This is a genomic window from Gryllotalpicola protaetiae (assembly GCF_003627055.1).
Taxonomy (GTDB): domain Bacteria; phylum Actinomycetota; class Actinomycetes; order Actinomycetales; family Microbacteriaceae; genus Gryllotalpicola; species Gryllotalpicola protaetiae.
The window spans coordinates 1800530-1856720 of the sequence record NZ_CP032624.1 but is presented as its reverse complement, the minus strand read 5'-3'; the positions used below and the strand labels follow the sequence as shown (position 1 = coordinate 1856720).

Genomic DNA, 56191 nt, shown 5'->3' with positions numbered 1-56191 from the left:
GTGTGTGTGGTGCGAGGTCTTCAGCACGATCTTCTCGACACGCGCGACGTCGTCGAAGATCAGCGGGTACTCGTCGTGCAGTCTGCGGGCCAGGTCGATCCAGGCCTGGGCCTGGTACTCGGCCGAGTGCTCCTTCGTGAACGAGTCGAGGATGGCGCGCTTCGCCTCGCCGACAGCTGGGAGCGAGACGTCGTACGACGCATCCGGCCCGTCCAGCAGCCAGGCGATGACCCCGTCCTCGCCCTCCCAGATGGGCGTCGGGCTGGTCTGGCCCCGCATCGCGCGGTCGACCGCCTCGACCGCCATCTTCCCGGCGAAGGCCGGCGCGTACGCCTTCCACGACGAGATCTCGCCCTTGCGCGACTGGCGCGTCGCGGTCGTCGTGTGCAGCGCCTGCCCGATGGCCTGGTAGATGACGGATGCTTCGAGCCCCAGCAGCGCGCCGATGCCCGCCGCCGCGCTCGGGCCGAGATGCGCCACGTGGTCGATCTTGTGCGCGTGCAGGCTGATCGCGCGGGCGAGATCGATCTGCACCTCGTAGCCCGTCGCGATGCCGCGCACGACATCGGCCCCGGTCAGGCCGCGGGCCGCCGCATGCTGCGCGACGGCGACCACGGGCGGGATGTTGTCGCCCGGGTGCGAGTACTCCGCCGCCAGGAAGGTGTCGTGGAAGTCGAGCTCGCGCACGGCCACGCCGTTCGCCCAGGCGGCCCACTCGACCGACGCGCGCCGGTTCAGCGCGGCACCGAACACGGTCGCGCCGGCCCCGCCGATGGAGACGGGGTGGGCGAGCGCCTGCGCGCGGGCGGCGGCGGGCGCTGCGCGCACGAGGGATGCCGCGGCCACCGCCGCGTTGTCGATGACCCGGTTCACGACCATCTCGGCGACGTCGTCGTCGGCCGGGGTGCTGTCGGCCGCGAGCTGCGCGATCTTCCAGGCGAGCTGGTCTTCTCTGGCCAGGTTCTCGTCGCTGCGATGGACTCGGACGTGATGCGTTTCCACGTGGTCACCCTACCGAGGGGCGCGCGACTCCTACCCTGATGACATGCCCTCCCCCACAACGCTGCTCACCTTCGCCGCGGCGGCTTTTGTGCTGATCGTGATCCCCGGGCCGAGCGTGCTGTTCACTCTCGGCCGGTCGATCGCCCTGGGGCGCGCGGCCGGGATCACGAGCGTCGCGGGCAACACGCTCGGCTCGCTCGGGCTCGTCGCGGCGGTGGCTCTGGGGGTGGGGGCGCTGGTCGCGGCATCCGATGTCGCCTTCACCATCGTGAAATTCGCGGGCGCCGCGTACCTGGTCTACCTCGGAGTACGCACGATCCTGCAACGCAAGGCGAAGGCGGCGGTGGCGACGGATGCCTCACCGGCACCTCTTCGCCGCATCTTCGGCCAGGCCGTGATCGTGGGGTTCACCAACCCGAAGACGCTCGCGTTCTTCGTCGCCGTGCTGCCGCAGTTCGCGTCGCCCGATGCCGGGCCGGTGCCGCTTCAGCTCGGCATCCTGGGTCTGCTCTTCGGCCTGATCGCGTTCTGCTCTGACAGCGTCTGGGCTCTCATCGCGGGCTCGGCGCGCGACTGGTTCGCCCGAAGCCCGCGCCGCATCGAGACCCTCTCGGCGACCGGCGGCGCGATGATGATCGCGCTCGGCGGGGTCCTGGCCTTCGCCCGCCGCGCTACCTGAGCCTCGGACGCCCCGTGGGGTGGGCTCGGGTCCCCGTCCGCGCTGCGGAGCGACCTGAACTCAGCCCTCGGGTGCAGGAACTGCGGGAAAGAAGGACTACAGGACTACTGCCAGTCCTCCGCAGTCGCCGTGGGGACCAGGATCGCCCGGGCGAGCGTGTGGAAGTGCAGGTTGAAGCCGAGGATCGCCGGGCTCGCGTCGAGTGGGATGTCGAGGGCGTCGACGTCGACGGCGTGCACGACCGTGAAGTAGCGGTGCGTGCCCGTGCCCGCGGGCGGCTCGGCGCCCGTGTAGGCGCGCTCGCCGAGCTCGTTGCGCAGCATCACGGCGCCGGCCGGCAGATTCGCGCCGCCGAGGACGCCCGCGTTCTCAGGCAGCTCGGTCACGTTCGCGGGGATGTTGAAGACAGCCCAGTGCCAGAAGCCTGAGGTGGTGGGCGCGTCCGGGTCGAACTGTGTCACGGCGAAGCTCTTCGTCTCGGCCGGGAAACCGGCCCACGAGAGCTGCGGCGAGATGGACGAGCCGCCCTGGCCGGGCGAGCGGTGCACGGCCGGAATCGGCTGGCCGTGATCGACGGAGGAGCTGGTGACGGAGAAGGACCCGAAGTCGCGCAGCTGCGCCAGCTCGGCGTACGGGTCGTGCCAGTTTTCGGTCATGACTCGACCCTACGTCCGGTCGTTACGAGCGACGGCGGCGCGTGAGAGACCACACGGTTACGCGCAGCATCGCCTCTGCGACGATGCCGAGGGACATCTTGGACGCCCCGCGTTCGCGCTCCACGAAGGTGATCGGCACCTCGACGACGTCGAGACCCGCTCGCACGGCGCGCTGCAGCATGTCGACCTGGAACGCGTACCCATGGCTGTGCACGGTGTCGAGGTCGAGGGCATCGAGAGCGGATGCCCGGAACGCGCGGTACCCGCCCGTCACGTCGCGCACCCCGAGCCCCAGCACGACGCGCGCGTAGGCGCTGCCCGCGCGCGAGATCGCCTGCCGGTACCACGGCCAGTTCTCGACCGACCCGCCCGGCACCCAGCGCGACCCGAGGACCACGTCTGCGTCGTCCGTCTTCTCCAGCAGCCGTCCCAGCTGCTCCGGCTGGTGCGACCCGTCGGCGTCGAGCTCGACGAGCACGTCGTAGCCGTGCGCGACGCCCCACCGCATCGCCTCGATGTACGCGCGGCCGAGCCCCTGCTTGCCGGGGCGATGCAGCACGTGCACGTGCGGGTCCGCCGCGGCGAGCGCGTCGGCCAGTTCGCCGGTGCCGTCGGGCGACGAGTCGTCGACGACGAGCACATGGGCGTCGGGCTGCGCCGCGCGCACGCGCCCCACTATCCACTCGAGGTTGTCCCGCTCGTTGTAGGTGGGAATCATCACGAGCACGTTGTCCAGCGCAGTCACCAGGGAGAACGCTATCGGGCCGCGGCTATGTCACCGCCCAAGAATCCCTAGTGGCGGCGCAGGACCGCGGCGATCTTCGAGAAGTCGGGGACCCCGAGACCGGTCGCCGGGTTGTAGACGGTGCCAGGTGTGCCCGTGTAATAGGTGTTGTCGTTGCCGGCGCCCGCCGAGCTGAGCGGGGTGACGGGCGAGTTCCGACCGGATGCCGCGGCGTAGAGCGCCGGGTTCCAGAATCCGCTGCGTGCATGGTTCGCCTGATTGATGACCGCCGCCGCTCCCGCGAACTGCGGGGCCACGTAGCTCGTGCCGCCGCCGCCGGGAATGAGGCCGAAGGCCACCGGCGCGTAGTAGAGGTAGCCGCTGTTCGGGTCGGCGTCGGCGGACAGGTCGGGAACCCCGCGGCCGGTCGCCCTGCCGTGCACCAGCGCGGGGTACTGGTTGACGGTCCACTCGGTGGGCAGCCTGAAGCCCGGCGCAAGCGTTGTCGGGGTGGTCGGCGTCAGATGCTGGACGGCGGTGAAGCTCGTGCCGCCCGAGACCGCGCGTTGGTAGGGAGGGATCGGCTCGTGCGCGCTGTAGCCGCCACCCGTGGCACCGACATCGGCGCCCGAGCCGCCGTAGAGGAGGAAGAGGTCTGCGCCGTCGGTGTAGGTGTAGTCCGACCAGGTGTCGGCGGCCGCCTGCCAGAGGTAGTCGCTGCTCCATGCCCGCTCGGCCGGCACGGTCACATGCTCGGTCGCGCTCCCGTCGCCCTGATAGTCGACCTCGAACGGCAGCGTGGTGCCGCCCGCCGCAGTGACGAACGGGCTCGCCGCGAAGGCGTTGACGGTGAGGTTCGTGGTGTTGATGCCGTCTTCGGAATACGCCTGGTACGGACCCTGGTCACCGGTCGCGACGAAAGTCGACTGACCCTGCGCAGCCAGCTCGAGGAACACCAGGTCGAAAGCATCCCGCCAGCCGCTGCTCGCCTCGCCGTTCGCCAGCGCGAGGTCGACGAAGGTCTCGGAGTCGGCCCAGCTCATGCTCACCGAGCCTGCGACGTTCTCACCCGCGGCCTGGAAGAGCGCGTCGATGGCACCTGCGTCCGTGTTCGGCGCCTGGTAGACCACGATGTTCGCACCGGGCGCAACCCCGCCCGCCTGCTCGACGTCGATGTCGGTCTCCGCCGAGTAGTCGTTCACGGGTCCGGGACCGCCGTCGACGTCGCGCACGGTGACGGTGCGCGGCAGCTGCGGCGTGAGCGTCTGCTTGTACCAGAACTCCTCAGCGGCACCGGTCTCGTAGGGCGCGAAGGTCACGATGCCGATCGTCTGGCCGGTACCGTCGGCCGCGGGGGCGCCTGGGCGTCCGTTCACGGTCACGCCGTCCAGCCCGTAGCGCGATGCGAAGTCGCTCGGCAGGTTGCACTGAATGGGCCAGCCGGTGAACTCCGCACAGAACTCGTTGTTCCACTGGGGATCGTCGGCAGGATGCGCAGCGGCGGCCGCTGCCTCGAAGCGCGCCGCGCTGATCGCCTGCGGCGCGGCAGCTCCGCCGGCAGCCGCGGCGCCTGAGCCCGCGCTCGCGGCAGCCGAGCTCGTGAACGCCGCGTAGTTGCTCAGACCGAAGATCGCAGTCACGTCACCGGCCAGCTGCGGCGGCAGCTGCGGCGCTCTCGTCGGCGCATGCACGTTCTGCTGCCGCCCCGGCTTCCCGTTCCAGCCGCGCGGGCCCGGCACGTGGTACTGCCGCTGGCTCACGTTGAGCGCTCGGTTGTAGGCGGCTGCGGTTCCGCTGGTCACGACGTTCAGACGGGTGGGCGACACGGTCGAGCGGATGCCGAAGCGAGAGAGGTAGCTCGTCAGCTCGCCGATGTCCCGCGTCGACTGCCCGTAGCCCGACGCGAACTGGGCGACGGACAGCTGCGGCTGCGCGCCCCGCAGCACGGCCTGCTTCAGCTGCTGGATGCGCTGGCCCTTGAGCACGAACGAGACCTGCTCAGGCGTGTCACCCGGAGTGTCGCCGAAGGCCGTCGCACCGGGTAGCTGACCGCCGGTCGGGCCGGAGGGCACCTGTTGCCACGCCGGACTCGGCGACGGGGTCGAGGCGAACGCGACCCCCGCGGTTCCGAGGGTCAGCAGGGCGGTGACGGCTGCGGCCGTCGCGAGTCGGGCGCGCGCACGTCGAGGCACTCTCGAATCCTAGGAATCCGCACGGCGTACCGTCAGGCACCCGAATGGGGGCCGCCCATCGGCACCGGCGGCACCGGCGGCACCGCACTACCGTTGAGGCATGACGCGCCCTCTGTCCGGCACCCAGTACGAACTCCACTTCGGCGACTACCGCGCCACCGTCGCGTCGATCGGCGCCACGCTGCGCTCGCTCACCTTCCGTGGTCGCGATCTGGTCGTGCCGTTCGGGGCCGACGAGGTGCGCCCCGCCTACCGCGGCGCTGCGCTCGCACCGTGGCCGAACCGGATCGCCGGCGGCGCGTACACCTTCGGCGGCGAGCTGTTCCAGGTGCCGCTCACGGAGCCCGAGCGGGGCAACGCGCTGCACGGCCTCGCGAGCTGGCTCGACTTCGGCGCGATCGAGCAGACCCCGTCGCGCGTGACGCTCGGCGCGACGATCGTGGCGCAGCCCGGCTACCCGCACCGCATCGACGTCGAGGTCGCGTACGAGCTCACCGACACCGGTCTGCACTCCTCGATCACCGGCGTGAACACCGGTGCGGATTCCGCGCCGTGGGGTACCGGCCCGCACCCCTACCTCGTGGCAGGCCCCGGTCACGTCGACGACTGGTCGCTGCTGCTGCCCGCCGACGAGGTGCTCGAGGTCACGCCCGACACGCTGCTTCCAGTGCGCGTCTCGCCCGTCGACGTGGCGAACGACGGCGCGTGGGACTTCCGCGAGACGCGCGCGATCGGCGACGTCTTCATCGACCACGCGTTCACGTCGCTGTCGCGGGATGCTTCAGGTCACGCATCCGTCGAAGTGCGCACCGCATCGGGCGCAGGCGTCGCCATCTCGTGGGACAGCGCGTGCCCGTGGGTGCAGGTGCACACCGCCGACCGGCCGGACCCGGTCGCCGAGGCGGCGCTGCACCGCATCGGCCTCGCGGTCGAGCCGATGACATGCCCGCCCGACGCGTTCAACTCCGGCACCGACCTGGTGGTCCTCGCGCCGGGCGCATCCCACACGGCAGGCTGGACGATCGCCGCGCTGTGACATGGCGCAGCCGCCGCCGCGTGCAAAGCTGAGCCATGGTCGTTCTCGTCATCGCCTGCATCGTCGTCGTGCTCGCCGCGCTGCTGCACCTCTACATCTTCTGGATGGAGAGCTTCGGCTGGCGCCGCCCCGCCGTCTGGAAGCGGTTCAACGTCGCAGACCAGGCGCAGGCGGATGCCAACCGCGATCTCGCCTACAACCAGGGCTTCTACAACCTGTTCCTCGCGATCGGCGCGATCATCGGCGTGGTGCTGCTCGCGAGCGGGCTGCACTCGACCGGGCTCCGTTCAGCGGGTCTGGCGCTGGTGTTCCTCAGCACGGGCAGCATGCTCGCGGCATCCCTCGTGCTGCTGACCCTGGGCCGCCAGTTCGCGGCCGCCGCACTCACGCAGGGCCTCGCGCCGCTGATCGGGCTCGGGCTGACGGTCATCGCGGCTGCCGCATAGCGAGCTGCGCTCGCGAGGGTGAGCTTCTGACGTCTACGCTTCCTCGGCCCCGGTGCGCAGCGCCTCGATGAGCTTGGTCGCATGCGTCGTCGAGACGATGACACGGTCGTAGCCGTCGGCCACCCCGCCCGCCTCGCTCTGATCGATGTCGATCACGACGGCCGGGCGCGACTTGCCCTTGACGATGAGGAAGTCCTTGCCGCCGTGGTACTTCCACGTGCCGATGGCGAGCGTGAGCGGGATGCCTGCGCCGGGCACGCGCACCCCGCGAATCCAGATCCACGGGTCCTGCGTGATCGCCACGGAGCGGATCGCCGAACGCGGGATGACGAGGTCGTCCTTGCGCAGCGCGAGCAGTTTCTCTGCGCGGCTCAGCCGCACTTCGAGTCGGTCGCGGTGCACATGCAGATCGGCCATAGGGCTAGTCTGCCCTGTCCCCCATGCCGCGTCGCGGATGCGGGGTCGTCGCTTTGTCGCGTTCTGCGGCCGCAAGCGCGGACTTTCTGACGACCGGGCCAAGACGGCCGCGCGCGGGTCGTCGAAAGGTCACGTCACGCGGACGCCCAGGCGGGCTTTCTGACGACCGGGTGGCGACTCAGACCACGGATGCCTGCGCGGCCGCTCGCGCCGCCATCGGCAGCGCCTCGACGACGCGCTCGATGGCCTCGTCGTCGTGGGCGGCCGTCACGAACCACGCCTCGAAGACGCTCGGCGGCAGGGCGACGCCCTGCTCGAGCATGGCGTGGAAGAAGGGACCGAAGCGGTAGGCGTCCTGCGCCTGCACCTGCGCGTAGTTCACGGCGGGCTGCTCGGCGAACAGCACCGAGAACAGGTTGCCCGCACGCTGGATCGTGTGTGCGACGCCCTCGGCGGTCAGCGCAGCGGAGACCTCACGCTGCAGCGTCTCGCTCACGTGGTACAGCCGGTCGTAGACCGCGCCGTCGGCAAGCCTCAGCGTCGCGAGGCCCGCGGCGACCGAGAGCGGATTCCCTGACAGCGTGCCCGCCTGGTAGACCGGCCCGACGGGGGCGAGATGCTCCATCACCTCGCGGCGACCGCCGAGCGCGGCGAGCGGCATGCCGCCGCCGATGACCTTCCCGAAGGTCACGAGGTCGGGGGTGTAGCTGGTTTCCAGGCCCCAATATCCCTGCGCGCTGACCCGGAACCCCGTCAGCACCTCGTCGAGGATGACGAGCGCCCCGAACTCGTGGGCGAGCTCGGTGAGCCCTGCGTTGAAGCCCGGCAGCGGCGCGACGACGCCCATGTTCGCGGCTGCGGCCTCGACGATCACGGCAGCGATGTCGCCGGGGTGCGCCTCGAAGGCGGTGCGCACGGCGTCGAGGTCGTTGTACGGCAGCACGAGCGTCTGTGCGGCGATCGGCTCGGGCACACCGGCGGATGCCGGGAGGGCGAGCGTCGCGACGCCGGAGCCGGCTTCGGCCAGCAGCCCGTCCGAGTGGCCGTGGTAGTGCCCGGCGAACTTGATCAGCAGCGGCCGCCCCGTGAACCCACGTGCGAGGCGGATCGCCGTCATGGTCGCCTCGGTGCCGGTCGAGACGAGGCGCACCTCGTCGACCAGGCCGCCGGCCTCTGTGCCGCCGCCGAGCCGCGCGATCAGGAGCTCGGCCAGCTCGGTCTCGGCCGGGGTGGTTGCGCCGAACGAGAGACCGCGGCCCGCGGCATCCTGCACAGCCTTCACGACCTCCGGGTGCGCATGCCCGAGGATCGCAGGCCCCCACGACGCGACCAGGTCGACGTACTCGCGGCCCTCGACGTCGGTGACGTACGCGCCGCGCGCCGACGTCAGGAAGCGCGGTGCGCCGCCGACCGAGCGATACGCGCGCACCGGCGAGTTGACCCCGCCCGGGATGACTCGGCGGGCGCGGTCGAAGGCCTCTTCGTTCGTGGTCATGCCGAGCGCCCCAGCAGTCGGGTCGCGACTTCGACGGCCCAGTAGGTGAGCACGGCGTCGGCGCCCGCGCGGCGAATGCCGGTGAGGGTCTCGAGAATGGCACGGTCACGATCGATCCAGCCGTGCGCGGCGGCGGCCTCGACCATGGCGTACTCGCCGGAGACCTGATAGGCCCACACCGGCACGTCCGAGACGGCGGCGACGTCGGCGAGCACGTCGAGGTACGCCATCGCGGGCTTCACCATCACGATGTCGGCGCCCTCGGCGAGGTCGAGCGTCGCCTCGCGCAGGCCTTCGCGGCGGTTCGCCGGGTCCTGCTGGTAGCTGCGCCGGTCGCCCTTCAGCTGGCTGTCGACCGCCTCGCGGAAGGGGCCGTAGAACGCGCTCGCGTACTTGGCCGAGTAGGCGAGGATGCCGGTGTCGTGGAATCCGTTCTCATCGAGCGCTTCGCGGATGACGGCGACCTGGCCGTCCATCATGCCGCTCGGGGCGACGAGATGAGCGCCGGCGGATGCCTGCGCAAGAGCCATCTCCGCATAGCGGACGAGCGTCGCGTCGTTGTCGACGCTGCCGTCGGCGGCGAGCACACCGCAGTGCCCGTGGTCGGTGAACTCGTCGAGGCACAGGTCGGTCTGGATGACGAGGGCGTCGCCCACCTCTTCGCGCGCGATGCGCGTGGCGACGTTGAGGATGCCGTTCTCGTCGGTCGCACCGGAGCCGATGGCGTCGTGCACCTCCGGCACGCCGAACAGGTTCACCCCGCCGATGCCGGCGGCGGCTGCCTCGTGCAGCGCCGCCCTGAACGAGTCGAGCGAATGCTGCACGACACCGGGCATGCTGCCGACCGGAACCGGCCCGCCTGCGCCCTCGCGGATGAACATCGGCAGGATCAGCTCTGCGGGGTGCAGCCGGGTCTCGGCGACCAGCCGCCGCATGGCCGGGGTGGAGCGCAGTCGGCGCGGGCGGACATGGGGATGCAGCACGTCACTCACGCGCTCGAGCCTATTCGCCGCACCTGAACGTCCCTCCGGCCACGTCGATAGCGCGAAGTCACGAGCACCGATGACCCTTCAGCGCAGTCGAGCAGACCGGCCCGCAGTTACGGCCGCGTCGACCGCGACGCCTGCACGACCGCGTCGATGAGCGAGTCGGCCGACCGCTCGGCCGCGACAAGATGCACGTCGAGCCCGTAGTCCCGGGCGTCGTGCGCCGTCTGCGGGCCGATCGCGGCGATCAGCGTTCCGGCCGGAATCGGCCCGAGCTGGGCGGCGACCTGCTCGGCGACCGACCCGGAGGTCACGAGGATCGCGTTGACGTTCCCGGCGCGCACGTCGCCGATGATCTTCTCGTCGACGGGCACGCCGACAGTGCGGTACGCGACGACCGCGTCCACGTGATGGCCGAGGTGCTCGAGCCCTTCGGTCAGCGTCGGCTTCGCGATCTCGGACTGCAGCGCGAGCACGCGCAGCCCAGAGGCCCCACCGGTCGCCTCGGGCCACTCGACGAGCAGCCCCTTCGCCGAGTTGTTCGCCACGGGTACCAGGTCTACGCGGTACCCCGCGGCGACCAGTGCTGCGGCGGTCGTCTCGCCCACGGCTGCGACCCGCGTCGATTCAGGGATCACGGCGCGGTAGCTCTGCAGCACGTCGACCGTGGTGGCGCTCGTGGCGGTCAGCCAGTCGTACTCCCCCTCGGCCAGTCGCTCCAGCGCCGCGGTGACGACGATCGCGTCTGCGGCCGGCGCGAAGTTGATCATCGGCGCGATCACCGGCTGTGCGCCCTGCGCGCGCAGGTCGGCGGCGACGGTGTCGCCCCACGGGCCGCCGCGCGGCACGAGCACCCGCCAGCCGCCCAGCGGCTTCTCGGCGGTCGGTCGCTGCTCGGTCATGCGAGGTCCTTCGCTCCGGCTTCAAGCAGCTCGGCGACGGTGCGCCCGGCGACCTCGCTCGCCGCGGCGAGCAGGTCGATCGCCGAGCTCGAGTCGAGCACGGCCGCGTGACTCGCGGTGATCGAGCGCGACCCGTCGAGCGCATAGACCGTCGCAGTCAGGAACAGCATGCCGTCGTCGACGATCGCGGTCGTCGCGACCGGCGCGGCGCAGCCCGCCTCCAGGCCGGCGAGCACGTCGCGCTCTGCGCGGACGGTCGCGCGAGTGGTCGCGTGGTCGAGTTTGGTGACGCCGTTCAGCAGCGCACGGCTGAAGGCGGTGGCGTCGGATGCCTGCTCCGCACGCACCTCGAGGGCGAGCGCCCCCTGCCCGGGCGCGGTGGGCCAGGCCGACAATGAGAAGCGCTCCGACACAGCGTCCGCCTTGCCCAGTCGGTCGAGGCCCGCGGCGGCGAGGATCACGGCGTCGACGTCGCCGGAGGCGACCTTGCCGATGCGCGAGTCGATGTTGCCGCGGAAGTCGGCGACGACCTCGAGGTCGGGGCGCAGCGCCTTGAGCTCCGCGATTCGACGCGGCGAGCCGGTGCCGATACGGGCGCCCTCCGGCAGCTCCGCGAGGCTGAGGCCGTCGCGGGCGACGAGCACGTCGCGGGCATCCGCCCGTTTCGGGGTCGCGGCGATCACGAGACCGTCGAACGGCTTCGTCGGCAGATCCTTCAGGGAGTGCACGATCACGTCGACCTCGCCGGCGAGCAGTGCGGTGCGCAGCTCGGTCGCGAACACTCCGGTGCCGCCGAGGCTCGCCAGGTTCGCCCGCGAGGTGTCGCCCTGCGTCGTGACCGTCACGAGCTCGGTCTCGAGACCCGCAGAACGGGCGAGGTCGCGCGCCACCAGCCCGCTCTGCGCGAGCGCGAGCGCGCTGCCCCGCGTGCCGACGCGGATCCGGTCAGTCATCAGGCGGTCGCCGGCTCGAGGTAGGTGCCCACCGTCGCGTGGTCCGGCCAGGGGCCGAGGGCCGTGAGATGCGGACGCTGCTCGGCCGGGGTGTCGTCGAGGCGCTCGACGATCAGGTCGACGAGGCCGGAGACGAACGCGGGGTGCACGCCCGAGGTGGCGACGCGTTCGAAGCCGAACCCGGCTTCCTCGGCACTCGCCTTGGCCTCGTTGTCGAGATCCCACAGCACTTCCATGTGGTCGCTCACGAAGCCGAACGGCACGACCACGACGGCCGTCGTGTCGCCGGCTTCGTGCAGGTCGCCGATCACGTCGTTGATGTCGGGCTCGAGCCACGGCACGCGCGGGTCGCCCGAGCGGGACTGGTAGACGAGCCGCCATGGCGACGCGGCGCCGGTCGCCGCCGTCACGGCCTTCGAGATGACCTCGGCGAGCGCGAGATGCTGCGCCTCGTAGGCGCCGTGCTCGCCGAACTCGGGGCCAGAGGCCTTCGCGGCCGCCGTCGGGATCGAGTGCGTGGAGAAGAGGATCGTGATGCCGGCGGCGTTGTGCCCGGCATCCGTCAGCCTGTTCACGGCAGCCTGCGTGCCTTCGATCAGCGGCGTGACGAAGCCGGGGTGGTCGAAGAACTCGCGGATGCGGTCGATGGATGCGTTCTGCGTCAGCTCATTGACCGCGAGCGCCTTCTCGAAATCCTCGCGGTACTGGCCGACGCCCGAGTAGCTCGTGTAGGCGCTGGTGACCACGGCGAGCAGGCGCGTGTCGCCGTTCGCCGCCGCCTCGGCGACGGTGTCCGCGAAGAACGGCGCCCAGTTGCGGTTGCCCCAGTAGACCGGCAGTTCGATGCCGCGAGCCGCGAGCTCGCCCTCGAGCGCCGCCTTCAGCGCGCGGTTCTGCGCGTTGATGGGGCTCACCCCGCCGAAGTGGCGGTAGTGGTGTGCGACCTCTTCGAGGCGCTCGTCGGGCACGCCGCGACCGGCTGTGACATTGCGCAGGAACGGGATGACGTCGTCCTGGCCCTCGGGGCCGCCGAAGCTGGACAGCAGAATCGCGTCGTACCTGTAGCGATGGTCGGTCAAGAAACAACCTCCGGGATCTCCGCCGTGGCGATGCGTCGGCCGGTGAAGAACGGCACCTCTTCACGAACGTGCAGGCGCGCCTCTGTGTAGCGCAGCTCACGCATCATGTCGACGAGGTCCGACAGTTCGTCGGCCTCCATCGGCAGCAGCCACTCGTAGTCGCCGAGCGCGAACGCGGCGACCGTGTTGGCCAGCACTCCCTTGAAGGCCGCGCCCTTGCGGCCGTGATCGGCGAGCATGCGCCGCCGATCCTCATCGGGAAGCAGGTACCAGTCGTAGCTGCGGTTGAAGGGGTAGACCGTGATCCACTGCTTGGCGTCCTTGCCGCGGAGGAATCCCGGAATGTGGGCCTTGTTGAACTCGGCCGCGCGGTGCACGCCCATGGCGTTCCACGTGGGGAGCAGGTCTTTGAGCAGCGCGGTACGGCGCAGTTCGCGCGTCACGGCCTGCAGGTCTTCGGGGACGGGGCCCCAGATCCAGAACATGAGATCGGCGTCGGCCTTGAGGCCTGAGACGTCGTAGAAGCCCCGCACCGTGACGCCGCGCTCGCTCGCGTTCGCGACCACCTGGTCGATCTCAGCGACAGCGGCGTCGAGACCGGATGCTTCAGCCGAGCGCGCCGGATCACGGCGCAGGACCACCCACAGCGTGTAGCCGTCGGGCTGGACTGAGGTCTGGTCGGCTGCGTCGGCGGGAGATGGAGCGGATGTCGCCCCCGGTGCGGCCGAGTTCGTCATGGCTTCCAGTCTCTCCCCCTGAGGGCACTGTTCAAAAATCGGAGGCCCCCAGAGGGCATCACATTCAGGTAACTCTGCGCGCGCGCACGGCCCACGTGGGGCATCCGTCGAATAAAAGCACGTCTTGGAGCGTTACTCCCACTGTTATGAGCACTGAGCGCACCCCGAATGCCGGCGGAGCGCCGAGGGTTCCTCGTCGCAGCCGCCGCCGCAAGAACATTGAATTCGTCGAGCATCTGACCGGTCAGGAGCAGATGCTGATCACCTTCCCGTGGAGCAGGAACCTCTCCGCGGCCGAACGCGAGGAGTTCGCGGCCGCACTGGCAGGCCACCCGTCATCGTTCAGCAACGCCCAGCTCGAGGCGCTGATCGTGTCGTGGAAGCGCCGAGCGCAGCTGGCACAGGCCAGGGCGTCCTCGGCAGGCGTGACGCGCGCAGCATAGTTCTCGAGTCTCACGTCGCAGCAGCAGCCGCGCGAAACGAAGGTGCGACGTGACCTCGACGTGAGTGAGGCCGCAGGGAGCGGCGACGACTCAGCGCCTGCGGACGATGGCCACCACGCCGAGGGCGATCAGGCCCGCCGCGACCGTACCCACGGCGGACGCCCCGGCGAGGAACTTGGCCGGGGCTTCTTCGCGCAGGCGGCGGAGCCGCTTCGGGATGTTGACCTTGTCTTCGAGCTCGGTGAGCGCGGAGACCAGCTCGGCGCGGGCGCGCTCGACCGGGGTCTCCTCGCGGGCCGCCGCGCCGCGCCCCGCGGCCCGCCCGGTGTACTCAGAAGTCATAGTCACCGACCCCCTTCACGGCATCGACGTCGGTCTTGACGCTGCCGATGGTCTGCTTGGGCGTCGCCGACCCGATGCGGCGGAAGAACATGATGCCCGCAATGGCGAGGCCGGCGATCAGCACCAGCAGGATGCCTGCGACGATCAGCGCCGCTGCCCATGGCGGGACGATCAGGCAGAACGCCAGGATCGCCGCGGCGATGAGCACCGGCACGAACAGCAGAAGAAGCAGCAACGCGCCGAAGAACAACGCGATGCCGATGGCTGCGACCTTGCCCTTGGCGGCCAGCTCGGCCTTCAGCTGATTGAGCTCGGCGCGCACCAACGCCATGAAGAGCTGCGGAAGCTCACTGATGAGCTCCGGAAGAGAGCGTGCGCCCTGTGCCATGGTGACCCCGCGCCGTTCAGCCGTCGAGCGGCTCGGACTCGGATTCCGCCTCGGCGGCCTCCTCGGCGGCAGCCGCCTTGGCCGCAGCCGCGCGCGCCGCCTGCGTCGCCGACGACCCGGTCTGCGCAGGTCCCTTGCCGGTCGTGCGCTTCTGCACGATGTTGATGGCGCCGGTCGCGGCCTTGCGCGCGCCGTCGAATACCGCTCCGGGAATATCACCCACGCGGGCGGCCGCGTAGTCCTGCGCGGCATGCACCTGCTTCTGGATTCCCGGCGACTGCCACACCTTGTTCGCGGCGGCCGCGATCTGGTCGTACCTCTTCCGGCCCGCACGTGCCCCCAGCACGTACCCGACGGCCAGCCCCGTCACGAAAAGCAGCTTGCCCTTCATCGACACCCCCGCGATCTACTCGTTCGGTTTCTGGTCAGTTCCCGGCTTATCCGTCCGCGTCGGTCAGCTTTCGCCAGCGTAGCCCACGGATGCGGGCCGCCGCTTCCCTCGCGTGCGGAATGACGGATGCGAGGCCGGTACCCGCGACCCAGCTGCCCGTAACCTCGAGCCCCGGCACCTTCTCGATGGCCGCGGCAAGCGAGGCGAGACGATCGCGCTGCCCCACCGCGGCGAGCGGCTGCGCGTTCTGCCACTGCACACGGGCGAATCCGACGACGTCGGATTCCGAAAGGGGAATATTCGTCAGAGCCGCCGCGTCCGAGGTCGCGCGAGCCTTGAGCGCGGCATCCGACATCGCCACCGATTCGTTCTCGGTGCCTGCGCGGCCGTACGACAGTCTGAGCACGTGCCGGCCGGCCGGCAGGTGCTCGGCGACCCAGGCCCACTTCGCAGTGAGGTGCGTCAGTGCCTTCGCGGAGACCATCGCCGGGTCGACTCGATCACTTACGAGCAGCCCGGTGCCACGCGGCGCCGAATCGAGCGCGGGCGCGTCGACGACGAGGGTGACGAGTTCGACGCTGGTCGCGCTCGGCCACCCGGCGTGCGCAAGTGCGTCGATCTCAGGCGAGACGGATGCCAGCAGCGGCAGCGCCTCGGCCGACGGCACGTCGACCAGAACGGCATCGGCCACGATCGGCTCGTCGTCGCCGGCGATGTGCACGAGATAGGCATCGTCGCGCAGTTCGAGCCCGACCACGCGCGCACCCGTGCGCAGGTCGGCGCCTCTCCGGCGGGCATCCGTGATCACCGTGTACGGAAGCCGCCACATGCCGCCCGTGATGCCGCCGACCGCGGAGCCCGCCTTCGACGGCCCGCCCGCGCGCACCTCTGTGACGGCGCCGGAGAGCGAGCCCCTGCGCGTCAGCGCCTGGTTGAGCCCGGGCGCGACGACCGCGACGTCGAGCTGATCCGGGGACGCCGAGTACACGCCGGTCGTCACCGGGGCGACGAGGTTCTCGAGCACGGCGCGACCCATGCGGCGCTCGACGAGGCGGCCGAGGTTGCGCTCCTGCCCGATCTTGAGAGGCGGAATCAGCCGGTCGAGGTACGCGCGCAACGCCCCGCCCCAGCCGATCGCCTCGATGACGTCGGTCGCGAGCGGAACCGACGGGATCCCGAGCAGGCCGCCCTTGGGCGTCGGCACGGCCCTGCCCGGCAGCTGCAGCCAGGCACCCGCCGCGTTCGGCTGCACGACCTGGTCGCCGAGATGCAGCTCGTCGAGGTAGGCCGCGACGTGGCCGCCGCGGGTGGCGAAGCTCTCTGCTCCGGCATCCACCGTCAGCTGCTCGCCGTCGGCGAGCGTGAGATCGAGTCGCTGCACCGACCCGCCGAGGCGATCGGATGCCTCGAGCAACGTCACCTCGAAACCGGGGCGCGCCAGGTCGCGGGCCGCGGCGAGCCCGCCCATGCCGCCGCCGATGACGACCACACGCGTGGGCTCGTCGTTGATGAGGTGGCTGAGCGCGTCGTCGCTCATGCCTCGACTCCGCCCCGCCCGTGCACCTGCCGTGCCGGCAGCGAGTGCACCAGCTCGACGATGCGGGTGAGCACCCCGGGGTCCGTGTCGGGCGGCACGCCGTGCCCGAGGTTCAGCACGTGCGCGGGCGCCGCCTCGCCTCGGCGCAGCACCTCGCGGACGTGCGCCTCGAGCAGCGGCCACGGCGCCGCGAGCAGCGCGGGGTCGAGGTTGCCCTGCACGGGCACAGTGCCGCCGAGCCGGCGGATGCCCTCGTCGAGCGGGATCCGCCAGTCGATGCCGACGACGTCGGCTCCGACATCGCGCATCGCGGGCAGCAGCTCGCCGGTGCCGACGCCGAAGTGCACGCGGGGAACGTCGAGATCTGTGATGTGCGACAGGGCGCGGGCTGATGCCGGCGCGACATGGGCCACGTAGTCGGCGAGCGACAGCGACCCGGCCCACGAGTCGAACAGCTGGGCGGCTGAGGCGCCGGCGAGCACCTGCGCGCGCAGGAAGAGTCCGGACGCGTCAGCGGCCCACGCCATGAGCGCCGCCCAGGCATCCGGATCGGAGTGCATGAGGGTGCGCGCCGCGAGGTGCTCCTTCGAAGGGCCGCCCTCGACGAGGTACGCCGCGAGGGTGAAGGGGGCGCCGGCGAAGCCGATCAGCGGCGTCGAGCCGTCGCCGATCGCGGCGAGGCCCTCGACGGTGCGGCGTACGCCCGCGGCGACCGGGGAGAGGGCGTCGATCGTCAAGGCGGGAAGGGCCGCGACATCCGCAGCGGTCCTCACGGGCTTGTCGAACACCGGGCCCCGCCCCGGCACGATCTCGACGCCGACGCCCGCCAGCTTGAGCGGGATCACGATGTCGCTGTAGAAGATGGCCGCGTCGACGCCGTGGCGGCGCACCGGCTGCAGCGTGATCTCGGCCGCGAGCTCGGGCTCGAGGCACGACTCGAGCATCGTGTGGCCCTTGCGCACCTCGTGGTATTCGGGCAGCGAACGGCCCGCCTGGCGCATGAACCACACGGGCGTGATGTCGGGGCGCACGCCTCGATAGGCCGACAGCAGACGGGAGACGGAGGCGGGCGCAGAACTCACGCGTGGATTCTTCCAGTCTTGGCTGAGCGCGAAGGGCGGGCGTTCTCATAGCAGGACTGCGTAAAATCCGGAATCATGCTGTTCTGCTTCACCTCGAGCCACCGCACCGCGGGGTTCGACCTTCTGGATCGACTCGAGCGCGGCGCCGACGCCGTGACCGACGCGATCCGTGAACAGCAGGCAGTGACCGGCTCGGTGGTGCTCGCGACCTGCAACCGCTTCGAGGCCTACCTCGACGTCGACCTCGACCGCCTCGAGCTGCGCGACCACGCCGCCGCGGAGCTGATCGACCTCGTCGCCTCAGCCGCCGAGGTGCCGACCGACGAGTTGCGCGACGGCAGCCAGCTGATCGCGGGCGACGCGGTCGCCACCCACCTGTTCTCCGTGTCGAGCGGCCTCGAGTCCGTCGTCGTCGGCGAGGGCGAGATCGCCGGCCAAGTGCGCCGCGCCTACACGAGCGCACGCAAGTCCGGCGCTGTGACCCACGACCTCGAGCGGCTGTTCCAGGGCGCGAGCCGCACGAGCCGCGGCGTCAAGAACTCCACAGGCCTCATGACGCAGGGCCGCTCGATGGTGCGCCTCGCCCTCGACCTCGCCGAGAGCCGCTTCGCCGACTGGTCGCAGGTGCGCGTGCTGCTGGTCGGCACCGGCCGCTACGCCGCGGCGGCGCTCGCGGCGCTGCGCGAGCGCGGTGTGACGGATGCCGCGGTGTGGAGCCGCACCGGCCGCGCGCACGCCTTCTCTCTGAGCCACGGCATCTCGGCCGTGCCCGCCGACGGGCTGACCTCGGCCGTGGCATCCGCCGATCTCGTCATCACCTGCACCGTCTCGCCCGGCCTCGTCGTCACCCGCGAGATCGTGAGTGCTGCGATGGCGGATGCCGAGCAGCGGTTGCTCGTCGTCGATCTCGGCCTGCCGCGCAACGTCGATCCGGCCGTCGCCGAGGTCGAGCGCGTCGAGCTGCTCGACCTCGAGACCATCTCGCTGCACGCCCCCCTCGAAGAGCTGCAGGCGACCGACAGCGCGCGCGAGCTCGTCGGTGCCGCCGCGGCTGAGTTCGCCGCCAAGACGGCCGAGCGCGAGGTCGAACCCGCGCTGCTCGCGTTGCGCCGCCACGTCTTCGACCAGCTCGAGGCAGAGGTCGCCAGGCACGCGTCACGGGACGCGAACGGCGACATCGAGCGGGCATTGCGCCACCTCGTCGGCGTGCTGCTGCACACCCCGAGCGTCAAGGCGCGCGAGCTCGCCCGCGACGGCGACGCCGCCGCGTTCGTCGAGGGCGTCACCGCCGTGTTCGGCGTCGAGCCGACCGCGACAGAGCCTGCGACAAGAGATGGTTCCGTTGCCGAAAGCAACGTGGCGGAACAGGGCCTCGAAACGGCTTAGGCTGTTGCTCGAGCGGGGTCTCCAGGCTCCGCCCGCACGGGAGGGAGTGCCACCATGACCGACACCATCGACCAGCCCGCACCTGCAACGGTTCCGTTCGACGCCTGCATCGTCACGACGGATCGGCTGGTTCTGCGCCCCCTGACCATCGACGAGGCGACCGCCGCGCACAGCGACTTCGCGCTCGCCAAGAAGGTCGTGAAGTACCTGCGCTGGGAAGTGCGCGACCACGACGACGAGCAGACCAACGGCAGCGCCTCGAAGCGGCTCGTGCAGAGCGCGCGCATCAGCGACAAGGGCGACGGCCTCGCCTGGGCCGTCGAGTTCAAGCAGGCCGACGGCTCGCAGGGCGGCGAGATCGGCGATGTCGCCCTCTTCGCCAAGAGCATCCGCAACGCGCAGTTCGAGATCGGCTGGGTGTTCCACCCGGCGATCCACGGCCGCGGGCTCGCCACCGAGGCGACCAAGGCCGTCATCGACCTCGCCTTCGAGAAGATGGGCGCACACCGCGTCTACGCCGAGCTGGACGCCCGGAACGAGGCATCCGCTCGCCTGTGCGCCATTCACGGCATGCGCCAGGAGGCGCTGCTCAAGGAGCGCGAGATCGTCGATGGCGAGTGGCACGACGTGGCCATCTTCGCCATCACGGCCGATGAATGGAAGGCCCGCGCGTAGCGACGGGCACACAAAACGCCGAGGGGCACACGGATTCTTGCGAATCGTGTGCCCCTCGGCGCTAAAGGTGCAGCAGGCTAGGCCCCGACGAGGCGCTCGGCCAGGTACGCCTTGAGGCCGGCCACAGGAATCCGTTCTTGCTGCATGGTGTCGCGGTCGCGCACGGTCACCGCGTCGTCCTCGAGCGAGTCGAAGTCGACGGTGACGCAGAAGGGCGTGCCGATCTCGTCCTGTCGGCGGTAGCGGCGGCCGATCGCCTGCGTCTCGTCGTAGTCGACGTTCCAGTCGCCGCGCAGCTCGTCGGCGATCCTCTGCGCGAGCGGCGTCAGCGTCTCCTTCTTCGACAGCGGCAGAACGGCCGCCTTGAACGGCGCGAGGCGCGGGTCGAGGCGCAGCACCGTGCGGGTCTCGGTGTCGCCCTTCGCGGTCGTCACCTGCTCCTCGTCGTAGGCAGACAGAAGGAATGCCATCAGCGAGCGGGTGAGGCCGAAGGACGGCTCGATGACGTACGGCACCCAGCGCTCGTTCGTCGTCGGGTCGAAGTACGACAGGTCGCGGCCGGACACCTCGGCGTGGCTCTTCAGGTCAAAGTCGGTGCGGTTCGCGATGCCCATGAGCTCGCCCCACGGGTCGCCCTCGAACCCGAAGTCGTACTCGACGTCGATCGTGCGGTCGCTGTAGTGCGCCCGGTCGCCGTCGGGCACATCGTAGAGGCGGATGCTGTCGCGGGACACGCCCAGGTCGATGAACCAGTTCACGCAGTCCTCGACCCACGTGTCGAAGTGCGCGGGGGCGTCGGCCGGCGGCACGAAGTACTCGATCTCCATCTGCTCGAACTCGCGGGTGCGGAAGATGAAGTTCCCCGGCGTGATCTCGTTGCGGAACGCCTTGCCGATCTGACCGACGCCGAACGGCGGCTTCTTGCGGCTGGTCTGCAGCAGGTTCAGGAAGTTGGTGAAGATGCCCTGTGCCGTCTCGGGGCGCAGGTAGGCGAGACCCGACTCGTCCTCGACGACGCCGAGGTAGGTCTTGAGCATGCCGTTGAACTGCCGGATCGGCGTCCACTGGCCGACGACCTTGGGGTTGTCGGGGTCGGCGACGTCGTCGAGGCCGTTCACGGGCGGGTGGCCGTGCTCCTTCTCATACGCCTCGAAGAGGTGGTCGGCGCGATAGCGCTTGTGGGTCACGAGCGACTCAGTGAGCGGGTCGTTGAAGGTGGCCAGGTGGCCGGATGCCTCCCACGTCTTCGGCGGCAGGATGACCGACGAGTCGAGACCGATCATGTCGCCGCGGCCGCGCACGAAGGTCTTCCACCACTGCCGCTTGATGTTCTCCTTCAGCTCGGTCCCGAGGGGGCCGTAGTCCCACGCCGACCGGGTTCCGCCGTAGATCTCGCCCGACTGGAACACGAAGCCACGATGCTGCGCGAGGGCGATGACGGACTCGAGACGGGACTGATCGGCCATGTGGCAGTTCTCCTGGAGGGGGCTTGAGAAGAGGAATCCGATCAATTCTACCGGGGCCGTCTCGGGCCTCTCCGTGGCACACGATTTGGGGGGAAGCGCGACCCCATATGATCAAGAGATCGAGGGAGGGGGCCCGAGATGTTCCATCGCCCAGAGGGAGATCTCCGAACCATGTCCTCCGCCGCCCAGCAGACATCGGGTCGCCGGGCGCGCCACACCGCCGTGGCCCCCGGTCGGCACCGCGGCGAGGAGACGGCAGACAGCTTCGAGCGCGGTTTCGCCGCCCTCGCCGAGCTCGCCCTCTCAGGCGTCCAGGTCTCTGCACGGGCGGTCGATCTCGCCTCCGGCCAGGTGGTCTTCTCCGTCGACGACCACGTCGTGATGCCGACGGCGTCGATCGGCAAGGTACTGCTGCTCATCGAGGTGGCCGCGCAGCTCGAGCAACGGCAGGTCAGCGGGCTCACGCTTCTCGACAGAGAGGCGAGGGATGCCGTAGGAGAGTCGGGCGTCTGGCAGCACCTCGCCGTTCCGTCCCTTCCGATCGCCGACCTCGCCGCGCTCGTGGGCGCGGCGAGCGACAACCTCGCGACCAACGTGCTGCTGCGCCGCATCGGCCTCGAGGCCGTCGGCGCGCGCACGGAGCAGCTCGGCCTGACGCGCACCGCGTTGCTCGACCTTGTGCGCGACCACCGCGGGCCGGACGACGCACCCCAGCTCTCGATCGGCTCCGCCTCCGAGCTCACCTGGCTGTTCGCGGCGCTCGCCCGCGGCGAGATCGTCGACCGCGCCACCAGCCAGCGGGTCGTGCAGTGGCTGTCGCTGAACGCCGACCTCACCATGGTGGCGGGCTCGTTCGGGCTCGACCCCCTTGCGCACCGGGGCGCCGACCACGGCATCCTGCTCGTCAACAAGACCGGCACCGATGCGGGCGTGCGCAGCGAGGTCGGCGTGCTGCGCGGGCCGCGCGCCGGCGTCGCCTATGCGGTGTCGATGTACTTCGACGACTCGGGCCTGCCCGTGCGCCTGCGGGTCGTCGAGGGCATGCGCACCTTCGGTCTGGACCTCTTGGAGTACGTTCACTAGCCGCGCTGCGGCGGCGAGCCCGCTCCCCCGCCACCCCGCCCCCGCGTGTGCGCGGGTGAAACGACGTGTGCGCGGGAGACGTTTCTCCCGCGCACACGCGTTTTCACCCGCGCACACGGTAGATGACAGTCGACGGCAGCGGCCGACGTCACCAGATGGTGACGCGGGCCGCCGGGTCGAGGTACAGGTCGTCGGATGCCTCGACCGAGAACGCCGCGTAGAACTCGTCGATGTTGCGCACGATCTGGTTGCAGCGGAACTCGTTCGGCGAGTGCGGGTCGATCGTGAGAAGCCGGATCACCTCGGCATCCCGCCCCTTCTGCTGCCAGGCCTGCGCCCATGACAGGAAGAAGCGCTGCGCACCGGTGAGCCCGTCGATGACGGGCGGCTCCGCGCCGCCGAGCGACCGCACGTACGCCTTCCATGCGATGCCGAGGCCGCCCAGGTCACCGATGTTCTCGCCGATCGTGAGCGCGCCGTTCACGTGCGGCGAGCCGGCGGGCAGCTGCGCGGGGGTCAATGCGTCGTACTGCGCGATGAGGGCGCCGGTCAGCTTCTCGAAGGCGGCCCGGTCGGCGTCCGTCCACCAGGACTGCAGCTTGCCGTCCCCATCGAACTTGGAGCCCTGGTCGTCGAAGCCGTGCCCGATCTCATGCCCGATGACCGCGCCGATCGCTCCGTAGTTGGCTGCGGCGTCGCGCGACGGCTCGAAGAACGGGTACTGCAGGATCGCGGCGGGGAAGACGATCTCGTTGAACCCCGGGTTGTAATAGGCGTTGATCGTCTGCGGCGTCATGAACCACTCGTCGCGGTCGATCGGCTTGCCGATCTTCGACAGCTCGCGGTGGAACTCGAACGCCGCGATCGCGCGCACGTTGCCGATCAGGTCGTCGTCGTCGACGCTCAGCTTCGAGTAGTCGCGCCACGTGACCGGGTAGCCGATCTTCGGCGTGAACTTGTCGAGCTTCTCGAGGGCGCGCTTCTTGGTGTCGTCGCCCATCCAGGACAGCGACCGGATGCTTGCGCGGTACGCCTCGATCAGGTTCGCGACGAGCTCGTCCATCAGGGCCTTGGACTCTTCGGGGAAGTGCCGCTTCACGTACTCGCGGCCCACCGCCTCGCCCATCCCGCCCTCGACGAACGAGACGCCGCGCTTCCAGCGCTCGCGCAGCTGCGGGGTGCCGGTGAGAGCCCTGCCGTAGAAGTCGAAGTTCGCGTTCACGAAGTCGGAGCTCAGGTACGGCGCACGCGCGTGCACGAGCTGCCACGTGAGCCATTCCTTCCACGCCGGCAGCCGGTCGGCGGTGAGCAGCCCGGCGAGGCCCGCGGTGAACGACGGCTGCCGCAGCACGACCTCGCGCAGGGCGCGACTCGGCGCGTTCAGGGCGTCGTGCCAGACCTGCAGCTCTGCGCCCTCGGAGCGCGCGAGACCGCACACGTCCTCCCACGTGAAGAGGTTGTAGGTCTTCTCGCTGTCGCGGGACTTGACGTTGTCCCAGTGGTGCTTCGCGAGCTCGGTCTCGAGGGCGAACACGTTCTCGGCCTTCCGCGCGGCATCCGCCACGCCCGCCAGCTCGAACATGGTCTGGATGTGCGCGATGTACGTCTGGCGCAGGGACGCGAAGGTGTCCTCGCGGTAGTAGGACTCATCGGGCAGCGCGAGCCCGGCCTGCTCGAAGAACACGAGGTAGCGCTCGGGGTCGCCCGGGTCGTTGTCGACGAACAGCTGGTAGAAGCCGCTGACGCCGTTGCGCTCGAAGTGCGCGAGCGACTCGAGGAACTGCGGGATCGAGTGGATGTTGTCGATCATCGCGAGCGAGCTCGCGAGCGGCGTGGCGCCGAGCGCCTCGATGCGCTCGGTGTCCATGAAGCTCGTGAACAGCTTGCCGAACTTGCGCGCCTCGGTGCCGACCTCGGCGTGCTGGGCCTCGGTGATGATCTCGCGCACGTTCTTCTCAGCCTCTTCGGCGAGCTGGTAGAACGAGCCCCAGCGCGCCTTGTCGGACGGGATCTCCGTGCGCTCGAGCCACTTGCCGTTCACGTGCCGGAACAGGTCGTCCTGCGGGCGGATCTCGAGGTCGAGCTCGTCGGTGCGGATGCCGGATGCGGGGCTTTGCTCGGTCATGCGAACCACCTTAGTGAGGCGCTCGTCGCGGCCGCGTGTGACGAAATGTAACGCCCGGCACCGTCGTATACGAACGTATCGGTCGAAGGTGGACTAATGCGTAGATTCACCACGGCTGCCGCGGCAGTCGCCGTCGCGGGCGCCCTCGTCCTCACTGGCTGCTCGTCGCACGACACCACGGGCTCCTCGAAATCCGGCGGCACCCTGACCCTCCTCACCCCGGCCACCACAGTCTCTCTCGACCCCGCGTCGAGCCAGAACCTCGCGACGACCACGCTCGGTCTGATCGACCGCCGGCTCACCACCTGGGACGTCGAGCCGGGCAAGGACGCGAAGGTCGTCCCGGATCTCGCGACGAACACGGGCGACGTCAGCGACAACGGCAAGACGTGGACCTACACCCTCAAGAGCGGTCTCAAGTTCTCTGACGGTTCGCCGGTCACGAGCGAGGACATCAAGTACGGCATCGAGCGGTCGTTCAGCGACCAGCTGCAGGGCGGCCTGAGCTACCACAAGACGCTGCTGGTGGGCGGCGACAGCTACACCGGCCCGTTCGACGGCAAGAGCCTCGACTCGATCGAGACCCCGAACGACAAGACCATCGTCTTCCACCTGAACAAGGCGTTCGGCGACTGGCCCTGGATCGCCTCGATGCCCGCGTTCTCGCCCGTGAAGCAGTCGAACGGCAGCCCGGTCGACTACTCCAAGGCGCCGATCACCACCGGCCCGTACAAGGTGCAGGCGATCAAGGACGGCACGGCGCTCACGCTCGTGCGCAACAAGTACTGGAGCAAGTCGACGGATGCCGTGCGCACGGCCTCCGCCGACAAGGTGGTGTTCCTCGAGAGCCAGAACCAGTCCACCGCGGTGCAGAACCTGATCAACGGCACCGGGCCGTACAAGGACGCGTTCGACGTGCAGTACCTCGGTGCGTCCGATCTGGCATCCGTCACTCACAACGCGGCCGCGAAGTCGCGCCTCGCCACCTCGAAGGCCGGCCCTATCCAGTACCTGTCGCTCAACACGCAGCGGGGCGAGCTGGCGAACCTGAAGGTGCGCCAGGCGATCGAGTACGCGGTCGACAAGCAGTCGTACCTCGTCGCCTCCGGTGGCGACCAGGCCGGCACCTATGCGAGCACCCTCATCACGCCTGGGATCGCCGGCCGCGTCGACTACGACCTCTACAAGGCACCCGCCTCAGGCGACGTGGCCAAGGCCAAGGATCTGCTCAGCCAGGCGGGCGTCAGCTCTCTGACGCTCACGCTGCTCACCCAGAACGACGCGGCGTCGCTCGCGCAGGCCCAGGCGATCCAGCAGGGTCTCAAGCGTGCGAACATCACGGTCACGCTCAAGACGGAGGACGCGGATTCGTTCTACACCGACGTCGCCGTCAGCCACCCGACGTTCGACCTCGCGCTGATGAGCTGGCAGCCCGACTTCCCGTCGGCGAACTCGAACATCTCCCCGTTGTTCGACTCGAGCCAGATCGGGAACGGCAACTTCAACGTGTCGCAGTATTCGAACCCGAGCGTGGACGCGGCGATCGCCGCCGCTCAGGCCGAGGTCGACCCTCAGAAGGCGCAGGCCGATTGGGCCGCGATCGACAAGCAGATCATGGCCGACGCCCCCGTCGTGCCGCTGATCTATGCGAAACAGTCCTTCCTGCGTGGCGCAGGGGTCGGGAACTTCTTCATCCCATCCTTCCCCGCCTATCCGGACTACCGGACCGTCACGCTGGGGAAGTGAGCCCCTTCACTTCCACCCCGGTCGTCCGCGTCCGGGAGCTGAGTATCTCCTTCGCCGGCGCAGACGGCGCGTCAGGAGCCGGCCGAGTCGTCGACTCGGTCGGCTTCGACCTCGTACCGGGCCGCGTGCTCGCCCTCGTCGGCGAGTCGGGATCGGGCAAGTCGGTGACGGCGATGAGCGTGCTCGGGCTGCTGCCCGAATCGGCGCGGGTGAGCGGCAGCGTGCTGCTGGAGGGCCACGAACTGATCGGCGCCCCGGCCGCCGAGCTTCGCGCGATCCGCGGCGGGCGCATCGGCACGGTGTTCCAGGAGCCGATGAGCGCCTTCGACCCCGTGTACCCGATCGGGCGCCAGATCGCCGAGGCGATCAGGGTGCACCGGCCGGGCATGCGGGGCCGCGCCCTGCGCGAGCGCGTGACCGAACTGCTGCGATCCGTCGGATTGGCGGATGCCGCGCGTATCGCCGCCTCGCACCCGCACGAGCTCTCGGGCGGCCAGCTGCAGCGCTCCATGATCGCGATGGCGATCAGCTGCGACCCCATCGCGATCATCGCCGACGAGCCGACGACCGCGCTCGACGTCACGGTGCAGGCGGGCATCCTCGACCTGCTGCGCGGGCTGCGCGACACGCGGAACACCGCGATCCTGCTGATCACGCACGACATGGGCGTGGTCGCCGACCTCGCCGACGACGTGCTCGTGATGCGTCGCGGCGAGGCGCTCGAGTCGGGAACGGTCGCCGAGGTGTTCGCGGCCCCGCGGTCCCCGTACACACGCGGATTGCTGGCCGCGGTGCCGACGCTGGCCGAATTGAGTGAGACGGATGCCGGGGGTGAGGTCGCTGCCGACGCAGCGCCCCCCAAGGAATCCGCCGACGATCCCGCGGTGGTCCTCGACGATGCGAGCGTCGTGTTCCGGCGCCGAGGCATCGCCGTGCGCGCCGTCGACGGGGTCGGTTTCACGATCGGCCGCGGCGAGGTCGTCGGCCTAGTCGGCGAGTCGGGCTCGGGCAAGTCCACCATCGGCCGCGCGCTCGTCGGGCTCGTCGCGGTGGCGAGCGGGCGGGTGAGCGTCGCCGGCGTCGAGCTCGGTCGTGCCGGCCGCGGCGAGCGCCGCCGCGCGCGCAGCCGCATCGGCTATGTCTTCCAGGACCCGGCGTCGTCGCTGAACCCGCGCAACACGATCGCGGACAGCATCGCCGAGCCGTTCGTGCTGCACACGCGGCTGTCCGCCGCCGAGCGGGCCGCCCGTGTGCGCGAGCTGCTCGAGCAGGTGCAGCTGCCTGCGGACTTCGCCGAGCGCTACCCGCACGAGCTGTCGGGCGGCCAGCGCCAGCGCGTGGCGATCGCACGCGCCCTCGCGCTGGACCCCGAGCTGCTGATCGCCGACGAGCCGACCAGTGCGCTGGACGTCTCGGTTCAGGCGTCCGTTCTCGAGCTCCTCAAGCAGCTGCAGGCACAGCATGGCTTCGCGTGCCTGTTCATCAGTCACGACCTGGCCGTCGTGCGCCGGCTCGCCGACCGGGTGGTCGTCCTGTACGGGGGCCGCGTGGTCGAACAGGGACCGGCGGCCGAGGTTCTGGGTGCGCCGAGCGAGCCGTACACCCGGCGCCTGCTGGCCGCCGCGCCCGTCGCCGATCCGGCAGCGCAGGCGCAGCGGCGCGTGCAGTGGCGCGAGCTGGAGGTCGCGCGGTGAACGTCTGGAATCATCTGCGGCGCGACCCGTGGGCGCTCGCCGGCATGATCGTCGTCGCCCTCTTCGTGCTGGCGGCGATCTTCGCGCCGCTGATCACCGCGATCAACGGGCAGGACCCCTATACCTACCATCTGCACGCGCTCGACAGCAGCGGCTCCCCCAAGGGCTGGGGCGGCGGCATCTCATGGCAGCACTGGTTCGGCGTCGAGCCGCTGACCGGCCGCGACCTGTTCGCGATCGTGGTCTACGGCGGCCGCATCTCGATCACGGTCGGTGTGCTCGCCACGGCGGTCGCGGTGACGATCGGGGTGGCCGTCGGCCTCACCGCCGGCTACTTCGGCGGCTGGTACGACCGCATCGTGAGCCGCGTGGTCGACGTGATGCTCGGGTTCCCGAGCCTGATCTTCATGATCTCGCTCACGGCGATCGTCGCGGCGTCCTTCCCTCGACCCGTGTTGATGGTGCTGGTGATCGGATTCTTCGGCTGGCCCGCCGTGTCGAGGGTGGTCCGCGGGCAGGCGCTCTCGATCCGTCGGCGCACCTTCGTGGTCGCCTCCGAGGCGATGGGGGCCGGCGACGGGCATGTCCTCTGGCGGCAACTGCTTCCCAATGTGGGCGCGACGATCATCGTCTACGCGACGATCCTCGTGCCGGCGATGATCGGCACGGAGGCGGCGCTGTCGTTCCTCGGGGTCGGCGTGCCGCCGCCCACGCCCTCCTGGGGTCGGGCGATCGGCGACGCCGTCGCCTGGTTCTCCACCGAACCGGCCTATCTGGTGTTCCCGGGTGGGGCGCTGTTCCTGATCACGCTCGGTCTGAACGCCTTCGGCGACGGCCTGCGAGACGCCCTGGATCCGCGGGTCAACCGCCGACGCGGCATCCGCCGCCCACATCCCCGCCCGCAGCCGAGCCAGCACGAGAAGGTGACCGCCTGATGCGCATCGCCCGCCTCATCGCCACTCGCCTCGTCGGTGTGGTCGTCGTGCTGCTGGTCGTGACCGCCATCACGTTCGTGATCTTCTACCTGCTGCCGGCGAACCCCGCGCAGCTCTCGTGCGGCAAGCCGTGCACCCCCGAGAACCTTGCACGCGCGAAGGACTTCCTCGGGCTCAACCTTCCCTGGTACGGGCAGTTCTGGGCGTTCCTCAAGGGCATCGTCGTGGGCCGCACCTTCGGGACCGGCGCCGGAGCGATCGCCTGCGCAGCGCCCTGCTTCGGCTACTCGTTCCAGCTGAACACGCCTGTCACCGAGCTGATCCTGACCCGCTTCCCCGTCACCGCCTCGATCGCGGGGGGCGCCGCCGTGCTCTGGTTCGTGTCGGGGGTCGCCGGTGGTGCGATCGCGGCCGTGTGGCGCCGCCGGGCCGCCGATAGGGCGATCATGACGGTCGCGATCGCGGGCGTCTCGGCGCCCGCGTACCTGGTCGGGATGCTGTTGATCCTGCTGTTCGGCTTCGCCCTCGGCTGGCTGCCGACCGGCGGCTACGAGCCGTTCGGGGACGACCCCGTCGGCTGGTTCACGCACCTGCTGCTGCCCTGGACGGCGCTGGCCTTCATCAGCGCCGCCGTCTACGCGCGGCTCACCCGCAGCGAGCTCATCGACCAGCTCGGGCAGGACTACATCCGCACCGCCCGCGCGAAGGGGCTCGGCGAGGGGGCGGTGATCATGCGGCATGGGCTGCGCAATGCGCTCATCCCCGTCGTGACGCTCTTCGGCCTCGACCTCGGCACGCTGCTGGGCGGCGCCGTGATCTCCGAGCGCGTCTTCTCGATGCAGGGCATCGGCGCGCTCCTGATCGATTCGATCAACCGGCTCGACCTGCAGGTCGTCGTCGGAGTGACGCTGTTCGCGGCGTTCCTGATCGCCATCGCGAACCTGCTGGTCGACATCGTCTACGGCGTGATCGACCCGAGGGTGCGCGCCGCCCGCTAGCTATCCCTCGCGCTCGGCGACCTCTGCCGCGCGCGTCGCGACCCATTCTTCGTAGAGGCCCGGCATACGGGTGCGCATGAACTCGAAGAACTCCTGCATCTCGACCAGGCGCGCCAGCGGGCCGGCGGCTTCGGCCTGCTGCGCCGCCAAAATGCCGTCGGGAAGCAGGGCGGCGATCTCGGCGTAGAACGGCGGCTGCCGCAGCGACGCGGTGTACCAGGCCGCCTCGGGGAGCTCGTAGAGCTCCTTGCGCGAGCCACGGTGTGCCCGGCGCCGCACCATGCCGAGCCGCTCGAGGTACTTCACCGCGCCGGAGACCGCGGCCGCGCTGATGCCGAGTCGCTCCTTCAACTCGACGGCCGTCAGCGCGGCATCCGTCGACATCATCAGCGTCATCAGCACGCGCGACGCCATCCGCGGGAAGCCGGCAACGGTGAACAGGGCCGCCAGCCGTTCGGCGTGCTCCTGCAGGGCGTCCGCGCGCGCGGGCACCCGCTACGCCCCGGGTTTCGTGTCGCGCAGGCCGAACAGGTATACGGATGCCACACCCAGCACGATAGCCAGCGCAGCCATCACCCACCCGCCGGCGAAATCGGGGTGCGGCAGCGCGATCGCCGGGGTGTGCGCGAACGGAGCGAGGTCCCTGGCCCACTGAGGCAGGCCGAACAGCGGACCGAACAGGCCGAGGATCGCCCCGAGGGCGAAGATCGTCCAGCCGACCGCGACCGTGGCCACGGGGAGGGCAGCGAACACGAGCGCGACGACGCCCAGGAAGACGAGCACGGCCGGCGTCTCCCACACGATCGCCCAGAACCAGGTCGCGAAGCCGCCGCCAGCGGAGCCCGCGACCGCGCCGGCGACCAGACCGCCGAGCACAAGCGCGATGACCGCGCCGACGGCCGCGACGACGATGAAGGAGAGCATCCAGCGCGCGCGGCCGGCCGCGGTGCTGAGAACATCGTCGGCGCCTCCAGCGGATTCCTCCTGCCGCAACCGCATCGCCCCCTGCACGCAGATCGCCGAGGCGAGCAGCCCGGAGAAGATCGCGCCGATGTTCGCGAACGCCCGCAACATCGAACCGCTGCCTCCCCCGATCTCGGTCAACACCCCCGTGACGTTCGAGTCCGCAGTCCGCAACTGGTCGACCATCACCCCCGACAGCCCGCCGAGCAACAGGGCTCCCGCGACGACGCTCGCGATCCAGCCGACGAGCACCCCACGCTGCAGGCGCAGCGCGAGTCCGAGGGTGCCGCCGAGCCAGGCGGATGCCCCAGCCCGCCCCTTCCGCTCGGCGAACACGCCCTCGCCGACGTCGCGCCTGTCCTGCACGACGAGGGCGATCGCGGTGAGCACGGCGAAAGTCGCCACACCGAGCAGAAGCGGCCACCACCGGCTGTCGTCCGCCCAGGGCCTCGCACGCTGCGCCCAGCCGATCGGGCTCGCCCAGATCGGCCACGCCGGGGTCAACGTCAGCGTGTCGAAGTGCGGGGTGCCCGCGGCGTCGCCTATGCCGCGAGCGACGTAGGCGATCAGAGCGATGGTCGCCGCCCAGCCGTTGGCCGCCCGGCCGGCTGGGAACAGCTGCGCGAGCAGGAACGCGACGCCGACGAAGGACAGGCCGACCATGCCGCAGCCCGCCCCGAAGAGCCACGACCCCGCCGCGGGGAGGCCACCTGCCAGGCATCCGACCGCCAGCGCGGCCGTCGCGATGGCGTTCGCGACGACTCCGAGCGCGATGACGGCGAACGACGGCGTCATGCGCCCGGCCGCGGTCGACGCGATCGTCTCGGTCTGGCCCGTCGCCTCTTCGGCGCGGCTGTGCCGCACCACGAGGAAGGTGGACTGGAACGCGACCAGGAGCGCGATGAAGGTGAGGCCGAGCAAGGCCATGAAGTCGCCCGCACTCGTGCCCTGCGGCGTGCCGCGGAACAACAGGATCGCGGGCGTCACCATCAGCACCTTGACGGTCGCCGTGCGTTCGGCGATCGTGCCGTAGGTCGTGTGCACAGCGCTCGCGACCATGTAGGCGAGCAGGAAGTGGACGACAGCCCAGACGATCAGCTGGGTGCGGTCGCGCCGCAGGCGGAAGCGGAGCAGGGTGCCGAACATGCTCACGCCTCGGCTGGTGCGACGACGTCGCCGTAGTGCCGCAGGAACAGCTCTTCGAGCGACGGCGGCGCGACCTGCAGACCCGCGACCCCGAGTGCGCCGAGGGCCGGCAGCGCGGCGGCGACCTGGTCGGAGTCGACGGTGAACGACACGCGCCCCTCGTTCAGCCCGATGTCGTGTGCCCCGGGGATGCCGGCGAGCTGGGCATCCGTCAGACCGTTGCGCTCGAACGAGAACGAGGTGCGGGTCAGGTGCCGCAGCTCGGTCATCGTGCCCGACTCGACGACCTTGCCGGCGCGCACGATCGAGATGCGCGTGCACAGCTTCTCGACCTCGCTCAAGATATGCGAGCTGAGCAGCACCGTGCCGCCGCGCTCTGCCGCGGCGCCGACCTGCTTCGTGAACACCGCCTCCATCAGCGGGTCGAGCCCGCTCGTCGGCTCGTCGAAGATGTAGAGGTCGGCGGGGTGCGAGAGCGCGGCGATCAGGGCGACCTTCTGCCGGTTGCCCTTCGAATAGGACCGCGCCTTCTTGCTCGGATCGAACTGGAACTCCTCGATCAGCTGCGCCCGGGCGGCCGTGTAGGCCTCGGATTTCGTGTCGCCGCCGCGCAGCTTCACGAGCAGATCGATCGTCTCGCCGCCGCTCAGGTTGGGCCAGAGCGCGACGTCTCCAGGAATGGTCGAGATGCGGCGATGCAGGGCGGATGCCTCACGCCACGGGTCCGCGCCGAAGACCCGCGCCTCGCCGCCGGTCGCACGGGCGAGCCCGAGCAGGATGCGGATCGTGGTGGACTTCCCCGCCCCGTTGGGCCCGAGATAGCCGTGCACCTCCCCCTGGGTGACCGTGAGGTCGAGCCCGTCGAGGGCGTGGACCTTGCCGAAGTGCTTCGCGAGGCCCCGGATCTCGATGACCGGGGCGGCGCCTTCAGAATTCATGGCGCAGACTGTACGCCACTTTCACAATTTTGTGAACATAGGAAAAGCGTCAGGAGTTCGGCTCGGCCTCGCGGGCGAGATCGCGGCGTTTGAGCGCGCGCGACACGAAGAGCCAGGCGAGGAACGCCGCGATCACGTAGCCGAAGATCGCGAGCACCGTGATGCCCGCACCGACGTTCACGTCGTCGGCGTTGTCGGCCGCGCTCGCACCCAGGTCGAAGAGGCTGTGCGCGACCGCAGAGGCCGCCCACGCGCCCACGGCGCCGATCGCGAAGCGGTAGCGGCCGTTCCGCGCCACGGCGAACCAGGCCGCGGTCGCGAGCCCCGTGAGCACCGGGTGCAGGAACGGACCGAGCAGCTGGCGCGAGATGGCCGTGCTGAGCGTGCCGACGAGGGCGCCGTTGTGTGCAAGCCCGACCGACCACGCGGTCTCGAGATAGCCGAGATTCTCCACGAACGCGAACCCGAACCCGACCGCGGCGCCCACGAACAGTCCGACCCGGCCGTTCTTCACCGGAAGCGAGCGGCCGAGCACGAGCGCCGCGGCGAGTTTGCACGTCTCCTCCACGAAGCCGACCACCGCGAGGCTCGTGATGCTCGGTGAGGCATCCGTACCCCCGGCGAACGCGTTGATCGTGCCGTTCAGCATGCCGGCCGCGACGGCCGCGAGGAAGCCGGCGAGCAGTCCCCCGCCGATCAGCCGGCCGATCGACAGCCCCCAGCGCGCGGGCACGCGGTACGCCAGCGTGTAGAGGAACCCGGCGATCACGCACCCGCTGCCGATCAGCAGCAGGATCGGGTCGAGCACCTCGTAGTCCCGCGGCGACGGTCGCTGCACATCGCGCAGCAGCCACGCCACCAAGAACTCGAGGCCGATGATGGCGACGGCACCGAGGGTGATCCAGAGCCCGCCCCACGGGCCGAGCCACGTGCGCGGCGGCTTCGGGGGCTTCGACGGCCGCACGTAGGGCTGGGGCGGCGCGAGCTGCGCGGCCGGCGGGTGCATCGTGCGCCAGTCCTGCGGCGGCGGCGCCGGCCGGGGCGCCGGCTGCTGCGGCGCCTGCCAGGCGGGCTGCTCGGGCGACACCGGCGCGCGGCCTTCGGGGTCGGTCATGCTGGCATTCTTGCCGACCCTGCCAAGATCGGACGATGCCCCTGCTCACGGCGCGCGCCGTCGACCGCGAGATCCTCGCACTCGCCATCCCCGCGCTCGGCGCGCTCATCGCCGAGCCGGTCTTCCTGCTCGTCGACAGTGCGCTCGTCGGGCACCTCGGACAGATCCCGCTCGCCGCCCTCGGCCTCGCGAGCGCGGTGCTGCAGACCGTCGTCGGGCTGATGGTGTTCCTCGCCTACGGCACGACACCCGCCGTCGCGCGGCGGCTCGGCGCGGGCGATCGGCCTGGGGCGATCTCACTGGGTGTCGACGGCACCTGGCTGGCCACGGCGCTCGGCCTGATTCTGGGGGCGGCCGGATTCCTCACCGCACCGTTCCTCGTCGGCGCGTTCGGCGCCGCGGCGGACGTGACGGAGCAGGCATCCGCCTATCTGCGTGTCGCCATGATCGGGCTGCCGGCCATGCTCATCGTGTATGCCGCGACCGGCTTGCTGCGCGGCCTGCAGGACACACGCACCCCGCTCGCGGTCGCGGTCGCGGGCTTCATCGCGAACGCCGGGCTGAACGCACTCTTCATCTACGGACTCGGGCTCGGCATCGTCGGATCGGCGGTCGGCACCGATGTCGCGCAGTGGGGCATGGTCGCCGCCTATGTCGTGGTGATCTGGCGGCGGGCCCGCATCGAGCAGGCCTCGCTGCGGCCGCACGCGCGCGGGGTGCTCGGGGTCGCGGGCGCCGGGTGGTGGCTGCTGATCAGAACCGCGTCGCTGCGGGCCGCCCTGCTGCTCGCGACCTGGGCGGCGACCAGGCTCGGCTCGGTCGAGCTCGCCGGATGGCAGCTCGTGATGACGGTGTTCAACACGCTCGCCTTCGCCCTCGACGCACTCGCGATCGCGGTGCAGGCGCTGATCGGGCACGGCCTGGGGGCGGCGGATGTCCCGCGGGTGCGCGCCGTGCTGCGACGCTGCCTGGAATGGGGCATCGGGTCGGGCGTTGTGCTCGGCGCCTTCGTACTCGTGCTCTCGCCGTGGCTCGGGCACGCGTTCACGCGTGACGCGAACGTGCTCGCCATCCTTCCTGTCGGGGTCGCTCTGATCGCGGTCGCCGCGCCCCTCGACGGCTACGTCTTCGTCCTCGACGGCGTGCTGATCGGGGCGGGCGACGCGCGCTACCTCGCGCTCACCGGGCTTCTCAACCTGGCCTGCTTCGTGCCGTGCGCGCTGCTCGTTGCGCGGTTCGCGCCGGCGGGTGTGCTCGGATTCGCGCTGCTCTCGGCATCCTTCGCCTTCATCTATCTGGGCGCCCGCGCGCTCACCCTCGGCCTGCGCGCCCGCTCCCCGCGCTGGCTCGTGACGGGCGCCTGACAACCGGGTACGTTCGGGAACGTGGCCACGACGAAGAAGTCCGCGAAGACCGAAGCTGCGACGCTGCTGATTCTGGGAGCGAGCGGCGACCTCGCCTCCCGCCTGCTCATGCCGGGCCTCGGCGGCCTCCTCACCGTGCAGCCGGACCGGCGGGTGCAGCTGATCGGCGCGGGCGTCGAGACCTACGCGGATGCCGCATGGAAGGACCGCGTCACGGCGGCCATGACGAAGGGCGACGCGAAGGGCCCAGCCGTCACCGACTTGCTGAAGCACACGAGCTATCTGACCGCCGACGTCACGAAGGCGGCCGACTGGAAGCAGTTGCTCGCCGCCTGCGACAGCCCGCCGGCGATCTACTTCGCTCTGCCGCCCGCCATCACGGCGAAGGCGTGCGATGCCCTGGTCGGCCTGCTGCCCGACGGGGCGCGGCTCGCGCTCGAGAAGCCGTTCGGCACCGACGAGAAGTCCGCCCACGCCCTCAACGAGAAGCTCGCGACCCTCGCGCCGGAGGACCACGTCTTCCGTGTCGATCACTTCCTCGGCACGAGCGGGGTGCTCAACATCCTCGGCACGCGGTTCGCGAACCGGATCATCGAGCCTCTGCTCAACAACATCCACGTCGCCTCCGTCGAGATCGTGTTCGACGAGACGCTCGGCCTCGAGGGCCGCGCGCGCTACTACGACCACGCGGGGGCGCTGGTCGACATGATCCAGAGCCACCTGCTGCAGACGCTCGCGGTCGCCGCGATGGAGCCTCCCGCTGCCCTCGAGGCCACCGATGTGCGCGACCTCAAAGCGCTCGCCCTGCGCGCGACGAAGCTGTGGGGTGACGACCCGGCCACGGCTTCGCGCCGCGCGCGCTACACCGCCGGGACCATCGACGGACGCAAGCTGCCGTCGTACGTCGACGAAGAGGGCGTCAATCCGGCCAACGAGACCGAGACGCTGGCCGAGCTCAAGCTCGAGGTGCGCAACAACCGCTGGGCGGGCGTGCCGTTCACCCTGCGCAGCGGCAAGGGTCTCGGCACGAACCGGCACGAGATCGTCTTCACCTTCAAGGCGCCGGCACACGTGCCGGAGCGCATCCGCGGCTCCGACCGGCCGAACCGGCTGCGCCTCGACCTCAAGACGCTCGAGATGACACTCGAGCTCGACGTCAACGGGCCGGGCGACCCGTACACGATCGACAACGTCTCGCTCACCGCCGCGCTGAACCCAGGCCAGCTGCCTGCGTACGGCGAGGTGCTCGCCGGCGTGCTCGAGGGCGACCCCATGCTCGCCGTGCGCGGTGACACCGCAGAGGACTGCTGGCGCCTCGTGGACCCTGTGCTGAAGGCGTGGAAGGCCGGCAGGGTGCCGCTCGAGGAGTACCCGGCGGGCTCGTCGGGGCCCTGGGACTAGCGCGCGGGCTTCGCCGTCGTGTTGCCCTCGTGGAACTCGGCCGTGAACAGCTGGGTCTCGACGTCTTCGCCGGCGAGCATCGCCTTGATCGCGCGGCCGGCCGCACGACCCTTCTCGGCGGCGGGCTGCACGAGCGTCGTCAGGTCGTACGGCCACAGTCCGTCGACCTTCACCCCGTCGAACCCGATGACCGAGAGCTGCTCGGGCACCGAGATGCCCAGCTCTTCGGCCGCGCGGATCACCCCGGCTGCGAGCAGATCGCTCTGCGCGATGATCGCGGTGGGGCGGGCGGATGCCGGCGCCGAAAGCAGCTCGAGCCCGACGAGTCGCCCCTCTTCGACGTACGAGCCCGCGCCCGTGTGGGCGGGCGCGTCGGGGAACACGTCCCACGCTCCGGCGAGCCGCTCGAGCGTCGTCGCGCTCGTGCCCGCGGCCACGCGCGCCGGCGTCACGGGCGCGCGCAGGTGCTCGCGGTCGAGCGACAGCGCGACGATAGCGACCCGCTCGTGGCCGAGCCTCTTAAGGTGCTCGGCGCCCAGGCGGGTCGCCTCGCGGTTGTCCTGCAGGATCATGACGACGTCTTCGTCGCCCGGGTTGCCCTCGATCGCGACGACGGGCACACCCCGCGCGCGCAGGGTGGCGATGGATTCCTCGAAGCGCGGGCTGCAGCCCATCAGCACGGCCGCGTCGAGCGGGGCGTCACTCAGGGTGACAGGGGTCGCCTCGATGCCGCCGACCTCGCCGGCCACCTCGGTGAGCACGAGCAGACCGGCCTCGACCGAGCCGATCTCTTCGGAGATGCCGTCGAGGGTCGCGATCTTGATCGGGTCGCGGAAGGCGTCGCGCACGCGCTCTTCGAGCACCACCCCGACGATGCCGCTGCGGCCGCGGCGCAGCGAGCGGGCACGCGGGTCCGGGCCGGCGTAGTTCAGCTCGCGGGCGGCCTGCAGCACACGCTCTCGCGTCGCGTCGGAGACGGGACCCGTGCCGCTGAAGGCGAGCGACGCAGTGGAGGCGCTGACGCCTGCGCGCGCCGCGACGGCGGCGAGCGTGGGGCGATGCTCCACGGAGTTGTCGACGGCGGTCACGGGTGCTCCTTCGGGTGGCTTCCCTTCGGCGAGGGTTTCAGATAGCTTAGGCGGACCGTTGCATCGAATCGATTCGACAGTCGAATTCACAGCATCCGCCCCGACCTCTTCTAGTGAGCACCACCGTGAGCACCACCGCTTCCCGCACTCGACCCGCCGTCTCGCCTGAGCTGCGCAGGTGGCGCAACGCGATCTTCGTGATCTTCGCGCTCAGCGGTGTGCTGCTCGCGAGCTTCGCGGCGCGTCTGCCTGCGGCTCGCGATGCGCTCGGCATCGATCCGGGCCAGGTCGGGCTGCTCATCGTGTGCATCTCGCTCGGCGCGATCCTCGGCCTCGTCGTGGCGCCACCCGTCGCGCATCTCCTCGGCGCACGTGCCGGCATGGCCTGGGCGCTCGTCATCGGCTCGATCGGACTCGCGCTGGCGGGCCTCGGCGCCACGCTGTGGGGGAACATCGCGGTCACGGTCGTCGGCCTGATCCTGCTCGGTCTCGGCAATGGAGCCGTCGACGTGATGATGAACGTCTCGGGCGCGACGGTCGAGCGGCGCATCGGCCGCACTCTGATGCCGTTCATGCACGCGTGCTTCTCGATCGGCACCGTGCTCGGCGCGCTGGCCGGAGCCGGCGCGGCGGCGGCCGACGTGCCGACGTGGCTGCACCTCGGCGTCGTGAGCGTCGTGCTGATCGTCGTCGCCGTGATCGCGGTGCGCTTCGTGCCCGTCGCGCCGGGCGAGGTCGCAGGTCAGGCGGCGCCGGCCGAGGCATCCGCTTCTCTCCCCTCGCTCAGCGCGGGCGCACGGTTCCGCCGCTCGGTCGTCGAGCGCATCGTCGTCTGGCGCGACCTCACCCTGGTGCTCATCGGCGTCGTTATGCTCGGCATGGCGTTCGCCGAGGGCTCGGCGAACGACTGGATCGCGCTCGCGTCCGTCGACGACCACGGCACGACCAAGGCTCAGGGCGCACTCGTGCTCGACGTCTTCCTCGTCGCGATGACGCTCGGCCGCATCGCGGGCGGCCCCCTCGTGGACCGGCTCGGCCGGGTCTGGGCGATCCGCATCACGGCGAGCCTCGGGGTCGTCGGGCTGCTGCTGTTCATCCTCGGTGGCGACCCGGCGGTCTTCGTCACCGGCGCGGTGCTCTGGGGCCTCGGCGCCTCTCTCGGATTCCCGCTCGGCATGTCGGCGGCGGCCGACGACGAGCGCAACGCAACCACGCGCGTCGCGGCCGTCGCGATGATCGGCTATCTCGCGTTCCTCGGCGGGCCGCCGTTCATCGGGTTCCTCGCCGACCACGTGGGCATCCTGCACGCGCTGTTCGTAGTGCTCGCGCTCGTGGTTGCCGCGTTCTTCTGCGCTCCCGCACTGAAGCACCGCAGCTACGTCCAGACCGAGGCGACCGCGCACGGCCGTTGAGCGGTCGGCGCATCCCGTCGCACGCCGACGGCTCCGCTCGACCGAATCGGTGCCCTACCGGTACTGCTTCAGCAGCGGCAGGAAGAGCTCGTCGACGATCGACCGGATACGTGCAGGCTTCAGGGGCTTGAGGTCCATCAGCAGGTCGTGGCGCACCAGGTCGAACGGCATCGCGAGCACGGCCGCGGGGATCCTCTCGAGGTCGAGTTCGCCCCGCCTCTGCGCGCGCTCGTAGATCGATCGCATGCGCACGAGCCGCTGCTCGCCGAACACACGATCACGGACCTGCGTCGGCGTGAGACCGGTGTCGGCAGCCAGCCCGGCGAACACCGTGGACGCGGCGATCGCGAAGAATGCCGAGCGCGAGCTCGACATGCCGGTGAGCGCCGCGATCAGATCACCGCGCAGACTGCCGGTGTCGGGAAGGTCGACTGTGTGGCCCGCGCGGTAGTGCTCGAGGGCCGCGAGCACCAGTTCGTCTTTGTTCGCCCAGCGCCGGTACAGGACGGCGACGCCGGTGCTCGCACGCGCCGCCACCGACTCCATCGTCAGCTTCGCGAAGCCCATCGCCACGAGCTCATCCCACGCCGCTTCGAGCAGCGCGAACTCAAGTGCTGCACCGCGTCGACGCTGGCGCGAGGGTTCGGGCGAAGCATCCATCACATCCTCAGAATAAGAAATGGTTGCATATCTAAGCAAGTCAACCTACTCTTTTAAGAGAAGCAAACAACTCTTATATGGGAGGCATGCGTGACAACCGTGTTGATCGTCGGGGCCGGCCCGACCGGCCTGACGCTGGCAGTCGAATTGGCGCGGCGGGGCGTTCCGTTCCGCCTGATCGAGGCGGCCGAGGGCCCGCAGCGCGGCTCGCGCGGCAAGGGCGTCCAGCCCCGCACGATCGAAGTGTTCGAAAGCCTTGGCGTTGCGGACCGAGTCATCTCCAACGGGCGCTTCGCAATGCCGATGCGCATGGTCGCACCCGACGGCACCGAGACCGTGCGCAGCGGCGAGCCGCCCGAGCTGCGCGGGCGCCCTGACGTCCCCTACACAACCAGCCTCATCACGCCCGAGTGGCGTATCGAAGAGGCCCTGCGTGATCGACTCGCACAGCTCGGCGGCGTCGTTGAATTCGGCGCCGCGCTCACAGCGTTCGAGCAGACGGATTCCGGGGTGACGGCCACCATCGACAAGGCGGGCGTCGACGAGACGGTCGCCGTCGACTGGCTGGTCGGCGCCGACGGCGGCCACAGCGTGGTACGCAAGCATTCGCGTATCGCCTTCGAGGGTGAGACCCGCGAAGAGGTACGGATGCTCGTGGCCGACGTCGCCGTCGACGGGCTCGACCGCGACGCGTGGTACATGTGGAGCAGCGCCGAGGGACCGGTCACGCTCTGCCCGCTGCCGTCCACCACCATCTTCCAGTACCAGGCGGGCGTCGGGCCGGGGCAGAAGAGCGTCGAACTGAGCCTCGCGAACCTGCAGGAGACCCTCGAGCGGCGCACCGGCCGCACAGACCTGCGCTTGCACGAGCCCGAGTGGGCGACGCTCTGGCGTGCGAACATCCGCCTCGTCACGAGTTATCGCGACCGCAGGGTGTTCCTCGCCGGCGACGCGGCGCACATCCACTCCCCCGCGGGCGGCCAGGGAATGAACACCGGCATCCAGGATGCGTACAACCTCGGCTGGAAGCTCGCGGCCGTGGCAGCGGGTGCCGCACCTGCGCTCCTCGACAGCTACGAGGCCGAACGTCGGCCTGTCGCCGCTGGCGTGCTCACGCTTTCGAACGCGCGGCTCGCGCAGGCGATCACAGACAACGCTCTCGTCGGCAAGCGGGACGCCAGCACACTGCAGCTCGACGTCGGTTACCGCGGCTCGGCGCTCGCCCGCGACGATCGCGGCGATGACGACACGCTGCGCGCAGGCGACCGTGCGCCCGACGCCACGGAGCTGAGGACCGTCGACGGCACGCGGCGGCTGTTCGACCTGACCCGCGAAGGCGCGTTCACCCTGATCGCCTTCGGCGCTGCGCCTGAGCTCGCGGCGACGCCCGCCGGTCTCAGAATGCTGCGCGTGGTCGCCGAGCCGAACGGCCCCGGTGAGCTCGCCGACACCGCCGGCAACTTGGCCGCCGCCTACGGCCCGACCGATCGCACGCTCGTGCTGATCCGCCCCGACGGCTACATCGGGCTGATCTCCGATGCGGGCGATGCCGCCTCCGCCTCCGCCTATCTGACCGGGATCGGAGCCGGCTCGTTCGCCTGATCCCGTCCGCAGCCGCCAGCTCGGCACCTTTCCTTCGCCGCGCTCCCCGACAACACGACCACGGCCGGGCGCAGCCGCGGGTTGCCTCAGGCGGCCGGCTAGGCCGAGGGGTCGGCCCACATCGGCTCGAAGTGGTTCCCGTCGGGGTCGTCGAAGCCGTGCTGGTACATGAACCCGTAGTCGTCGGGCTCATCGAGCGTCGCCCCGGCTGCTGCGGCGCGCGCGACGAGCTCCTCGACCGCCTCGCGGCTCGGCAGGTCGAACGCGATCGCGGCGAGCGCGACCTTCGCCGGGTCGCCGAGTGTCTTCCCGCTCTTGACCATTCCCGCGAAGAACTCGCGCTCGACCACCATCAGGTACTGGCCGTCGGCGATGACGAAGCCCGTGCCGTGCTCGCTGCTGAAGCGCTCGTCGACGCTCCAGCCGATCGCCGTGAAGAACCGCGTCGAACGCTCGACGTCGGCAACAGGCACGCTCACATAGATGCTCACGCGCTCATGGTATGAGCGCGCTCCCGTATCCTCTACAGGTGCGTTTGGTGATCGCGACCTGTTCCGTCGAATATGCAGGGCGACTCTCGGCCCACCTTCCGCTCGCGACCCGGCTGCTCATGGTGAAGGCCGACGGCTCTCTGCTGGTGCACTCCGACGGCGGCTCGTACAAGCCGCTCAACTGGATGAGCCCGCCGTGCACGCTGACGCTCGCCGAGCCGACCGACGAGCAGGCCTCGGCCGGTGTCACTCAGGTCTGGACGGTCGCCGCCAACAAGACCGACGACAAGCTGATCGTGTCGATCCACGAGGTGCAGCACGACAGCGCGCACGAGCTCGGCGTCGACCCCGGCCTCGTGAAGGACGGCGTCGAGGCGCACCTGCAGAAGCTGCTCGCCGAGCAGATCGGGCTGCTCGGCGACGGCCACACGCTAGTGCGGCGCGAATACATGACGGCGATCGGGCCGGTCGACATCCTGGCGAGGGATGCTTCAGGCCGATCCGTCGCCGTCGAACTGAAGCGTCGTGGCGACATCGACGGCGTCGAGCAGCTGACCCGCTACCTCGAGCTGATGAACCGCGACCCGCACCTCGCGCCTGTGACGGGCGTCTTCGCCGCTCAGGAGATCAAGCCGCAGGCCCGCACGCTGGCGGAAGACCGCGGCATCCGCTGCCTCGTGCTCGACTACGAGACGATGAAGGGCGTCGACTCGGGCGTGCCGACCCTGTTCTGAGTGCCGTGTAGCGAATCGACAGTTTTTTGGCATAGCGTCTAGAAATCGCCATGCCTGGTGGCGGACGCAACAGAAGGAACGTCGTGCGCTCACCCCATCTCAGCCGCCTGGCGCTAGTCATGGCGTTCGCCGCCGCGCTCGCGACCGCCGCAGCCGTCGGATCGCCCGCCACTGCGCGCGCGGCTTCGATCGACTGCGCGTCGACCGGGTCCACACCGTCGCGCGCCGTGCAGGACGCCTGCGACGACCACGCCATGGGGTCCTCCCTGTTGACGGCGGCCGCGCCGGCGGCACCGGTGAGCGGCCCCCGGCTTCGCTCGCTCGCGGCGACTCCCGCAGCCTCGGCGAGTCCGTCCGGCAGTCTCATCAAGGGCTTCGACGTGAGCGGATACCAGGGCGCGAACCCGGACTTCACGGGCCTCGCCGCCAAGGGCTACAAGTTCGTGTTCATCAAGGCGAACGAGGCCACTGGGGTCTACAACGACTACTTCACCCAGCAGTGGGTCGACGCCGGGGCCGCGGGATTGATCCGTGGGGTCTACGACTTCGCACGCCCAGACCTCGACAGCGGGCCGACGGAGGCGCAAGCGTTCTACACGAACGGCGCCTCGCTGGCGGCCGGCGCCGCGGGAACCCTGCCTCCCGTCGTCGATCTCGAGCAGCCGGCTGCCGGCAAGCCGGACTGCTCGAACCTGAGCCAGAGCGGCATGGTGTCGTGGATCTCCTCCTACATCTCGACCCTCACCGGCCTCACTGGGCGCCAGCCGCTCATCTACTCGAACGCCGGCTGGTGGAGCGAGTGCACTGGGAACACCACGGCGTTCGTCGGCACCGCGAAGCTGTGGATCGCGAACTGGGTCAGCGGCGTGACGAGCCCGGCACCGTTCCCAGGCTGGGCCAGCTGGACGTTCTGGCAGTACAGCGACGCCCTCACCGACAACCCCACGGGCGGCGACGTCGACGTGTTCAACAGCACCGCGCTCAGCGATCTCGTGGCCACCGCGCGCTACGACCGCATCGCGGGCCCCGACCGCTTCGCGTCGAGCGTCGAGGCGTCCGAGACCTTCTCGCCCGGGGGAACCGTGTACCTCGCCAACGGCGAGAACTTCCCCGACGCCCTCTCAGCGGGCGCCGCGGCGGGGAAGGACGGCGCCCCGGTCCTCCTCGCCGACACGGACCAGATCACGGCGATGGTCGCCGATCGGCTCACAGCGCTCAAGCCCGCGAAGATCGTCGTGATCGGCGGAACCGCATCGATCAGCGACACCCTCAAGAGCAGCCTCACGCAGTACACGCAGTCGGGGAACAGCAGCAGCGTCGTGCGGGAGTCGGGCGCCGACCGCTTCGACACGAGCGCCGCCGTCGCGCAGGCGAGCTTCGCCCCTGGCGTGGGCACCGTGTACATCGCCTCGGGCATGACCTTCCCCGACGCTCTGTCCGCGTCGGCCGCCGCTGCCGCCCCGAGCACGGCAGGGCCGCTGCTGCTCGTCACGCCGGATCTCATCCCGCAGTCGGTGCGCGACGTCCTGACTCAGCTTCAGCCGCGCTCGATCACGGTGGTCGGCGGCTCTGCCGCCATCAGCGAGGACGTCTACGAACAGCTGAGCGCTCTGACGACCGGCGCGGTGACCCGGCTTGCCGGCGACGACCGCTTCGGCACCGGCGAGCAGATCGTCACCACCGAGTTCAGGCCCGGCGTCCCGATCGCCTATGTGGCCTCCGGCTTGAACTTCCCCGACGCCCTCGTCGGCGCGCCGCTCGCAGCGCTCTCGGGCTCGCCGGTGTTGATGGCGACCCCCACCGCTGTGCCCGGCGCGACCGCGGACGCGCTCACGGCGCTGCGACCGCAGAAGATCATCGTGCTCGGCGGCGCGAACTCGATCTCGCCGCAGGTGCAGGCGCAGCTGCAGAGCTACGTCGCCGGCTGACCCCGCGTTGAGCCTGTTGCAAAGCTGAACTTTCCTTTACCGGGCGCGTAGACCGGCGCGTCTACACTTGTCGGGCTATGTCACTCCACGAATCGCCCACGGGCTCAGAGGTCGTCCGCAGCTGGAGCTGCGTGCTCTTCGACCTCGACGGAACGCTGACGGATTCCGCGCCGGGCATCACGCGCTCGCTCGAGCGCATGTTCGAGGCCATCGGCCGACCGGTCCACTCCGAGGACGAGCTGATGGCCTATGTGGGGCCGCCGCTCGTCACCACCCTGCGGGCACGTGAGGACTTCACCGCAGCCGAGGCCGACCACGCGCTCGCCGTGTACCGCGGCTTCGCCGAGGAATCCGACCTCGTCGACAACGCCGTCTTCCCCGGCATCCTGGGGCTGCTGCAGTCGCTGCAGGCCGACGGAGTGCCGACGGCGACCGCGACCAGCAAGCCGACCGGCCGCGCGCGGCGCATCCTCGATCACTTCGGCCTCACCGAGTACCTCACGTTCGTCGGCGGCGCGAGCGACGACGAGACCCGTGCCGAGAAGGCCGAGGTGATCGCCTACACGCTCGCCGAGCTCGAGAAGCTCGGCGTCGACACCTCCCGCCCGGTCATGGTCGGCGACCGCTTCTACGACGTCGAGGGCGCGAGCGCCAACGACGTGCCGACGATCATGGTCGAGTGGGGCTACGGCTCGCCTGCCGAGGCGAAGGGCGCCATGGCCGTCGTGCACTCCGTCGACCAGCTGCGCTCGCTGCTGCTCGGGCAGGCGCTCGCGGCGTAGGTCCGCGGCTCAGCGGTTCCGCCGCGGCGGCAAGCTCGGTAATATCAAGGTCGGCGATGGATCCCGCCGGAGTCCGACGACTCGAAGCGCCTGCCTGGCTGATGGTTCCTGCCTTGGGTTTCGAACGATAGGGCAGGTGTGGTCATGCGCAATGCTCGCTCTGGTCCGGTGGTGGTCGGCGTCTCGGCCGGCACCCCCGACCGGGTGCTCGATGAGGCTGTGTCGATCGCCCGCGATCTGCGTGTGCCGCTCGCCTGCGTCTACGTCGACGAGTCGCGGGTGCCGATCGGCGAGACGCCGGACGGCACCGTGGTGACCGCGCCGGTCGCCGCGGCCGGGCACAACGAGCGGCCGGCCGAGCGGCTCGCGCCGGCGCTCGCGACCATCTCGGCGCGCATCGTCGAGCGCGCGGTCAGCGCGAACGTGACCGTCACCCACCACACCCTCGCCGGCGACCCCGTGACAGCGATCGCGCGCTTCGCCGTCGATCGCGACGCGCGTCTGATCGTGGTCGGCACCCGCCAGCCCGGGGTGCGTGCCTCGCTCTCGCTGCTGCTCGCGGGGCCGGTCGCGTCGCGGCTCGCCCGCCGCCAGCCCGTGCCCGTGCTCGTGGTGCCGCTGCACGACCGCACGCCGCTTCCGGCTGCCGCTCGCGACGAGAAGGTGGATGCCGAGACCGACGTTCCCGACCCGGCCGACGTGCTCTTCGGGGAGGGTCATGCCTGACTCGCCCCTGCACCTGCGCCCGCTGCCCGTCCTGCTCGTGTTCGTGGGCGGTGCCGTGGGAACGGTCTCGCGCTACCTGCTCGGCCTCGTCATTCCGAGCCTGAACGGATTCCCGCTGCCGACCTTCCTCGTCAACCTCGTCGGCGCGTTCACCTTGGGTGTGCTGCTCGAGGGGCTGCTGCGCGGCGGCAACGACGTCGGCTGGCGACAGCGCGTCCGCCTGCTGTGCGGGCCCGGCTTCCTCGGCGGCTTCACCACCTACAGCTCGCTGAGCGTCGAGACCGTGCTGCTGACCGAGAACGGGCAGTACGTCATGGGCGGCGGCTACGCCGTCGCCTCGCTGGTGCTCGGTGTCGGGGCCGCGGCTGCCGGCGTCTGGGTCGCAGCGAACGTGTTCCGGGTGCCCACGGTGATCCCCGGCTCAGAGCACTCCACCATCACCTCGACCCGAACCCTGCACCTCGCGCAGCCCGCGCGCAGCAGCGCACCCGAACCCGCTGGATCGTGGGTCGACCCCGATGCCGAACAGCTCGATGACGACTCCGAGGGAGGCCTCAGGTGATCGTCGCCCTCCTCGTCGCCGTCGCGGGCGGCGTCGGCGCGGTGTCGCGCTTCGTTCTCGACGGGGTGATCCGCTCGCGCGTCGCCTCGCTCGTGCCAGCGGGCACCTTCGTCATCAACGTGTCGGGCTCGCTGCTGCTCGGGTTCGTCACGGGGCTCGTGCTGGTCGGCGCCGAGCCCACAGACTTCCGGGTCGTGCTCGGCACCGGGTTCCTCGGCGGCTACACGACCTTCTCGACCGCGATGATCGAGACCGTGCGCCTGCTGCAGCAGCGCCGCTGGGTCGCGGCTGGGGTGAACGGCATCGCGATGCTGCTGCTCGGTCTCGGCGCGGCGGTGCTCGGCGTCTTCCTCGGCACCCTGTTCTAGCCCAACGGTGGGCCCGGCGAAGGGAGCTAGTCGGCCGTCGCGTGGATTCCCGCCTGGCGAGGCAGCGACAGGGCTTCGAAGAGCGGGATCAGCAGCAGCGCGGCGGCGCCGACGAACGCCCAGCGGTAGCCGAGCCAGTCGCCGTCATGGGTGACGGATTCCGCGAGCGAACCGCCGAGGCGCACGAGCAGCGCGGCCACCGCGATGCCGAGGCCCGCAGCGACCTGCTGCATGGTCGAGGCGAGCGTGTTCGCGCCGTTCGTGAGCGCAGGCGGCACGTCGACGAACTGGATCGTGTTGTACCCGCTGAATCCGATCGACCGGAAGGCGCCGCTCAGCACGAGCAGCACGACGGTCACGGCGATCGGCGTGGTCGAGTCCACCAGGGCGAGAAGCAGCAGGATGCCTGCCCCGATCACGTTCGACCACACGATCACGGTGCGGAAGCCGAACCGCTTGATGAGCGGCGTCGTGGCAGGCTTGATGCCGATGTTGCCGACGAACAGCGCGATCACGATGAGTCCGGCCTGAGCTGCCGACCAGCCGAAGCCCGACTGGAAGAGAAGCGTGACGAGGAACGGCACGGCGCCGATCATGAGGCGGTAGACGCCGCCCCCTGCATTCCCCGCGCGGAATGTGTTGATGCGCAGGGCCGAGAGGTCGAGCACGGGGTGGGCCGAGCGACGCAGGCGCCACCAGAACAGGCATCCGCTCGCCGCGCTCACGGCCAGCGCGCTCACCACAGCCGGCCAATTCGTCGTCGCCTCGCCCACGAGCTCGCCCGCCATCACCAGCGCGCCGAGCGCGATGGCGATGAACACCAGCCCCGACCAGTCGAGCGGCACGGGCCGCAGTTCGTCGCGCCGCGGCACGAGCACGATCGCGGCGATCAGCGTGGCGATGCCGATGGGCACGTTGATCAGGAAGATCCAGCGCCAGCCGACCGTGTCCGCGAGCACACCGCCGACGGCCGGCGCGATCACGGGCGCCAGCAGCGCCGGCCAGGTGAGATAGGCCATCGCGTCGAGCAGGTCGCGCGGCTCGATCGAGCGCAGCACCGCGAGCCGCCCGACGGGCACCATCATCGCGCCGCCGACACCCTGCAGCACACGGAAGACGCAGAGCCAGAACAGGTCGGGCGAGAACGCGCAGAGCACGGATGCCACCCCGAACACCACGATCGCCGTGAGATAGACCCGGCGGGTGCCGAAGCGGTCGGCGAGCCATCCCGTTGCGGGAATGCAGACCGCGAGCGCGAGCAGATAGGCCGTCATCGCGACGTTGATGTCGGTCGCGCGCACGCCGAACTCGCGCGCGATCGCGGGCGCCGCGGTCTGGATCACCGTGCCGTCGAGGAACTCCATGAACGCCGTGACGGCGACGAGCAGCGCCAGGCCGCGGTTGAAGCTCGCGCTCGGGGCCATCTATGCCTGCGCGACGCTCTGCTCGCCGGCGAGCGCGTCATCGCGACGCTCGCGCGCGGGGTCGCGGCGTGTCCTGACGGCCCAGCGGCCCTCGGTGCGCGTGATCGTGACGGGATAGTCCAGCGTCTCCGAGACGAGCGCGGTGGTCAGCACCTCGTCGGCGGCGCCCTGCGCGACGACCTTGCCGTCGCGCAGGAGCATCGCGTGCGTCGTGGAAGCCGGCAGCTCTTCGAGATGGTGTGTGACGAGAACGGATGCCAGATCGGGGTGCTGCTCGCGCAACTGGTCGATCCGGTCGAGCAGCTGCTCGCGCGCCGCGATGTCGAGACCGGTCGAGGGCTCGTCGAGCAGCAGCACATGCGGGTCGGACTGCAGCGCGCGGGCGATGAGGGTGCGGCCGCGCTCGCCCTGCGAGAGGTTCGGCCAGCGCGCCTCGGTCAGCGCGCCCATGCCGAGCAGCTCGAGCAGGTAGTCGGCGCGTGCGAGCTCTGCCGCGCTCGGCGACCAGCGCATCGGCAGCTCGGTGCCGCCCGTGCCCCCGGTGAGCACGACCTGGCGCGCGGTCAGCGGGTTCATCAGCGAATGCCGCGGGTTCACGTGGCCGATCAGGGTACGCAGCTCGCGCAGATCGACGCGCCCGAGCCGCTTGCCGAGAACCTCGACGGTGCCGCGGGTCGGATGCTGCACCGCGCCGAGCAACGACAGCAGCGTCGATTTGCCCGCACCGTTCGCTCCGATGAGCGCCCAGTGCTGCCCGCGCTCGACCTCGAGATCGATGTGGTCGAGGATCGCCCGGCCGTCCCTCACGAAGTCGACGCCGACGACGGACAGGACGGGGATGCTCACACCCCTACGCTACCGAGTCGTTTCGAGTGCCCGATCGTTGAGGAGCGGCGCGCAGCGACGCGTCTCGAAACGATCCGCAACGCCCGCGCTTCGAGACGCCGCTACGCGGCTCCTCAACGCTCGGAGGCGTGCTCGCTCTCGGCGAGCAGCAGCGCCGTGCAGAACGCCTCGAGGCCCGCCGTGAGGTCCTCCATGGTCGGGAAGGTCGGCGCGATGCGGATCACCGCGTCGTCGGGGTCGTCGAGGTACGGGTGCGTCGAGCCGGCCGGCGTGATCGCGACGCCCGCCGCTGCGGCGAGCGCGATCGCGCGCTTCGCGACGCCTGGCGAGACCGTCAGCGTCACGAAGTAGCCGCCCTTGGGGTCGCCCCACGAGCCGACGCCGAACGGCGCGAGGCGACGCTCGAACACCTCCTGCACGGCGGCGAACTTCGGGCCGATCAGCGCGCGGTGCTTCTCCATGTGGGCGGCGACACCCTCTGCGGACTTCAGCAGCCGCACGTGGCGCAGCTGGTTGAGCTTGTCGGGCCCGATCGACTGGAACGCGGCCCAGTGCGAGAACCACGCGATGTTGTCGGGCGACGAGCCGAGGAATCCGACGCCCGCACCGGCGTACGTCACCTTCGAGGTCGAGGCGAACACGAACACCCGGTCCGGGTTCCCCGCCTCGGCGGCAAGAGAGAGGATGTCGATCGGCTCCGGCCGCCAGTCGGTGAGGTGGTGCACCGCGTAGGCGTTGTCCCACATGATGCGGAAGTCGTCGGCTGCGTCAAGAGACACCAGCTCGCGGGCGACCTCTTCCGAGTACACGTCGCCGGTCGGGTTCGAGTACACCGGCACGCACCAGATGCCCTTGATCGTCGCGTCGACGGCGATCGCCGCCTTGACCGCGGCGATGTCGGGCCCGTCCTCGTTCAGCGGCACCGGGATCAAGCGCACGCCCAGTGCCTCGGTGATCGCGAAGTGGCGGTCGTAGCCGGGAACCGGGCAGAGGAACGACACGGTCTCCTCACGCCCCCACGGTCGCTCCGACCCGGGCACTCCGTGCAGCATCGCGAAGGTCAGCACGTCGTGCATCAGCGTGAGCGACGAGTTGCCGAGCGCGAGCAGCTGCGGCACCGGGACCTGCAGCAGCTCTGAGAAGATCGCGCGCAGCTCGGGCAGCCCGTTCGGGCCGCCGTAGTTGCGCAGGTCGGTGCCCGCGGCATCCGTGTATTCACCATCGCCGGGAAGTGCGAGCAGCGCGTCGGACAGCGCCAGCTGGTCGGCCGCCGGCTTGCCGCGCGTGAGGTCGAGCTTCAGCCCGCGCGCCTTCAGCTCGTCGTACGCCGACTGGAACTCGGCGCGGTGGTCGGTCAGTGTGCCGGTCGCGGTGGTGCTCACGCCCTCGATCGTACTTGTCTGGCCTGAACGGCCACAGCAGACTGTGGCCATGACGACGGTCCCCGCGCGACCTCCCGGCGGCTCGGCGTGGGCGCCGCTCGCGCACCCGATGTTCCGCTGGCTGTGGCTCGCGCAGCTCGGCAGCAACATCGGTGTCTGGATGCAGACCGTCGGCGCCCAGTGGTTCCTCGTCGAGCAGTCGCACTCGTCGGCGCTGGTCGCGTGGGTGCAGACCGCGAGCCTGCTTCCCACCCTGCTGCTGAGCCTGCTCGCCGGGGTGTTCGCCGACCAGTTCGATCGGCGCGTGCTGCTGCTCGTGAGCAACGGCGCGGCGACGGTGCTCGCCGGGATTCTCACCGCGATCAGCTACGCGGGCGGGCTGACGCCGTGGGGACTGCTCACGCTCACCTTTCTGCTCGGCTGCGCGAGCGCGCTCACAGGTCCCGCGTGGCAGGCGATCCAGCCCGAGCTGGTGCCGCGCTCAGAGCTCGCGTCGGCGAGCGCGCTCGGCAGCGTGACGGTCAACGCGGCCCGCGCGATCGGGCCGGCGATCGCGGGCGTCATCGTCGCGGCGACCGGCCCATCGCTGGTCTTCCTGCTCAACGCTGTGTCTTTTGTTCTCGTGCTGGTCGCGCTGGTCGCATGGCGACGCGAGCGGTCGGATGCTTCGACCGGCCGCGAGCGCCTGTGGTGGTCGCTGACGACCGGCCTCAGATACGTCGCCAACGGGCCGGTCGTGCGCCGCATCCTGCTGCGCTCAGCCCTGTTCGCGTTCCCTGCGAGCGCACTCTGGGCGCTGCTGCCGGATGCCGCGCGCGACCCGCTGCGTTTGAGCGCCGGCGGCTACGGGCTGCTGCTCGCGGTGCTCGGCGTCGGCTCGCTGATCGGCGTCGTGCTGATGCCGGTGATCCGCCGCCGCCTTCATTCGAGCGTCACCCTCGCAGGCTCTGCGGTGGTCTTCGGGCTCGGCACGCTCGCGACCGTGCTCTGGCCGTTGCCTGTGGTGCTGCCTCTGCTGCTGTTCTCCGGCATCGCGTGGATCGGCACGCTCACGACCCTCAACGCCGACATGCAGCTCACCCTGCCGGCGTGGGTGCGCGCTCGTGGGCTCGCCGTCTACCTGCTCGTCTTCATGGGGAGCCAGGCGATCGGCTCGTTCCTCTGGGGCGCGGTGTCCGCATCGATCGGAACGGCCGCCACATTGGTGATCGCCGCCGCGCTGCTGGCGCTGTGCGCGGCATCCGTTCTCGTGCTGCCCCTCAAGCCCGAGACGGGCACGCTCGACCGCAACATCGTCGACTTCTGCCTGCCGGCGCCGATGCTCGTGTTCGAGCCGGAGCCGACCGACGGGCCGGTGCTCGTGACGCGCAGCTATCAGGTGCCGCCCGCGCAGGCGGCCGGCTTCGCCGGCGCGATGGGATTCGTCGAGCAGACGCAGCGCCGTGTCGGTGCGAGTTCGTGGCGGCTGTACCGCAGCGGCGAGCACGCCGACGAGTTCCGCGAGGAGTTCACCGTGCGGTCGTGGAGCGAGTACCAGGCGCAGCTCGGCAGCCGCTGGACCGTGTACGACCGCGACCGCTTCGGCGACGCCCTCGCCTTCGCCGGCGAACCGCCCGTCGAAGAGCACTTCTTCGCTCAGCCGGTGGGCGGCGCGAGTGCCGGGTACCCGCAGGTCATGAGCGATGAGGACATGACCGAGCCGGACGACCAGGACGACGACGACGAGGAGCTCGCGCCGGAGAGCACCGACAAGCTCGACGACCCGCCGGAGCGGCGAGCTCCGGGCGAGCAGCGCTGAACACGCTTCAGTCGAAGAATCCCGCGTCTTCCGGTCGCAGGTGCGCGCGCGCCGCCGCGACGTCGAACTCGACGCCGAGGCCCGGCGCGTCGCCCACGGCGATGAACCCGTCGACGACGATGGGCCTGGGAAGGCCCGTGAGGATCTCGTACCACCAGTCGTGCTCGGCGACCGGGTACTCGAAGGCGATGAAGTTGTCGGGCAGGGCGGCGCTCACCTGGATCAGCGCGGCGAGGCCGATGAGCCCGTCGAGGACCCCGTGCGGGGCGAGCTGCACGCCGTGCAGCTCGGCGAGCTCGGCCAGGCGCTTGAGCTCGGCGATGCCGCCGACGTCGAGCGGATCCGGGCCGATGACCCGCACCGCCTGCCGCTCGATGAGCTCGCGATAGTTGCGGGTCAGGTAGATCTGCTCGCCGGTGTGGATCGGCGTCGAGGTGGCGCGCGTCACCTCGCGGTACTGGTCGGCGTCGACCCACGGCACGTAGTCGCCGGTCAGCAGGTCCTCTGCCCAGAGCACGCCGAAGGGCTCCAGGGCGCGCGTGATGCGGATGGCGTCCGAGATGGTCCAGCCGGGGCCCATGTCGAGCGCGAGGCCCACGCGGTCACCGGTCACCTCTTTCATCGCGGCGACCGTGTCGAGCACGTGCGCGAGCCCGCGCTCGGTGAGCGGACCGCGATTCGGATGCCGCGGGCCGTCGCGCAGCTCGGTGTAGAGGAAGTCCGGCGTGTTCTGGCTCATGAAGCCGTGCAGCCCGACGCCCTCCTTGATGATCGTGAAGCCCTCGGGAGCCGCGATCATCTGCCGCATCGCGTCCGCGTAGTCCTCGGGCCGGTGGCCGGCGAGCACGGGGCGCACGCCGCCGTTGTACACGCGCACGCGGTCGCGGACCTTCCCGCCCAGTAATTTGTAGACCGGCACGCCGAAGGCTTTGCCGGTCAGGTCGTGCAGCGCGACCTCGATCGCGGAAACCAAGCTTCCCCACGGCTTGAACGCACCGAGACGGCGAATCTTGAGCATGCAGCGCTCGATGTCGGTCGGGTCTTCGCCGATCAGCAGCTCGCGGTACAGGCCGACGTTCGAGACCATGAACGGCTTGGACGACTCGATCTGGCCGAGGCCGTCGATGCCGGCATCCGTCACAACACGGATCACCGGGCTGTTGCCCAACAGGGCGGCCCGGAGGTCGGTGATGCGCATCAGGCGGCAGGGGCCGCGGTACTGCCGCGGACGACCAGCGTGGTGGGAAGCTCCATGCGCCCGACCGGCAGCGGCGCCGTGCCGCTGTGCGCGTTCAGGATCGCGGTGGTCGCCAGCTCGGCGAGGGACTGGATGGGGGCACGCACCGTCGTGAGGCCGGGCAGCGCCCACTGCGACATCGGCACGTCGTCGAACCCGACGACGCTGACATCGCCGGGCACCGAGAGGCCGAGCCGCTGCGCCGCCTCGTAGACGCCGAGCGCTTGCTCGTCGTTCGCCGCGAAGATCGCGGTGGGACGGTCGTCGAGCTGGAGCAGCTTCATGGCCGCCTCGACGGCCGTCTGCCGGTGGAAGTCGCCCTGCTCGACGAGCGCCGGATCGCTGGCGAGCCCGGCGCGCTCAAGGGCTGCGCCATAGCCCGCGAGCCGCGCCTGGCTGCACAGGAAGCGCATCGGGCCCGTGATGGTCGCGATGCGGCGGTGCCCGAGCTCGATGAGATGGTTGGTCGCGCTGAGGCCTCCGCTCCAGTTGTCCGGGCCGAACGACGGCACGGCGGAGTTGAAGTCGCCCATCGGGTCGACCATGATCGCCGGCACGCCGAGCCGGGTGAGGCGCTGCTGGTCCGCCTCCGAGAGCGGGGCGCCGACGATGGCGCCGATCGAGCCGCGCGCGGCGATCGCGTCGACCCAGCGCGCCCCCGGCGCGGAAGGCCCGCCGTCGTCGACGGAGATGACCGCAGAGGCCTGCCCCGCACGCGCCGTGGCCTCGACGCCGCGGATCACCTCGGCCGCCCACGGTGACGCCGCGTCGTTGAAGACGATGTCGATCAGGCCGACGTGCTCTTCGCGGGTGTTCTTGTGAGGGTGGCTGCGCACGTTCTTGACGTAGCCGCGCTCGATGATGAGGGCCTTCACGCGCTCCCGCGTCACCGGGGACACGTCGACGCGGTCGTTGAGGACCTTGGAGACGGTGGCGATCGAGACGCCGGCCTCTTCCGCGATGTCGGCCACGGTCACCTGGCGCGGAGCCGATGCGTCTGGCACGTCTGACGTCCTCTCCCGTGCACTGCTGAGTCCACAGTCGTGGCCGGTGCGACCTCCCGCAACCGGTTTCCCAGCCGCATCATATCGAAACTGCCCCGAAACTGATGACAGCGTTTCCGGAATTATCGGAGGGCGCGCCGCGCCCGTCAAAGGCTCGATCACCTGCGTCACTCCGCGTCCGCAACCCTGCCGAGTCCGTCGACCGAGACCGCCCGGCCTTCGGTGGCCGACACTCGTGCGGCGGCCAGCAGCCGCAGCGTGTAAAGGGAGTCCTCGGGCGCGACCGGCGGCCTCCCGTCCGAGCGGATGGCATCCCTCAGCTCGATGTAGAAGCCCTGGTAGGCGCCGGGCCGCGAGGGGATCACGACCTCCGTCTCGCCGTCGCTCAGGCGCCCCCAGTTTTCGGGAACGTCGACGCCCCATGAGGCAGACGCCGGTCCCAGCCCGTGCTGCGCCTGATCTTCCTGAGGGTCGAGCCCCCGCTTGGAGTACGCGCCGCGCGAGCCGAGGATGCGGAACCGTGGCCCGAGGTCCGCGGCGAGCTTCGAGGTCCACAGGTGCGAGACGACGCCGGACTCGTGATGCAGCGCGACGAAGCTGTCGTCGTCGACCTGTGTGCCAGCGCGTCCGTGGAACTGATCCGCATAGAGCGAGGCGACCGGCCCGAAGAGCTGCACAGCCTGGTCGATCAGATGGGCGCCGAGGTCGATCAGCACGCCGCCGCCGGCCGCGGCATCCGCGTCGTCCCGCCATGCCTGCGTGACGGCGGGCTGCCACAGCTCGAAGCGCGACTCGAAGCGGCGGATCGTCCCGAGCCGTTCGCTTGCGACGAGGTCCTTCACGGTCAAGAAGTCGGAGTCCCAGCGCCGATTCTGGAAGATCGAGAGGAAGCCGCCGGTCTCGTCGCGCACGGCGAGCAGCCGCTCCGCGTCCTCGACCGTGCCCGCGATCGGCTTGTCGATCACGACCGCGAGGCCGTGCCGCAGCGCCGCGATCGCCTGATCGGCATGGTGCGCGTTGGGCGATGCGACGACGACGAGATCGAGGTCAGCGGATGCCTGCCACAGCTCGTCCACCGTCGCGACGATCCGCGCCGCCGGGTGGTTCCTGGCCGCCTTCGCGGCGCGCCCAGGGTCGCCGGTCACGACGACGGCCACCTCGTAGCCGCTCGTCGCCTCCAGCAGGGGACCGTGGAAGGTCTCTCCGGCGAGACCGTAGCCGATCAGGGCCACGCGCAGCACAGCTTGGGACATGTCGCTCCTTTGATGGGTTCGAGAGAGAAGGGGGTTCACCGCAGCACCGCGTCGGTGAACAGGGGCGCGCCGAGCTCGGAGCGGCGCGGCGCGCCCTCCCAGTCGCCCGGCACGAGGCAGGCGCGCGCGCCCGCGGCCGTCGCGGTCGCGAGGCAGTCGATCAGGCCGCGGCCGGCGACCCATTCGGCGAGGAAGCCGGCGACGAAGGCATCCCCCGCACCGACCGTGTCGATCGCCTCCACCGGAACCGCCGGGACGCCGACGAGCTCGCCGCCGGCGCACGCGACCGCGCCCTGCTCGCCGAGCTTGACGACCGCGGTCGCGCCGTGGGCGGCGAGGGCGACGGCGAGCTCGTCGGGCCCGAGCGCCGTGC

The 56191-nt window shown here is 70.5% G+C and carries 54 protein-coding genes and 1 riboswitch (2 of these 55 cut by a window edge); of the genes, 22 read left to right on the top strand and 32 right to left on the bottom strand.

Annotated elements, in window-relative coordinates:
* On the bottom strand, nt 1-1002 hold the 5' portion of the coding sequence (locus D7I44_RS09150; RefSeq protein WP_120789217.1) for an MmgE/PrpD family protein. The gene continues 534 nt to the left of window position 1, outside the view; the window shows 1002 of its 1536 coding nt (coding positions 1-1002); the start codon lies at nt 1000-1002; the stop codon falls past the left edge of the window.
* A gap of 43 nt (nt 1003-1045) precedes the next feature.
* On the opposite strand from D7I44_RS09150, the gene D7I44_RS09145 reads away from it, so the two are divergent.
* Nucleotides 1046-1681, top strand: coding sequence for a LysE family translocator (locus D7I44_RS09145; protein ID WP_120789216.1), 636 nt, complete (start codon nt 1046-1048; stop codon nt 1679-1681).
* A 104-nt stretch (nt 1682-1785) separates the two neighbouring features.
* Here D7I44_RS09145 and D7I44_RS09140 read toward each other — a convergent pair whose 3' ends face one another.
* The 3 genes from D7I44_RS09140 to D7I44_RS09130 form a co-directional block, all read right to left on the bottom strand.
* A complete protein-coding gene (locus D7I44_RS09140; RefSeq protein ID WP_120789215.1) occupies nt 1786-2337 on the bottom strand; it encodes a YbhB/YbcL family Raf kinase inhibitor-like protein in 552 nt (183 codons plus the stop codon).
* A gap of 22 nt (nt 2338-2359) precedes the next feature.
* Complete coding sequence (locus tag D7I44_RS09135; protein WP_120790874.1) at nt 2360-3055, bottom strand: polyprenol monophosphomannose synthase; 696 nt, start codon at nt 3053-3055, stop codon at nt 2360-2362.
* 74 nt (nt 3056-3129) lie between these two features.
* Nucleotides 3130-5253 (bottom strand): S53 family peptidase, encoded by a 2124-nt coding sequence (locus D7I44_RS09130; RefSeq protein WP_120789214.1) that lies wholly within the window; start codon nt 5251-5253, stop codon nt 3130-3132.
* Between the two features lie 100 nt (nt 5254-5353).
* Here D7I44_RS09130 and D7I44_RS09125 point away from each other — a divergent pair, with 100 nt between their 5' ends.
* A complete protein-coding gene (locus D7I44_RS09125) occupies nt 5354-6289 on the top strand; it encodes an aldose 1-epimerase family protein (RefSeq protein WP_120789213.1) in 936 nt (311 codons plus the stop codon).
* 35 nt (nt 6290-6324) lie between these two features.
* On the top strand, nt 6325-6735 hold the full coding sequence (locus D7I44_RS09120) for a DUF1304 domain-containing protein (RefSeq protein ID WP_120789212.1): 411 nt from the start codon (nt 6325-6327) through the stop codon (nt 6733-6735).
* A 33-nt stretch (nt 6736-6768) separates the two neighbouring features.
* On the opposite strand, the gene D7I44_RS09115 is transcribed toward D7I44_RS09120, so the two are convergent.
* The 7 genes from D7I44_RS09115 to hemQ all read right to left on the bottom strand — a co-directional run bounded on the left by D7I44_RS09115 (nt 6769) and on the right by hemQ (nt 13304).
* On the bottom strand, nt 6769-7152 hold the full coding sequence (locus tag D7I44_RS09115; RefSeq protein WP_120789211.1) for a hypothetical protein: 384 nt from the start codon (nt 7150-7152) through the stop codon (nt 6769-6771).
* Nucleotides 7153-7330: 178 nt separating this feature from the next.
* Entirely contained in the window at nt 7331-8647 is a 1317-nt protein-coding gene (hemL, locus tag D7I44_RS09110) for a glutamate-1-semialdehyde 2,1-aminomutase (protein WP_120789210.1), read from the bottom strand.
* On the bottom strand, nt 8644-9582 hold the full coding sequence (gene hemB / locus D7I44_RS09105; protein ID WP_245980242.1) for a porphobilinogen synthase: 939 nt from the start codon (nt 9580-9582) through the stop codon (nt 8644-8646). Before hemB ends, hemL begins: the two co-directional genes overlap by 4 nt.
* A gap of 164 nt (nt 9583-9746) precedes the next feature.
* Entirely contained in the window at nt 9747-10535 is a 789-nt protein-coding gene (locus D7I44_RS09100; protein ID WP_120789209.1) for a uroporphyrinogen-III synthase, read from the bottom strand.
* Nucleotides 10532-11488, bottom strand: coding sequence for a hydroxymethylbilane synthase (hemC, locus tag D7I44_RS09095; RefSeq protein WP_120789208.1), 957 nt, complete (start codon nt 11486-11488; stop codon nt 10532-10534). The genes D7I44_RS09100 and hemC overlap by 4 nt, the downstream gene beginning before the upstream one ends.
* Nucleotides 11488-12567: a ferrochelatase gene (locus D7I44_RS09090; protein ID WP_120789207.1), complete on the bottom strand. Its 1080-nt coding sequence runs from the start codon at nt 12565-12567 to the stop codon at nt 11488-11490. Before D7I44_RS09090 ends, hemC begins: the two co-directional genes overlap by 1 nt.
* Nucleotides 12564-13304 carry a hydrogen peroxide-dependent heme synthase gene (gene hemQ, locus D7I44_RS09085; protein ID WP_120789206.1) on the bottom strand — a complete coding sequence of 247 codons (741 nt, stop codon included), beginning with the start codon at nt 13302-13304 and terminating at the stop codon, nt 12564-12566. The genes D7I44_RS09090 and hemQ overlap by 4 nt, the downstream gene beginning before the upstream one ends.
* A gap of 146 nt (nt 13305-13450) precedes the next feature.
* On the opposite strand from hemQ, the gene D7I44_RS09080 reads away from it, so the two are divergent.
* On the top strand, nt 13451-13747 hold the full coding sequence (locus tag D7I44_RS09080; protein ID WP_120789205.1) for a hypothetical protein: 297 nt from the start codon (nt 13451-13453) through the stop codon (nt 13745-13747).
* Between the two features lie 90 nt (nt 13748-13837).
* Here D7I44_RS09080 and D7I44_RS09075 read toward each other — a convergent pair whose 3' ends face one another.
* From D7I44_RS09075 to hemE, 5 genes are read right to left on the bottom strand one after another with little or no spacing between them, the layout of a single operon-like run.
* Nucleotides 13838-14089, bottom strand: coding sequence for a hypothetical protein (locus D7I44_RS09075; protein WP_120789204.1), 252 nt, complete (start codon nt 14087-14089; stop codon nt 13838-13840).
* The gene (locus D7I44_RS09070) at nt 14079-14477 is read right to left on the bottom strand and encodes a phage holin family protein (protein ID WP_120789203.1); all 399 of its coding nucleotides are present in this window, start codon (nt 14475-14477) and stop codon (nt 14079-14081) included. Before D7I44_RS09070 ends, D7I44_RS09075 begins: the two co-directional genes overlap by 11 nt.
* Nucleotides 14478-14493: 16 nt before the next feature.
* Entirely contained in the window at nt 14494-14868 is a 375-nt protein-coding gene (locus D7I44_RS18410) for a hypothetical protein (protein WP_181445635.1), read from the bottom strand.
* 46 nt (nt 14869-14914) lie between these two features.
* On the bottom strand, nt 14915-16405 hold the full coding sequence (hemG, locus tag D7I44_RS09060; RefSeq protein WP_120789202.1) for a protoporphyrinogen oxidase: 1491 nt from the start codon (nt 16403-16405) through the stop codon (nt 14915-14917).
* Nucleotides 16402-17487 (bottom strand): uroporphyrinogen decarboxylase, encoded by a 1086-nt coding sequence (hemE, locus tag D7I44_RS09055; RefSeq protein ID WP_120789201.1) that lies wholly within the window; start codon nt 17485-17487, stop codon nt 16402-16404. Before hemE ends, hemG begins: the two co-directional genes overlap by 4 nt.
* A gap of 75 nt (nt 17488-17562) precedes the next feature.
* On the opposite strand from hemE, the gene D7I44_RS09050 reads away from it, so the two are divergent.
* A complete protein-coding gene (locus tag D7I44_RS09050; protein ID WP_120789200.1) occupies nt 17563-18873 on the top strand; it encodes a glutamyl-tRNA reductase in 1311 nt (436 codons plus the stop codon).
* A 54-nt stretch (nt 18874-18927) separates the two neighbouring features.
* Complete coding sequence (locus tag D7I44_RS09045; RefSeq protein WP_120789199.1) at nt 18928-19548, top strand: GNAT family N-acetyltransferase; 621 nt, start codon at nt 18928-18930, stop codon at nt 19546-19548.
* Nucleotides 19549-19625: 77 nt separating this feature from the next.
* Here D7I44_RS09045 and D7I44_RS09040 read toward each other — a convergent pair whose 3' ends face one another.
* Complete coding sequence (locus D7I44_RS09040; RefSeq protein ID WP_120789198.1) at nt 19626-21014, bottom strand: glycine--tRNA ligase; 1389 nt, start codon at nt 21012-21014, stop codon at nt 19626-19628.
* 171 nt (nt 21015-21185) lie between these two features.
* On the opposite strand from D7I44_RS09040, the gene D7I44_RS09035 reads away from it, so the two are divergent.
* A complete protein-coding gene (locus D7I44_RS09035; RefSeq protein ID WP_120789197.1) occupies nt 21186-22097 on the top strand; it encodes a serine hydrolase in 912 nt (303 codons plus the stop codon).
* Between the two features lie 148 nt (nt 22098-22245).
* On the opposite strand, the gene D7I44_RS09030 is transcribed toward D7I44_RS09035, so the two are convergent.
* A complete protein-coding gene (locus D7I44_RS09030; protein WP_120789196.1) occupies nt 22246-24222 on the bottom strand; it encodes a M13 family metallopeptidase in 1977 nt (658 codons plus the stop codon).
* A 96-nt stretch (nt 24223-24318) separates the two neighbouring features.
* Here D7I44_RS09030 and D7I44_RS09025 point away from each other — a divergent pair, with 96 nt between their 5' ends.
* From D7I44_RS09025 to D7I44_RS09010, 4 genes are read left to right on the top strand one after another with little or no spacing between them, the layout of a single operon-like run.
* Nucleotides 24319-25968, top strand: a complete 1650-nt coding sequence (locus tag D7I44_RS09025; protein WP_120789195.1) for an ABC transporter substrate-binding protein — start codon at nt 24319-24321, stop codon at nt 25966-25968.
* Nucleotides 25965-27662 carry a dipeptide ABC transporter ATP-binding protein gene (locus D7I44_RS09020; protein WP_120789194.1) on the top strand — a complete coding sequence of 566 codons (1698 nt, stop codon included), beginning with the start codon at nt 25965-25967 and terminating at the stop codon, nt 27660-27662. Before D7I44_RS09025 ends, D7I44_RS09020 begins: the two co-directional genes overlap by 4 nt.
* The gene (locus D7I44_RS09015) at nt 27659-28597 is read left to right on the top strand and encodes an ABC transporter permease (protein WP_245979499.1); all 939 of its coding nucleotides are present in this window, start codon (nt 27659-27661) and stop codon (nt 28595-28597) included. The genes D7I44_RS09020 and D7I44_RS09015 overlap by 4 nt, the downstream gene beginning before the upstream one ends.
* A complete protein-coding gene (locus D7I44_RS09010) occupies nt 28597-29595 on the top strand; it encodes an ABC transporter permease (RefSeq protein WP_120789193.1) in 999 nt (332 codons plus the stop codon). The genes D7I44_RS09015 and D7I44_RS09010 overlap by 1 nt, the downstream gene beginning before the upstream one ends.
* Here the strand turns inward: D7I44_RS09010 and D7I44_RS09005 are convergent, their stop codons facing one another.
* Genes D7I44_RS09005 through D7I44_RS08990 form a run of 4 tightly spaced genes read right to left on the bottom strand, consistent with a single transcriptional unit; the run spans nt 29596 to nt 33756 of the window.
* Nucleotides 29596-30087, bottom strand: a complete 492-nt coding sequence (locus tag D7I44_RS09005; protein ID WP_120789192.1) for a GbsR/MarR family transcriptional regulator — start codon at nt 30085-30087, stop codon at nt 29596-29598. It abuts the gene before it with no gap.
* 3 nt (nt 30088-30090) lie between these two features.
* A complete protein-coding gene (locus tag D7I44_RS09000; RefSeq protein WP_120789191.1) occupies nt 30091-31704 on the bottom strand; it encodes an ABC transporter permease in 1614 nt (537 codons plus the stop codon).
* A 2-nt stretch (nt 31705-31706) separates the two neighbouring features.
* Nucleotides 31707-32642 carry an ABC transporter ATP-binding protein gene (locus tag D7I44_RS08995; RefSeq protein WP_120789190.1) on the bottom strand — a complete coding sequence of 312 codons (936 nt, stop codon included), beginning with the start codon at nt 32640-32642 and terminating at the stop codon, nt 31707-31709.
* A 49-nt stretch (nt 32643-32691) separates the two neighbouring features.
* On the bottom strand, nt 32692-33756 hold the full coding sequence (locus D7I44_RS08990) for a PrsW family intramembrane metalloprotease (protein ID WP_120789189.1): 1065 nt from the start codon (nt 33754-33756) through the stop codon (nt 32692-32694).
* 35 nt (nt 33757-33791) lie between these two features.
* Between D7I44_RS08990 and D7I44_RS08985 the strand changes: the two genes are divergently transcribed.
* Both D7I44_RS08985 and D7I44_RS08980 read left to right on the top strand, forming a co-directional pair.
* Nucleotides 33792-35120, top strand: a complete 1329-nt coding sequence (locus D7I44_RS08985; protein WP_120789188.1) for an MATE family efflux transporter — start codon at nt 33792-33794, stop codon at nt 35118-35120.
* A gap of 21 nt (nt 35121-35141) precedes the next feature.
* Nucleotides 35142-36521: a glucose-6-phosphate dehydrogenase gene (locus D7I44_RS08980; protein WP_120789187.1), complete on the top strand. Its 1380-nt coding sequence runs from the start codon at nt 35142-35144 to the stop codon at nt 36519-36521.
* Here the strand turns inward: D7I44_RS08980 and D7I44_RS08975 are convergent.
* The gene (locus tag D7I44_RS08975) at nt 36518-37609 is read right to left on the bottom strand and encodes a LacI family DNA-binding transcriptional regulator (protein ID WP_120789186.1); all 1092 of its coding nucleotides are present in this window, start codon (nt 37607-37609) and stop codon (nt 36518-36520) included. The two genes, D7I44_RS08980 and D7I44_RS08975, sit on opposite strands and share 4 nt — an antisense overlap.
* Nucleotides 37610-37734: 125 nt before the next feature.
* Between D7I44_RS08975 and D7I44_RS08970 the strand changes: the two genes are divergently transcribed.
* Nucleotides 37735-39021, top strand: a complete 1287-nt coding sequence (locus tag D7I44_RS08970) for an MFS transporter (RefSeq protein ID WP_120790871.1) — start codon at nt 37735-37737, stop codon at nt 39019-39021.
* A gap of 54 nt (nt 39022-39075) precedes the next feature.
* On the opposite strand, the gene D7I44_RS08965 is transcribed toward D7I44_RS08970, so the two are convergent.
* On the bottom strand, nt 39076-39681 hold the full coding sequence (locus D7I44_RS08965) for a TetR/AcrR family transcriptional regulator (protein WP_120789185.1): 606 nt from the start codon (nt 39679-39681) through the stop codon (nt 39076-39078).
* A 90-nt stretch (nt 39682-39771) separates the two neighbouring features.
* On the opposite strand from D7I44_RS08965, the gene D7I44_RS08960 reads away from it, so the two are divergent.
* On the top strand, nt 39772-41283 hold the full coding sequence (locus D7I44_RS08960) for an FAD-dependent monooxygenase (protein WP_162940166.1): 1512 nt from the start codon (nt 39772-39774) through the stop codon (nt 41281-41283).
* Nucleotides 41284-41381: 98 nt separating this feature from the next.
* Here D7I44_RS08960 and D7I44_RS08955 read toward each other — a convergent pair whose 3' ends face one another.
* The gene (locus tag D7I44_RS08955) at nt 41382-41774 is read right to left on the bottom strand and encodes a VOC family protein (protein ID WP_162940165.1); all 393 of its coding nucleotides are present in this window, start codon (nt 41772-41774) and stop codon (nt 41382-41384) included.
* Between the two features lie 38 nt (nt 41775-41812).
* Here D7I44_RS08955 and nucS point away from each other — a divergent pair, with 38 nt between their 5' ends.
* The 6 genes from nucS (at nt 41813) to crcB (ending at nt 46874) form a co-directional block, all read left to right on the top strand.
* The gene (gene nucS, locus D7I44_RS08950) at nt 41813-42508 is read left to right on the top strand and encodes an endonuclease NucS (RefSeq protein WP_120790870.1); all 696 of its coding nucleotides are present in this window, start codon (nt 41813-41815) and stop codon (nt 42506-42508) included.
* 83 nt (nt 42509-42591) lie between these two features.
* Nucleotides 42592-44436: a cell wall-binding repeat-containing protein gene (locus tag D7I44_RS08945; RefSeq protein ID WP_162940164.1), complete on the top strand. Its 1845-nt coding sequence runs from the start codon at nt 42592-42594 to the stop codon at nt 44434-44436.
* Nucleotides 44437-44513: 77 nt separating this feature from the next.
* Nucleotides 44514-45218, top strand: a complete 705-nt coding sequence (locus D7I44_RS08940) for an HAD hydrolase-like protein (protein ID WP_120789181.1) — start codon at nt 44514-44516, stop codon at nt 45216-45218.
* Between the two features lie 43 nt (nt 45219-45261).
* Nucleotides 45262-45336: riboswitch (Fluoride riboswitch) on the top strand.
* 26 nt (nt 45337-45362) lie between these two features.
* Nucleotides 45363-45944: a universal stress protein gene (locus D7I44_RS08935; protein WP_162940163.1), complete on the top strand. Its 582-nt coding sequence runs from the start codon at nt 45363-45365 to the stop codon at nt 45942-45944.
* Nucleotides 45937-46506 (top strand): fluoride efflux transporter FluC, encoded by a 570-nt coding sequence (locus tag D7I44_RS08930; RefSeq protein WP_120789179.1) that lies wholly within the window; start codon nt 45937-45939, stop codon nt 46504-46506. Before D7I44_RS08935 ends, D7I44_RS08930 begins: the two co-directional genes overlap by 8 nt.
* Nucleotides 46506-46874 carry a fluoride efflux transporter CrcB gene (gene crcB / locus D7I44_RS08925; RefSeq protein WP_425459332.1) on the top strand — a complete coding sequence of 123 codons (369 nt, stop codon included), beginning with the start codon at nt 46506-46508 and terminating at the stop codon, nt 46872-46874. The genes D7I44_RS08930 and crcB overlap by 1 nt, the downstream gene beginning before the upstream one ends.
* Before the next feature lie 26 nt (nt 46875-46900).
* Here the strand turns inward: crcB and D7I44_RS08920 are convergent, their stop codons facing one another.
* From D7I44_RS08920 to D7I44_RS08910, 3 genes are all read right to left on the bottom strand, one after another.
* Nucleotides 46901-48298: an MFS transporter gene (locus D7I44_RS08920; RefSeq protein WP_120789177.1), complete on the bottom strand. Its 1398-nt coding sequence runs from the start codon at nt 48296-48298 to the stop codon at nt 46901-46903.
* Entirely contained in the window at nt 48299-49144 is an 846-nt protein-coding gene (locus D7I44_RS08915; RefSeq protein ID WP_120789176.1) for an ABC transporter ATP-binding protein, read from the bottom strand.
* A 113-nt stretch (nt 49145-49257) separates the two neighbouring features.
* A complete protein-coding gene (locus D7I44_RS08910; protein WP_245980171.1) occupies nt 49258-50526 on the bottom strand; it encodes an aspartate aminotransferase type Ic in 1269 nt (422 codons plus the stop codon).
* Between the two features lie 49 nt (nt 50527-50575).
* On the opposite strand from D7I44_RS08910, the gene D7I44_RS08905 reads away from it, so the two are divergent.
* Nucleotides 50576-52324, top strand: coding sequence for an MFS transporter (locus D7I44_RS08905; RefSeq protein ID WP_120789174.1), 1749 nt, complete (start codon nt 50576-50578; stop codon nt 52322-52324).
* Nucleotides 52325-52331: 7 nt separating this feature from the next.
* Here the strand turns inward: D7I44_RS08905 and D7I44_RS08900 are convergent, their stop codons facing one another.
* From D7I44_RS08900 to D7I44_RS08885, 4 genes are all read right to left on the bottom strand, one after another.
* Nucleotides 52332-53522: a mandelate racemase/muconate lactonizing enzyme family protein gene (locus tag D7I44_RS08900; RefSeq protein WP_120789173.1), complete on the bottom strand. Its 1191-nt coding sequence runs from the start codon at nt 53520-53522 to the stop codon at nt 52332-52334.
* Nucleotides 53522-54565, bottom strand: a complete 1044-nt coding sequence (locus tag D7I44_RS08895) for a LacI family DNA-binding transcriptional regulator (protein ID WP_120789172.1) — start codon at nt 54563-54565, stop codon at nt 53522-53524. Before D7I44_RS08895 ends, D7I44_RS08900 begins: the two co-directional genes overlap by 1 nt.
* Nucleotides 54566-54732: 167 nt before the next feature.
* Nucleotides 54733-55818 carry a Gfo/Idh/MocA family oxidoreductase gene (locus tag D7I44_RS08890; protein WP_120789171.1) on the bottom strand — a complete coding sequence of 362 codons (1086 nt, stop codon included), beginning with the start codon at nt 55816-55818 and terminating at the stop codon, nt 54733-54735.
* Between the two features lie 35 nt (nt 55819-55853).
* Nucleotides 55854-56191, bottom strand: the final stretch of a protein-coding gene (locus tag D7I44_RS08885; protein ID WP_120789170.1) for a sugar kinase. It continues 628 nt past the right edge of the window; the window shows 338 of its 966 coding nt (coding positions 629-966); its start codon lies off the right edge, out of view; it ends in the stop codon at nt 55854-55856.

Bases quoted from the DNA above. Each gene is read 5' to 3' on its own strand.
- D7I44_RS09145 (WP_120789216.1), top strand. From the start codon at position 1,046: ATGCCCTCCCCCACAACGCTGCTCACCTTCGCCGCGGCGGCTTTTGTG.
- D7I44_RS09140 (WP_120789215.1), bottom strand. From the start codon at position 2,337: ATGACCGAAAACTGGCACGACCCGTACGCCGAGCTGGCGCAGCTGCGC.
- D7I44_RS09135 (WP_120790874.1), bottom strand. From the start codon at position 3,055: ATGATTCCCACCTACAACGAGCGGGACAACCTCGAGTGGATAGTGGGG.
- D7I44_RS09125 (WP_120789213.1), top strand. From the start codon at position 5,354: ATGACGCGCCCTCTGTCCGGCACCCAGTACGAACTCCACTTCGGCGAC.
- D7I44_RS09120 (WP_120789212.1), top strand. From the start codon at position 6,325: ATGGTCGTTCTCGTCATCGCCTGCATCGTCGTCGTGCTCGCCGCGCTG.
- D7I44_RS09115 (WP_120789211.1), bottom strand. From the start codon at position 7,152: ATGGCCGATCTGCATGTGCACCGCGACCGACTCGAAGTGCGGCTGAGC.
- hemL (WP_120789210.1), bottom strand. From the start codon at position 8,647: ATGACCACGAACGAAGAGGCCTTCGACCGCGCCCGCCGAGTCATCCCG.
- hemB (WP_245980242.1), bottom strand. From the start codon at position 9,582: ATGCGGCGGCTGGTCGCCGAGACCCGGCTGCACCCCGCAGAGCTGATC.
- D7I44_RS09100 (WP_120789209.1), bottom strand. From the start codon at position 10,535: ATGACCGAGCAGCGACCGACCGCCGAGAAGCCGCTGGGCGGCTGGCGG.
- hemC (WP_120789208.1), bottom strand. From the start codon at position 11,488: ATGACTGACCGGATCCGCGTCGGCACGCGGGGCAGCGCGCTCGCGCTC.
- hemQ (WP_120789206.1), bottom strand. From the start codon at position 13,304: ATGACGAACTCGGCCGCACCGGGGGCGACATCCGCTCCATCTCCCGCC.
- D7I44_RS09080 (WP_120789205.1), top strand. From the start codon at position 13,451: ATGAGCACTGAGCGCACCCCGAATGCCGGCGGAGCGCCGAGGGTTCCT.
- D7I44_RS09075 (WP_120789204.1), bottom strand. From the start codon at position 14,089: ATGACTTCTGAGTACACCGGGCGGGCCGCGGGGCGCGGCGCGGCGGCC.
- D7I44_RS09070 (WP_120789203.1), bottom strand. From the start codon at position 14,477: ATGGCACAGGGCGCACGCTCTCTTCCGGAGCTCATCAGTGAGCTTCCG.
- D7I44_RS18410 (WP_181445635.1), bottom strand. From the start codon at position 14,868: ATGAAGGGCAAGCTGCTTTTCGTGACGGGGCTGGCCGTCGGGTACGTG.
- hemG (WP_120789202.1), bottom strand. From the start codon at position 16,405: ATGAGCGACGACGCGCTCAGCCACCTCATCAACGACGAGCCCACGCGT.
- D7I44_RS09050 (WP_120789200.1), top strand. From the start codon at position 17,563: ATGCTGTTCTGCTTCACCTCGAGCCACCGCACCGCGGGGTTCGACCTT.
- D7I44_RS09045 (WP_120789199.1), top strand. From the start codon at position 18,928: ATGACCGACACCATCGACCAGCCCGCACCTGCAACGGTTCCGTTCGAC.
- D7I44_RS09040 (WP_120789198.1), bottom strand. From the start codon at position 21,014: ATGGCCGATCAGTCCCGTCTCGAGTCCGTCATCGCCCTCGCGCAGCAT.
- D7I44_RS09035 (WP_120789197.1), top strand. From the start codon at position 21,186: ATGTCCTCCGCCGCCCAGCAGACATCGGGTCGCCGGGCGCGCCACACC.
- D7I44_RS09030 (WP_120789196.1), bottom strand. From the start codon at position 24,222: ATGACCGAGCAAAGCCCCGCATCCGGCATCCGCACCGACGAGCTCGAC.
- D7I44_RS09025 (WP_120789195.1), top strand. From the start codon at position 24,319: ATGCGTAGATTCACCACGGCTGCCGCGGCAGTCGCCGTCGCGGGCGCC.
- D7I44_RS09010 (WP_120789193.1), top strand. From the start codon at position 28,597: ATGCGCATCGCCCGCCTCATCGCCACTCGCCTCGTCGGTGTGGTCGTC.
- D7I44_RS09000 (WP_120789191.1), bottom strand. From the start codon at position 31,704: ATGTTCGGCACCCTGCTCCGCTTCCGCCTGCGGCGCGACCGCACCCAG.
- D7I44_RS08995 (WP_120789190.1), bottom strand. From the start codon at position 32,642: ATGAATTCTGAAGGCGCCGCCCCGGTCATCGAGATCCGGGGCCTCGCG.
- D7I44_RS08990 (WP_120789189.1), bottom strand. From the start codon at position 33,756: ATGACCGACCCCGAAGGCCGCGCGCCGGTGTCGCCCGAGCAGCCCGCC.
- D7I44_RS08985 (WP_120789188.1), top strand. From the start codon at position 33,792: ATGCCCCTGCTCACGGCGCGCGCCGTCGACCGCGAGATCCTCGCACTC.
- D7I44_RS08965 (WP_120789185.1), bottom strand. From the start codon at position 39,681: ATGGATGCTTCGCCCGAACCCTCGCGCCAGCGTCGACGCGGTGCAGCA.
- D7I44_RS08940 (WP_120789181.1), top strand. From the start codon at position 44,514: ATGTCACTCCACGAATCGCCCACGGGCTCAGAGGTCGTCCGCAGCTGG.
- D7I44_RS08935 (WP_162940163.1), top strand. From the start codon at position 45,363: ATGCGCAATGCTCGCTCTGGTCCGGTGGTGGTCGGCGTCTCGGCCGGC.
- D7I44_RS08930 (WP_120789179.1), top strand. From the start codon at position 45,937: ATGCCTGACTCGCCCCTGCACCTGCGCCCGCTGCCCGTCCTGCTCGTG.
- D7I44_RS08920 (WP_120789177.1), bottom strand. From the start codon at position 48,298: ATGGCCCCGAGCGCGAGCTTCAACCGCGGCCTGGCGCTGCTCGTCGCC.
- D7I44_RS08905 (WP_120789174.1), top strand. From the start codon at position 50,576: ATGACGACGGTCCCCGCGCGACCTCCCGGCGGCTCGGCGTGGGCGCCG.
- D7I44_RS08900 (WP_120789173.1), bottom strand. From the start codon at position 53,522: ATGCGCATCACCGACCTCCGGGCCGCCCTGTTGGGCAACAGCCCGGTG.
- D7I44_RS08890 (WP_120789171.1), bottom strand. From the start codon at position 55,818: ATGTCCCAAGCTGTGCTGCGCGTGGCCCTGATCGGCTACGGTCTCGCC.